This is a genomic window from Proteus sp. NMG38-2 (assembly GCF_020640995.1).
In the GTDB taxonomy this organism is placed as follows: domain Bacteria; phylum Pseudomonadota; class Gammaproteobacteria; order Enterobacterales; family Enterobacteriaceae; genus Proteus.
Window position 1 is genome coordinate 112,934 of record NZ_CP085482.1, and the last position, 56,026, is coordinate 168,959.

The following is a 56,026-nucleotide window of genomic DNA, read 5'->3' on the forward strand; positions in this document are numbered from 1 at the left end:
GACAGGCCGGTATAACAGGAATTACTCACCAAGACAGGCACGGGGGTGCGTCATGTCTTTCAAGATGATTGGATTGGCCGTATTTATTGCAGGTGTATTAGGGTTGGCCTACTTACTGTTTTTTACCGGGAAGTCGGAAAAAAAACCGGGCGGCGAAAAGGGGAGCCGGAAGCCAACGCTCGACGAGTTGTTTCCCATTGATGCCGAAACGGGTGAGCGAATTTATCAAAGGGAAGATCACGAAGGCGTGATATCCAGTGATGACGAACTGACTCCGGCCATTTACGTTGGGTACAAACGCCATAAATTTATTCTCCCGCGCGATGCCAGCAATCTGTACTCTCGCCTGATTGAGATGTTTGCCGACCAATATGCGGTTGCACCACGCGTCAGAGTGACCGACATTATTCAGGCCGAAGAAAAGGATTTTGAGAGCCAAAGTCTGGACGTCAAAAGTGCCATGCAGTTTATGTCGCGAATGAACTTTAACTTTGTTCTAAGCGATGTGCATAGCGGCGAAATTGTACTGGTCATGCTGACTGAAGAGCGACTGGCCGAATCTGAGAACAGTGCATTTCTGATTGGCCTGCTCAGCCACCTGAATATCCCGCTCTACCGCTACGAGCGCCTGGCAGATATCAGCGATAACGATCTCGCGATAGATATATCGGAGACCATCTCCGACGGTCAATTCGAATAAACCAAATGAAAGCCCGACTTGTTCGGGCTTTGTCGATTCTGAACTACTGATATCATGTATTTGTGAGATCACTTAAAGGGGGCGTGGAATGTCTCAATCCTATAGATATTGGACAGGTAACCTGTATACCGGATCCACGGTATTCATTCAGCACCAGGACGGTCATCTTTCCAAAGGTGAGGTCGTTAATGTTGCCGAACAACGGTTCATTGTTGCTGGCATTTCCTCTCCCTTTGATAAATTCACAGCAACCAGCATAGAAGGCGTTGTTGCACTACCTGATGAGTATGATGTCCGCGAACGCTATAGCATTCAGCGGCAGCGGGATTATCTGACACACCTGGATATATCGGCGCTTTCTTCTCATCAGATCAAACATCTCTATGCAGGTTTGCATCTCGCAAAGCGTGCTGGTGGAGGTGTATTGCCTGGCATGCCGATCGTTGAAACCCCGGAAGGGATATGTAGATATATACAAGAATTAAACCTAAGCACCTTGAGTGAAATTCAAGTGATGTACATGTTGGCTGGCTTAAAAATTGCCACGAAAAGTTAAAAAGAGGTTTTTATGACTACTCCTGAGCGGCCTCCTAAAAGAGCTCCGCGCCGTAAAAAAAACACGCGCAAAAAGCAAAAACACTGGTCGTACACAATTACGTCAAGGGAGTTCCTGATTGCATTTCTTTTGGTCTTGCTTGTGGCCGGGCTTTCCGTGATTTATTACTTGCGTTCGACAACCTTGATCACCACCTGGGATGTTGGCACGGTCACGCAGCCTGTTGTTCGAGCCTCAAATGAAACGGGCACTGGTTTGAAGACTGATTTCCAGACCACAAAAGGCCAATTTACTGTTCAGCTACAGATCTTCCCCAATCCGGGTCTGCCGCTTGAATTGCGCCAGTACCATCGCGGGAATTTCAAACTTTGCTATTTGATGGGTGACTACGAATATCAGTCTGGAAATGCCCTGTGCTTTGACATCCCGACAAGTGATGGCCTAACCATGAGCAGCAAATTGTAGTACCTGGAAAATTCAGTCAGCGGCACAAGCCGAAGTAAAATCGGCATTACAACCATTCCTGAGGAAGTGAAAATGAGCCAGTCACTGATAGCGCAACGCATTCATACCCAATTACCACCGAACTCGGTTGAGGGAGCTATTCAGGCGCTTGAAAATGTAGCCTTGCGATCGGGCGCGGACGTGTTAACTGTGACCATAATGCGCAACACGACCTACGCGAAGTTGGAAGAATACAGCGATGTGTTATCTCTTTCGCCAGAGCGGATCCTTCAGTCACTGGAGGGTATTCGAGGTCATGATGCACCGGCTCAGTTCTATAACGAGCAGCGTCTGCCGGAAATTTGCGATGCTTATATCTGGCCGACCGCTGAAGACTTTCGCGAGGCCCTCATGGAAGGCGGCTCTACGCCGGTATTCCTTTGCCCGAACTGCAATCAAGAGTCCGATCATGAAAGTGAATGCACCGCGCTGATCACGAATAAACGTGGTATACGCGTAAAATGTGGCTGGATCTTAAACCCGACCTCAGATACTCTACGTAACAGTATAAAAATACTCATACAAGCAGAGTTTTTGAACAACCTCCAGCTCCATCATACGTTTCGCCCCAAAGGAGTCGCTCTCCCGACGCGGGTTTGTTTCGATGAGTTCGGTGAGGATGTTGAAGACGACGTGTGTTGAGAGATAATAAGTAGTACCTCATTTTAATAGATGCCTCGTTAGGACGAGGCTTTTTTTTTGACTTTTTCCCTTCGTCAGCGGTTAGTCCCACCGGATAATAATTCTATTTCCAGTGAGGTACCCCATGACAAGTTTAGCCATCTACGAACCCAACCCCGCCACTGAATTTCAGCCGATACTTCCTCTGTATCAAGCTATAGATGGTCATCATGCCGGTATAACCCCACACGAAGGGTTTCGTCTGTTCAACGCACTTACGCAACTACTCGCAGAATACCACGATGCACGTAGCGAAATTGACTCATTGCACCTCGTCGTTATGGGTAAACGTCATAGCCAGGCATTTCGTTATTTTACTGACGGATGTAACAACTCGATAGGGACAACATTGGCCGTTGATTGTCTGTTTGATCTCCAGCGAGCCACCTGCGCATTGGATGAGTCCTTCTGGCAAAAAGTATTGGATCTCACTGGTGTACGTAATTTTATGCCAACCGCCCGGAAAGACGAGTGGTACAACACGCTTAGGCAGTGGCGCAAAGCATCTCCAGATCGACTTGCCGCCCTACGGCCTGTTGCCTTCACAGAAGAGAATGTGCTCGCCACTGCAAAAAGCCTGACCACTGAGAAAAAAGATTATTTCGCAGAAATGGTCGAAGGCGTATTCAAAAAACTGTCAGTGTTTCACAAAACTAACAAGGCTCAAGGTTTTAGTCCGAAGATGGTGATCACCAATTGCCTGCCATGCCGCGACTATAAACGCGGTTATGACAATATGGATTACCTCAGCGATCTGCGTAAAATCATCGGCCTCATGCAAGGCCGTCCTGGCGCTGAAATCGTGAATAAGTGGGCGTTGGAGCAATCCCTCAGCAGTAACGTGGGAGAATGGATATCGGTAGACGGTGGCGCGCTGACCTGTAAAGGCTTCCTTAACGGCAATGTACATATTCAGGTCTCCGAGACTGTTTGCGATGACCTCAATACGGTACTGGCTTACCGTATGCCAGGCCTCATCCCTCAATTCAAAGAGAGAGGAAAAACCAACAAGGCACCTCGAAACACGCAATACACGGGCGATTTAATTGATTACCGGATTGCGTTCCCAACCTGCACAGAATTGGCTGAAATGGCCCGAAACAACCAACACAGTGCGAAGCAATATGGTGCGGCTCCATTTACTATCGTGATGCCCCGACCATACCAATACACCGACTTGGTAAAAAAGGAACTTGATAGTATCTTCCGTATCCTTGGCGCGGTGGAGGTAAAGCCTGAAGTCTACGAGTTTGAATTCTGGCCGATGGACGCGTTTAAAGCGATCGCAATCAGTGGTACCTTGCCCGACCAAAAAACACATCAGTTCTACCCTACAACGGGGGACCTCCAGAAAGCGGCTATGGACGAATGCGACCCGCGTGAGGGTGATACTTTACTTGAACCCAGCATCGGCTTTGGTGCGCTACTTCGCAATTTGCCAGAAGGTGTTAAGGTGATCGGGGTCGAGGCAAACAATGTCGCAGCCATGTGCTCTCGCTTGCGCTGGGATACCCACCAGCAAGATTTCCTCAGTACCACGGTAACGCAACTGGGCCTATTTGAGCGTGTGTTAATGAATCCTCCATACTCCGACAATCGTTGGAAATTGCACCTACAGCATGCGCAGCAGTTTGTTAAGAGTGAAGGGCGTATTGTGGTTATCTTACCTGGAAGCGCTACTGACGAAAGTATTCAGGCGTTGATAGATCGTGAGTGTGATGTACATCAGGTCGGCCAATATGAAAATGCCTTTGAAGGAACTGGAGTGCAAGTTAGACTATTTACTATTGATTTCCATTAATATTCTCGGCCGTTAATGGGATTTGCCATAACGGCCGCACTGGTAAACCTATGAGTAAAACCGACTACGTTCTCCGAGCATTATCAAAAATTTCACACAAGCGCTGGGAGCACTACATCATTAATAGAATCTTTCACAAGTTGGATGATCCGCAGCTTGAGTTCGTTTGCCAGCAGTGCATCCGTAAGGAAGGAGAATCTGGAAAGATTTACCTTGCTGATCTGCTTTTCCCTCAACTTAAGCTGTATCTTGAGATAGACGAAGCACACCATGACAGCGATGATGCAAAAAAGGCTGACGGTATTCGTCGGTTAGATATTTTGGAAGCGACCGGATTTATTGAAAAACGCATTCCGACCAATAACCTAACCCTGGATGCCATCAATCAACTCGTTGACGAATTTATCCAGTTCGTCAGGGATAGAAAAGCCCAGCTGGAAATGCAAGGTTTGTTCCTCTCCTGGGACTATGAAGAACGCTATACTGCTCAAAAACATATTGATGCAGGTTTCCTGGAGGCGGGACCTTACGCTGTATTCAGATATCATCGTGATGCTTTACAGTGCTTTGGCTATGGAGATAAAGGCCACCATCAATCAGGAGGCTGGCGATTACCCAAAGCCGCTGTAGAAGCAATAGGGTTGACCGGGGATGTGATGGTTTGGTTTCCACGTTTATACAAGGCAGGAGAATGGGATAATTCACTTTCCATTAATGGCGATCTGATAAGGGAAGAAAGCCTTAATCCTGAGCGTAACTATAAGGAAACATGGTGTTACCGCATCGTAATGGCTCATTCGCGCGATGAACTGAATCGAACGCTATATCGATTTCTGGGGGTTTTCACCCAAGACGAGTCTGAATCAACTGAAGGCGTTAATGTTTTCAAGCGGGTAGATACACGCGTGAAGGTTTTTTCAGGGCAAAAATAGCACCGCGTTTTGTCGCCCATTTTACTTCGTCACAGGTTCACCTCATCTTAAAATGACGTCACACATAGGCAGGCATGTGGGTTCCAATGCCTGCCTTTTTTTATCTGCTGTTCATTTTTCTTCAGGACAATAGCGTGACTCAGTTTGTAAATTTGCGTGGAAAGCGACTGGCTTTCTCAGCCAATGAATCAACTTGCATTCCTCCTGGTGCTTCAGGCCTTATCTACCCGCAAGGGGCAGGGTTTATCATCACCGATGAGCAGGGGGCTGAAAGACTCTTCATCGAACATGACAAAGCCACAGGTATCTCCTGGTTCTTGAAAGTTGGCCGTCGTGGCGTTCGTCGCTGGTTTGAGCCGACTAACGATGAAACGCTCTATCATTTTGGGTTAGATGTTCTCGACTATAGCGCCTCGATCATTCTTGCCGGTCGTGTCCACCAGCAGTGTAAAAAGTACCTATCAATGACAGCCTCGAAATAAATCATCCTCCATTCTGCGTTGAAATTCTGAAAGAAAAGGAGGTCATTTCGATCTCCTTTGCATTCTTTGTCAGCAGTAGTTGCATGAGACAATTAACCCATTCGAAACCATTTAGGAAGAGTCATGGGTAACTTTAAATATTGGTTAAAGCTGGTGGTATACCGCTTCACATTGAGCAACGAAGATCTGGCCCAGTGCCTGGCTGACCGTCAGAGCATGGACGAGTTTCGCCGTAAAGCCTCGGATGTGAAGCAGCGTATGAAACTGCATGAACTCGCCGGGGGGCGTTGCAATGAAGATGGTGGGGAGGGAGTCCCGTTAACATTCCAGGGCGTTACTCTTAAGGCCTATCGTCCTGCCGAACGGACCGCCTTGCTCTCAACAACCTCTAACTCCAACGTTGTTGACCTCAATACCCGCCGAAAGCGCCGTGACCTCACCAATGTTATTTCCCACGCTTCGCCTCAAAAGCGTTGCGGCCAATAACCAACCTTCAAATAAGGGATGTCCAATGTCCAAAATGCGACACGCGAAAGTTAGCACCCGTTCGATCAAATCCATTTTCACCGAAACGTGTAAATCCTTTTTGAGCCCTTACGGTTTGCTCATGTTGATAGTCCCGACCTTTATCGGCGGAGGATTGCTTTCTTTGCTAATGCAGCGGCTTTCTATGGCCGATATCGGCTTTTTTATCCTCCAACCTGTTTTCATCACCTCGCTGGTGATGATGACCCTGACACAACAGAAAATCACGGGCAAAAGACTGCCATTTAAAAATCACATTCGGAACCTGATTGTGACTTTGTTTACTGGCCTTATTGCCACACTCTTGCTGGTATTTGTGCTTTGGTGCCTCAGCCTCTACATGCCGACAGCCAGCGCTGCCGCAAGTAATGCTCAAGTACCAGTACCGTTATCAACCCCTCCAGCCGTTCAGTCCCAGGGGTTCTTTTCATTGTTCCCAGTCTACTTCAACATGTACAGTCTGGTGACGTTCACGACCTTGCTCGTCCTGCCAATGATGATCATGTTCGTGGGGGCTGTAGTGTGTTGTGAAGGGGCGTTGTTCAGCAACTTCAAGGCCGTCGTCTTGGCCGTGTTCCGCAATGTCAGCATCATGATTGCCACTTCCATGCTATCCCTTGCCATGTTCGCACTGTGGTCGTACACGTCACTTAATAGTGACTGGCTGGTTTACACTGCGATCGTGCCCATTGCGCTAATCACTGCGGCTATCCATCGCATTGCCGTGCTGGCTTTACCCGTCGAAATGAAACCGTGAGGTTAACAATGAAAAGTTCTATCGCTATATTCATCGCGGTGCTCTCTCTGGGGTCTATTCCGGCTCAATCTGCACCTTTGCCGAAAGAATCCATAGGCGAAATTGCAGGCTCGCATGGCGCTGTACTCGCCGCAATCGCACAGTGCCGAGCCTACATTGAAAGCCCCAGTTCGCGCGGCAAAGAAATTGCCCGACAAATGCAGCGGGCGTTATCTAAAGCGCTAGGTGCTGAACAGGATTCTGATGAAAGGGCGCAGGCAATGACCGACTATATGCAGGAAACCGTTGAGAAATACACCGGCCAGCTAAAAACTCAGTTCGATGAGATCGGCGCAAGTTCAGATTTTCGTCGCGAGAAATGCGAGCAACTGATTGCCGGGAGCATTGCGCGTGCTGAACAAATAGACATCAAGCACGGGGTTAAATGATGATGTATGTGCTGATCGCGGCTGTCCTGATCTTGGTCCGTTTACTGTATGTTCAGGACAATAAAAACCGCGATTATCAATGGAAAATCACCAATGAAATGATAGTTAAGAGTGACGCTCTTAGTATCGTGATATCACCACATCACATTGGTGCGATGCCTGTATTGATCAGGGCATTGGTGAGAAGCCTTGAACACAACCGTGCTGCGGCCACGGCTTATCTACAACTTAATATTCCAATCAGCCCTGAAGCCAATGTCGCCGCATGTGAACTTCGATACGCGCAGGCCAGCGCTAAGCAAGCCCTATGTCGTGTCATCCTGTTGCTTACTGAATTGGAGAGGAAAGGGCAAATAGTTCGTCGGCTGGTGGACGATTTTCGAGCAACGGATTTGGATGCCGATGATGTCTTTACCGCTTTGGATGAACGCTACCCCTCTGATGAGCAACACACACCATTCATGCGTTTAAGCGATGTAATCCCAGGGCACTGGAACATAGGCGGTCAGCAATGAATAAGTTTCGCATTACCCATACATACGCCACCCGAAAAGATGATTTTTACGCAATAGAAACCATGATGAACTTGCACCAGGTGGATCTGGCTGTTGCTTACCTTCAGTTCATGCACTTCAACCTGCCGACCTTCAATTTCCTCAATGACGGGTTATGTGAATTGGATGTCATCGTGTTAATGCACCGTATATACGGCGCAAATATCATTACTGACCGCACTGCAATCAAGGCAGAGGTTGATCTCTATGTGAACTGGGAACATCAGTTAAGTCGCATTCATAAGACACTTCCTGAGTTACACGAGATAGCAAGGCCCGGCGTAAATGAAGGTATCCTGTTCCACCTGTGGGAAATGGGTAATCGGATCTTGCCGATGCTTAAGCAAACCAACCAGGCCTTGTACGATGAAGCCCTTCTTCAACTGCCACGTATTGATAGAGTGCTCAAAGGAACCTCTGTTGACCCCGCATGGGGCTGGGAATCTTTCGATGGCGAACGATGTGATGGTAATCTATATACCAAGCAGTCAACCCCTGACTTCCTTGTGAGGCTTTTTTGATGAATCGCCTAAGTGAGTTACCAAAAGGCGCTTTTTGGCCGCACTTGCTTGATGCTATTCGGCGCGATGTCTATGCCCAATTTGGTGGTGTTCTGGCCGTCCGGCAAGATGAAGTCAAGCGCGGCGTATCAACACCAGAGCTGGCTGCTACGCTGTTGAACGAGTACGCTTCCGGCCTTTGTATGTCTCTCGACATTGTCGGTGTGGAGCACGATTTACCACGAATGATGGCCGAGGCGGTCCGCAGTATCGACCCTAACTTCATGCTCAACACTACTCGCCGCTGGAAAGGTGCATCGATTATTTATACGGAACAGAAATGAACATTAAAAAATTGTTTGCCGTTAAAAAACCTTGCGCAAATTGTCCGTTCAGAACGACGGGAGGGATCCCGTTGACAGAGGGCCGTCTGGATGACATTAAGCGCACATTGCTTTCTTCTGATCAGGAGGTTTTTTTCTGCCACAAGACAACCTACCAGGGCGGTGCTGAAGACAGAGAGGAAGGGCAGTATCAGTCTTCAGGCCGTGAATCCTATTGTATGGGAGCAATGGCTTGGCTGTATGCAAATAACCAATTAAATCTTACAACCCGATTAGGTCTCCTTCTAGGCAACGTTGCCATTGACGAACTGGAAGTCGCCACAAAGGTCATTAATACCACTGCCCCATAAAAACTACCCTGTTGTGTAGGTTAAACCTGTAAGAATTGGCTATATGCTTTGAGCGTCCTAGCCAAAACAACCATCTCACAGGTTTAACGATGAATTTCTTACATCATGCATCTTCCGCACCGCTATGTAACAGCACTCAGCACGTCTTAGATAAACTAAACATGCATCACAGGGTTGTTCAAATGAGCGATTCCGATGGTGTAATGTCTCTATTCAGTGAACATCCCATTTCTAACAATGTCATCTATCACTCCCTGGGGGAGTGCTCAGACCCAGAGGCTGCATTTTTAAAACTCACGACTCAATTTCTTGAGCTTGAGCAGGCAGGAAAAACTGTTCTGAGCCTAATTCACTCAGACAATCTACCAGCAGTAGCCGCAGCGCTGAATGCCGGACTCAGTCCCAGTGGATTGATAGCGTTTAAAGATCCCAGGGGCGCTGATATCGATATTGTTGAACTGCATTATTCCAGCGCTAAATCTGGTCACGAATCCTTCACTCCATTCCCGCAAGAAGGCCTTACCGATGGCGTGGTAACGCTACGCATTTCAGCCCGACCCGATGGGCATCGTATGTTCCAAGACCACTACGACTCTGTCACTCGTTTTTGGTCTATCTATCCTGACATCCCATTCTCTCAGTTTGATAAAGACTGCCGTCTGGCAGGCCTATATTGGCTACTGGGGGAAAAAATGATGCTGTCTATTTTCGAAAATGAGACACAAGAATTAATTGGTCGGATCAGCCTTCGGCCTGTAGTGCCACCCAAGGTTGGTGATGTTGGCTACGGCGTTTTTTCAGGGTTCAGAGGAAAGGGGTATGCATCTCAGGCCCTGAAATTGCTTTCTGAGTGGCTGATGACTGATGGAGGATTTAATCGCCTTGAATTAGGAGTTAAACCCGAAAATGTGGCCTCCAAAAAAGTCGCGCTCAAGGCAGGCTATGTACATGAAGGAGTCAGTAAACACAGACTAATTAATCAAGATGGCACTTTCAGTGACCAACTAAGTTACGTCAAAACCAAACTCTGAAACACCAACCTTTCAACATAAGAGAATACCATGAAAGAAGATTTCCTTAGCTATATTGCATCGCGTGTAGATGGTGAGTGCGTTGTCAGGGCAAAACGGCTACCAGATAACGTCAGTGCTTTTCGACGTAGAAAAATTAAAGGCATTTTACGTCCAAACTCACTCATAGACCTCCAGCAAATAGTGATAGGTGCAAGTGAGTTTCCTAACACCCGGCTGCATCCTGTCAGCATTGGGTACAACTGGGGCCTGGGCTCTAGGGAGGATGTTGCGGACGGTAGCTACCTTGTTGAGTTACAAAAATTAAATGCAGTACGGAAAATTGATACAGACCAAGGCTGGGCAATTATTGAGCCTGGCGTGACCCAAGGCGAACTGTCTGAGCTGTTAATCGGCACCCAAAAAATGTTGAACATTACAGCATCTTCCGCTCACTCCAGCTTCCTCGGCAATGCCTTGGACAGAGGGGTGGGACTTCGTCATCAACGAACTGAAGACCTTGTCGGCATTGAAGTCCTGTTGCCGACGGGAAAAATCATCCGTGTTGGCTGGTGGCCCGGAAGTGTTGAAACGCCTATATACCCGCATGGTGTAGGCCCCTCATTAGTGCAGTTTTTTACGCAATCTAGTTTTGGTGTTGTTACGGCAGGGGTAATAAAACTACATACCCGCCCTGAAAGTACACATGTAGTCCGATTTAACTTCAGCCGAAAGTTGCTTTCACCAGCAATACAAACATTGAAGAAATGGGTGGCTAACGGCCTGAGTAGCGGCGTATTGAAGATCTATGACACCACGGCCAACTCAACCTATGGCGGTAGTGACGGATTATATACCGTTCACTTGTGTGTGGACGGTCTATCTGACGATGTCTCGCAACGAATCGGTTTGATTAAAAAATTGTGCGAATCTTCGCAGGTATTTACAAATGTGACATCGAATTCGGTAACTGAAGGTAATTATCCTGGGCCTGATGTGATCGCTAATTTGGTTGAAGCTGCCCATGTTGGCGATTCATCCCTAAATGACACTCTGCTTAGAAAAACGCTGGGAGCTAGACACGACAAAGTTGATACAGGTGGCACTGGCTGGATCTTTTTCCTTCCGTTGATTCCTTTCACTGCTGATGCGCTGGAAATGGCCTATCAGCTAATTGATGAAGTTCACAACGAAACCGGAGTTCTTTGCGGGGCTACGATCAACGCCCTTAGTGGTGATGTCATAGACCTGGTTGTCTCAATCGCTTTTAAGAAAAGCGAAAAAGAGTCGGCAGATTCATTGACCGCTTTAAGTAAATTACATGAAAAATTTACGGCGCAAGGATTTATCCCTTACCGGCTAGGTGTTGAACATGCCAAGTGGGCGGATCCAATTACTCCTGGTGTGGGTGAAAGAAGCTTTGTTCGTGAATTAAAGCAATTCATTGACCCCAATAACATTATCAGTAATGACAGATATTTATAGGTGATCGCAATGCACGCAATCTCATTCGAATCATTGTTACTTAATGCAAAAAAGCTGGCAAAGGAAGTTTCAGCTGAAGGTGGTGTACTTGAAGAACAGCGCCGACTACCTCCCCATATTGTTAACAAACTCAGGGAGATTGGCGTATTCAGGATGAATTTCCCATTAGGATGGGGAGGGCTGGAATTAACCTCACCTCAGCAAACCCAGGTTATCGAGCAACTGGCTATTGGTGATGCTGCTGTGGCTTGGTGTGCAATGATCGGCAGTGACTCAGGTATTTACTCAGGCTTTATAGATGAGCCTGTGGCGCGTGATATGTTCACCGTTGACTCGATTACGGCAGGCTGGATACATCCTCAAGGTAAAGCAGAGATAGTGCCTGGTGGATATCGTGTTTCCGGCCGCTGGCGGTTTGGCAGTGGCTTAAGTCATTGCGATATACTCAGCGCAGGGTGTTTCGTTTATCAGGATGGTAATCAGGTCGTTGATCGCCACGGAGCGCCAATTTGGCGGGTTATGATGGCAAAACCTGATGAGTACGAATTACACGATAACTGGCACACGACTGGTCTTGCCGGAAGTGGAAGTCGTGATTATGGTGCCAATAACATGTTCGTTCCCTACGAGCACAGTTTTAGTTTCAATGAGCCTTATCGCAAAGGGCCTTTACACGATGTTCCTGATGCTATCCTGCGCAACATGGCAGGAATACCACTCGGGATGGCGCGTGCTGCTCTGGACTATGCGATCAGCCTTGCTGAGCACAAATACGACCGCTCACTGTCGGTTTCGTGGAAAAAAAGTCCACGAGTGCAGGCGGTTCTTGCACGGTGTGAAATTGAGCTCTATAGCGCACGATGTGCCGTTTATTCATCACTGAATGAGCAATGGGATGGCCTTGTAGGTAAAGAGCCGCTGAGCAACGCTCACCGCATTACAGTTGCCCTGGCAAGGCAACAAGCATTCAAGGTTTCCCGTCAAATCATCTCAACCATTTATGACTTGGTGGGCGGTGCTTCGATATATAAAAACGAAACACCGATGGATAAATGGTTGCGCGACAGTTACACCATGAATCAGCACGCTGTTGCCAGTGAGTCTATTGTTCAGCAGTGTGGACAATTTCTACTAAACAACCATTCAAACAACCTGTTCATTTGATGTTTATTGGCTGGGTCATCCCCAGCCTTTAACGTGAGGCAAAAATGGTAACGGCAACTGTATCAAGCATGAGAGCTCTAAACTCTTACATCTATCGTGTAGTGATTCGACTTGAATCTGAACTAAATTATCAGCCCGGTCAATATGTTCAGGTTATTCTAAATTGCGGCCGATCTGGGTATTTTTCGATAGCTTCTCCCGAAAACTCAGGTGAGGTGATCGAGTTACATATCGCCGACACAAGGAAGCATGATAGTTTTCTCAAAAAACTAAAGGTCGGTGATGACGTTGTTGTTGCCGGGCCTATGGGGAACGCCTGGCTTCGTTCAGACAGCGGTAGGCCTGTCATCGTTCTGGCCTTTGGTTCTGGTTATTCTTATGCTCGCTCTATTTTACTCACTGAAGCAAATAAAGATTCGGAACGAAAGATAAGTTTTTACTGGGGTGTTCAGAATGAAAATGATTTTTATGAAAGAGATATTCTGGAGTCTCTACCTACGCGATTTACAGTGAATTTTCACCTGTTGAATCAAGCGCCAGGCTTCCCGGACATTATGAGTGCTTTGCTTGTGAAGTTATCAAATGCACATGCTTGCCTGGTGGATTACGATGTGTATTTGGTTGGTAAGCGGGATTACTGCTTGTTTGTTAGGGGCGAGATTTGTGAAAAACTCAGCGCGCTGCCCGAGCGGGTGTATGGTGACTCTTTCTGAAGCTATTTCTCCACTTAAAAATAGCCAGAAGTCTTTTTTAACGTAGTTATGGCTTGTCTCATATTGCTAGAATTCAATTTGGTTAGGATATTCTTAACGTGAAATTTTATAGTGTTCTCAGAAATTGATAGAGTCTGAGCGATCTCTTTGTAGGTTTTTCCATGTCCGGACAGTTGCAGCACCTGTAGTTCCCTGCTGCTAAGGATGTGTTGTTCTATTTCAGCCACTTCATTTTTTTTGGTTAACATCATCTCATGTAGGGTTATGATTTTTCTATATATATTATCATTTATTGGATGATGAGGTCGCTGGAGTTCGCTGGATGAATTGTCATTCCAAACACTAAAGGCCACTACGTTATCCATGTGGTCATGCAAAGGTATTGTGTATCCATTCAGTACACCAGGAATGGCATGGTCGGATATCTGAATATTTCTGACATCCTGATATGGTTTGCTACCAGCATCAGCCCAGTGAAAAGGCTGTATACTTTTTTTAGCACATGTCATGATAGGGTCTATGTGATGATATGATAGTTTTTCGTATCTAACCTGCCAGTGTGGTGGAAAGTTCGAGACGATTACGGAACCACCTTTTTTGCTTTTAGGCTGGACCGCATAGGAGAAGCCTTTGCATCCTAGCGCATCTGAAACCTTCAAAATTTGTTCAATAATATCAACGTCATCCAAGCTAAATAACCGTTTCACCGTAACCTCAGAGTACACAGCTATGACTACTCTTAGGATACCCGTCGTTCATTCAAAAATCATCATGATCTATGATAATGAAAGAATTCGTTACTTCTGAAAATTGATTTTTTTAGAATATTCAATTCTAATAAAATGTTCCTAAAAATATTTTGTTAGGTTAAAGTTCCGCGAGAATTTCAATTATGAATAAAAATAAATTTCAACTATGTGACATTTCAGACCAGATCCTATTGTCATTAAATGCAAAACCTCCGCGTAGAATCAGTCTAACCCAACAAGTTGAAAATCGTCTAAAATGCGCCTTAATTCTGGGGTTTCTTGCTCCAGGCCAAAAGATGATCACCAAGGAAATTGCAGAATCTTTAAACATGAGCATTACTCCTGTAAGAGAAGCACTGGTAAGGCTTTCTTCGTATGGAGCGTTACATGTTTCACCTTCCCACGCTTTTTTGGTTCCGGATATTCATCCTGATCGACTTATTGAATTGATGGGCATACGGAAGATGCTAGAACTACCCGCCATCACTCGTTCAATAAATATCATGTCTGACGAAGCGCTTAATTCACTGGTGGAATTGACGCTCGAACTCGAAGCGGCACACTTGTCGGGGGACATTAAAACCGCCGTTCTATTGCATTGGGCGTTGAGACTGCGGATGTTTACGCTTTCTGATTCCCCTGAGCTTATGGCGTTGATTACACAGCTTTGGGTAAGTGTGGGGCCTAGCTTCCACTTCCTCTATGAAACAACTTCCTTAGAGGAATGGCCTAAATATTATTATCCTTTGCGCGATGCTCTTATCAACAGAAATGCAGATCTTATAATTAAGATATTTACGAACTCCATCGACAGTGGTATGAAATTGTATATGGATATTCACGGGGAAGGTTGAGGTGATGCGGTTACTTGAATTCATTCATTACATGTACCGCAACCAAAAAAATAAGCTGCTCATCGCAATATTTATAATCGCCTTAATCATAGTCCGACTTGTTAGTCTGGGTGTTGATGCTACGACATTGCTTGGCTTCATACTTGGCCTTGCCTTTTTAATGTTAATGGGCAGGCAAAAGGCCGTAAGGACAATCGTTATATTGGTTGGTATGCCTTGTATTTTACTCGCTACCATCGCAGGCTATCACCCCCCAGAAGGATATCAGAGCAGCATTTCAGGCTTTGTCGCGGGTGGGTTTATCATGCTTCTGTATCGCGAGTATATTCTTTACCGGAATACCATCACAAAATAGCAACTAGACAATCATTCGCACCTGAATAATAATACTGTATATATTTACAGTTATTCAAAAGGTGGCGTTATGCAATTTTCATTATGTGAATTACCAGCGGGGATAAAACTGCCTTTTTTCGAGGCGCTCATTCCCGCAGGCTTTCCCTCCCCAGCCGCTGATTACGCCAAAAAAAACATAGACTTAAACGAATTATTAATAACACACCCGGCGGGAACCTATTTTTTGAGGGTATCAGGTACATCAATGATCGACGCCAATATTAGCGATGGTGACATTGTTATCGTAGACAGTAGCCTACAGGCGCATGACGGAAACATTATCATCGCTTCCATAGATGGCGAATTTACTATCAAAAAACTCCAAAAAACGCCGTATCCAGCACTTATCCCGATGAACCCAAGTTTTTCTCCAATTCCTATAGCTGATTGGGCTGAGTTCACCGTCTTTGGGGTTGTGACCTACGTTATTCACAAAACGTTATGATGTTTGCTCACTGCGACATTAACAGTTTTTATTGTTCGTGCGAGTCTGCTTTTAACCCGCGCCTCCAGGGCTTACCTATTGTTGTTCTGGCAAATAATGACCATATCGTAATCTCACGTTCAAAGGAGGCAAAGGCGCTGGGTATTAAAATGGGGGCTCTGTACTTTGAAAATGCAAATTTCTTTAAAAAAAACAATGTTCAAGTCTTCTCTTCAAATTACACCTTGTACCAGGATGTATCAGACAGAACTATGTCTGTGTTATCCACTTTTGCAGATGTCATGGAAGTATACTCAATAGACGAGGCCTTTCTGATCGTGCCAGAAAGTAAAAGGTTAGGGGGGTACGAGGAATTTGGCCGGGCCATCCAAAAAGACATTTTGCAAATTGCACATGTTCCTATTGGCGTTGGTTTTGGTCCGACAAAAACACTCGCCAAGCTGGCTAATCATGCGGCAAAGCGCTGGAGCAAAACCGGGGGCGTAGTCGAATTAAGCCAAAAAACCAGACAAAGAAAATTGATGTCATTATTACCGGTTGATGAGATTTGGGGGGTGGGTCGTCGCATTTCTGCCAAGCTGCGTATGATGGGCATTAATACCGCGTTAGAGTTGGCTGATGCTAATATCGCTACGATCCGAAAAACCTTCGGCGTTGTCGTTGAAAGGACGGTTCGTGAGCTCAACGGTGAGTCCTGTATTGAAATAGAAGAAGTGCGAAAAGTTAAAGAGCAAATTATTTCCTCGAAATCTTTTGGCAAAAAAGTTCAATGCTATGACGAAATGCACCAGGCAATTTGTTCCTATGCAGAGAGAGCGAGTGAGAAATTGAGGGCTGAAAAGCAACTGTGTGGCGTCGTCAGTGTATTCCTTGGCACAAGCCATTATTCGCCAGGCCCTTTGTATAGCAATCGGGCTACTGAGCGTCTGGTGTACGCTAGCGCAGACACAAGAGATATCATTAATGCCACAGTTAAAGCTCTGGGGGCAATTTGGAGGGAAGGGTATCAATACCACCGAGCAGGCGTGATGCTGTCTGATTTTTCCGGTTCAAATGTTACTCAGTTCGACCTTTTTTCCACCGCCAAACCTTTTAAAAGAAGTGAAGAGTTGATGGCTCTATTGGATAACATGAATCGATCTGGAAAATTCAATATTGGCTTTGCTGGAAAAGGATGTGACCCATCCTGGGGAATGACGCGCGGCATGCTGTCTCCGGAATATACAACAAACGTCAATGACCTCCCGATTGCGAAGGTGCGTTGATCGTCAGGAAGGCATTGAAAAGGGTGCTTGCATCACCGAACATGGCAAAAGAAAGAGAAATGTGGGGGAGATAACTCCCCCACAAGACTACTCGTTACAGGAAAGAGTAGCTTGAACCACTGTATTTCCGCTGCTTACACTCAAAGAGCAAAGCCTATCTCGCATTAGCAGAGAGAAACACAAAACCGTAATACATACGGCAATCAGCCTAATAAGGGCAAACTTGGTCATTCCTCTTGACTCCTTTTGTTAAAGGAGGCAGAATCAAATTGCTACGTTTGGAGACTGCCTCGAATTATTGTCATATATAATTCGGGGCTTTCGTCTTTTTGGAACTTGCAAATGCTCGAACCAAAATGATTCAAGCACCCAAATCCATAATAACAGACTTTTACTTCCCACAAACATCTGATCTCATTAATCATCAGTATGACGAATGACCTCACCATCTGCATCTTCACCAGACGGGATATATAAATTTGGAATAATAAAACGGCGGTCCAGTTCTGGCTCTATCTCTGGCGCTTTACTTGTGGTTGCAATGACTATATTTGCAGGTAACAATGGATGCTTTTGAGATATGTATTCCTTTGCGTAACCGACGACTGCGGGATGGTAATCTAAACCAAATCCAGAGAAATTATCAGCCAAAAAATTTGCCCACGGCTTGCCTAAGCCTGGTAATTCTTTGGATTGATTGGAAGTAAATCTGCTAGTGCCTTTTAGGAGGGAATAAACAAAAGCAGCTGGTAAAGCAAACGAACCAACTGAGTGTTCCGGGTCTCCTCCATTAGCACTTGAAGTAAGGCTTACGTCGTATAGTAATATGTTGCTTCCCCATGAGTGGTGTACTATCCTGCCCAATTGATTGAAGTCAAAAGCTGAGTATCCTGTAGGTTCTTGTCTTTCATTTAAATACATTTTTTTTGCTTCGTAGTAAATTACCCCCTCGATGGTCACCTCATTAGATAAGATTACTTTAATAAAAAAAAGTACGTCCCCTGAAGCTGTCTCAGCCTTGCCTTTTTGCTTATATGACTCCCAAACAGTAGATTGGTTTTGCGATTTCCATTTCAATTGCTTCCCTAAGCTACCAATGGCATTCAATGCGTTCGTTGTTATCTGATTTTCATCCCAAGAACCATTTTTATCGGTTCGTAGTGCATTAGCTAAGACATCCTTAATAGATTTATCAGCTTCAATGATCCAGTCGTTTTTGTTTAATTCCGTCATTTAATATCCATATAAAAGTAGGTTAAAAGTGTAAGCTCATTGCTGTGCTTTGCTGTCTAGCGTTGCGTAATAGCCCGCGCCAGGCAGTATCTCGGAAAGCTTGCGGTAATGAGCTAATCTCTCACGGAAATATTCTCTCAGGTGCTCTGGCTGCTCCTGTTCAACTTGAACATCAAGCACTTGCTTATTTAGTCGCTCTTTATAAGCAACGGCTGAAGCAGCAAGGTCAACATTAACCTTGTCCATTTCTTCTTTAGATAATTCCGCTAAGTTGTGTCCCATGTCGTGCCTTTAATTTAACGTCTAATCCATCGATCATAATATGGTTAAAGTATAAGTCTATGCACATTGAAAGATAACAAGATGCGTTGGCTCTCATTTTCATCTTTCAATTCCATTTCTGACACTTTGAGGTTCGAAATCTCCTCAGGAAACCCAATTGTTAAAATTGTTAACGCGATACATATAATGAGGATTATGTTAAATAAGCCATTGATTTATAAAGGCATTTCGCGATTATAATTTTATGCGTTCCTGCCCTACTCGTCTACTTGCAGGTTAATGCAAAATTACACAATGTTGAGTCACTTCAAAAAAAAGAGAGCAAACGCTCTCTTCTTTTCTTATTATCGAGTAGATATCAGATTAGTTAAACCACTCTGGATTCCTGGCTTTATCCATCACAAAAATCTGTTCAGTGCTCTGCATGACATCGTTCGGTGTCAGCATTAACTCATCGTGGCGCACGATAAATGGCCGAAGTCTCACTAGGCCATTTTTCTGGCTATAGATATTCATGACTGCGTGCATGCGTTCGCCGGGTGAAATCAAAGTGAGCCATTGGCGATAAGCGCCAGTGTTTTTGATGTAATTCACTAACGCAAAGCTGAGCGCGCCAGCATGCTTTTGCGATAATGCTTTTTTCCTACTTTTTTTAATGAGCTGAGCTATTGCCTCCACATGAGCCCCAATGGGCACATCAAGGTTTGTGCGCGCTGAATCAAAGTCCCGCTGTCCAATGGTCACCAAATGCACCTGATCATCTCGGTAGTCCCGCAGATAAAAAACATGGGAGGTAAACGGTGTTGAGTGAATGTGGTCTCCCAACTGCCAGCCAAATGCATTTAAGTTCGCGGCGGAAATCTGTTTATCAATTATTGCAGTCATTCTGAGCTCCTTCTGTACGTTAATACAGAAATGGTAAGCCCGCCCAGTCGCCTGACGAAATCACTTAACCGAGATCATGCGTAATAATTCAAGAAACAATGTCTGGCTTTTGAAATGCCCAATTAGCCAAGAAAGGCATTTATCCAAAGAGGATAAACCAATTTTGTCACAAAGGTTGGATGAAACGGCTAGTTTTATCGGCGCTTTTCAGTTGTGCGCACCATCGAGTGATTTGTTAAATTCTGGTTAATTTGTGCCCACATTGCACATAGGTCATTCATGCTGCATAAACGCGACCCACGGTGGTAAAAATGCAAATTATACTGAGCAAATATATACTTGCTGTAAGCAATGGAAAAATCGTGACAATTTTATCACGCATTTTCGCTTCAAATGTTCATTCGTGGTTTATGCATTTTTTGACCAAAAAAAGACTTCCATCTAATTCTGAAGAATGTATGATTTAAATCAATGCAAACGAATGTGAAGCATTGTATGTCTGGGTGGGGATCCAGTGTGGGGGGTGACTTTTAACGAGTCACCCCCTTTTTTACGGCTTAAACCTCACTCATATTCCATTAGTTTTTATGCATAAATATGCAATTACTAACACGCTGTTAATTGTACCGAAAAGGACAACAAAACAGGGTGCTTTTCCGTTGACCCTTATTTGGCAAAATCTATACCCTACAGGGAAAAGGTAAGGATTTGATTGACTGGAAAAACAATGAGCGAGAGCAACGAAGCAAAAAGTTACAAGCACATACAATTAATGCAGCGCATTACGAAAATGTCCACGGCTGAAGATTGGGAAAGTGCCCGTACTGAATGGTCATTACAGCAAGTTTTTCGGGCGCAGATAGCTGACCAGTGCTTGTGCGGCCATCAGCCAATCATAAAAATCTGCGTTATCAAAAATAAAACGAACAACAAGGCTGCAAGAGTTGGGAACTGCTGCGTCAATAAATTCATGGCTCTGGGTTCGGATGGCATTTTCAATGCAATTGATCGGATATCAAAAGACGGTACGAAAGCAGCCAGTCGAAAATTGCTTGAAATGGCATTGGCTCAATCCGTGATTACCCCCTGGGAATTTGAGTTTTACCTGAGCAACATCGACAAGCGGAAGCTAACGCAGAAACAACGGAAAACGCGTGAGTCTATCAATGCCAAATTAGCAGACATGGGTGAAGAAAGTCGTGCGCTGGTCTACGGTGCAAGTCACATCCAAACCGCATTCAATCAGAATGTCATCAACCAGTGGGAAAAGGACTTCGCATTGCGGACCTTTCCTATGAAAAAATTAACGGTCAAACAGCACGCGATACGAGCTAACATCCAAACCAAAATGATGCAGGCCGGGATTTCCAAAGCGCTACCGGAAACCACCGCAGAAGCGCAGGCCCTCGCAAAGGTTAGTGCCACCCCCTTCTGTGTCATTTCAGATCCTGAACAACTGGTAGTCAAATTGGCCGAGGCACGGGAAAAGGGCTATATCTCCGCCTGGGAAAAAGACATTTTTGAACGCAAGCATAACACTAAGGGATTCAGCACAATCGCTGAGCGTGCGGCAATCCTGCGTGTCAGAGCGGCTATACAGCGTCTGTTGAATGAGGGCTAATCCGTGAGCCCACATCACCTAACCATTCCACCAGCCCGACCTTCATTAACCGAGATTGCCCAGAAGGCAAGAATTATACTCGACGGGTTACTAGCACACTGCAATGTTTCCTCAACCAAGGGAACCTGTCTATATGCCAGTTTGATGCTGGCCGCAATGTTAACCCGAGGCGGCTATCCGACACGGATCCGTGGAGGTGATGGGTACGCTGACGGAGGGTTATACACATCATCATCTCAGCACGGCCATTATTGGTGTGAAGCAACTGCGGATAATGCTGACTTTATTGTTGACCTGACTGCGGATCAGTTTGGATTTGAGGTCGTGGTTATAAAGCGAGCAAATGCAACTGATTGGCCGAGATACATCCCCGGCTGCCAGGCAACCGTTGACCTGCACGTTAGCTTAAATCTAGAGGGCTAATCCAATGATGCCTTTGAAATTTAAATCAAGCTTTTTGATCGCCATTTTATCCACAAATTCTGTACATAACCCTGTGCAAAATAGGTCACAAAATTTCGATAGTGACTTGCCCTCGGTTAAAATATCAGCACTGTAGTAATCAAATAGGACCTCAACATGACTCAAGAGAACATCGCGTGGTCGATTACTGACGAACTCAAGCTTGTGAAGGGGCTGAAGGATAACTACTCTTTTACAGCCTTATCGTCAGTCATCGGTAAGGATGTGGAAGAAATTCAACGCAAGTGTATCGCGATGGATTTGTACATTGCCACTTGTGAAAACATTGATGACCTCAGCCAGATAACCCTGGTGCCAAATCACCAGGTCGGTATTGCTTGCTTGGGTAAAACTATGTCCGGCATTTATCGCAATCTGACCGAGATGGGATGGGCTCCACAGGTATGGCGTGGAGAGCAATCACTGCGGTCGCCTGAGTGGTGGACATCACGCCCTGCTCTTGCGTTTCGTTATAACGACGATGCTGACGCGCCTGCTCGCCGAACAGTTCACTTGCTCAATAACGGTAAGCCTTGGACTCCAGAGGATGTGGGCATGATGCTGACAGCTCTGTCTCAGCGCCCCAGTAAGGATGCACTAACGCAGGTACTGATGCGCAGCATGTCTAATATTATTCAACAGCTCTCTATCATGGGTTTGGTTCGTGTCGGAACTGCTGAAGACTCAGGGGAGGCCAAGGTCTGGATGTGCGCAACTATCCAGCCACGAGTGCTGTCGAAAATGCGTTATTTTGACGTGCTACCTATGTTGCACAATGGCTGGCTCATTGATGGTTTGCAATTAACAGCCCCAACCTGGTGGTCTGACGCAACCCAGATCACCGACCTGATTCCAGGCTCCTGGCCGCTGAAAGCTTCAGTCACAGAAGCCGATACACCAGTTCGGTGTAATGAGCACATGATGGCCGCTGCAACCTTGTTGAAAGCAGTGAATGCCAAACGACAGGCTATTGATACCGCAGCACCTCAACCCCCTCCTCTGGCTGAAAAAAACGCCACCCCCGCAGCTTCGACACCACCTACATCCACTGAAAAGCGCCAGCCAGCACCTGCTCGTGAAAAAACGCGCAACGGTAAATTATGGTTCGCTGGCAACTATAAATTCCTATTCACTTTACTTGGGGAGCATCATTCGCCAGACGTGATAGCCAAAAAAATGGATCGGACAGCAGGTGCAATCAGCTCACGCATTCAACTCATCGGCCTGACACGTTACATTAAAAGTGAGATTGAAGGTGAGAAAGGAACGGTCTGTATTGTCGATGAAGTTTCCATTGACACGCTACGCAAACAACCTGACTTTGTTAAAGATCAGCTGATAGGTGCTGGCTGGAAAGAGAAAGGAAACTTCCTATACTCACCTGACTGGTGGCTCAAATACCCCCACCAGCTGGGATGATCCAACAAGAAAAGGCAACCACATGGTTGCCTTTTTATTACCGACGTGTCAGTAAAGCTCTCCTGACGTTAGCAACAACACATCACCGACGATCGGCCCTTCCAGGCAAACATGTTCCTCCAGCAAAGTGGTGGCTCGTTGATTCAAACCCAGCTCGCTGTGTTTCGCGTCTTCATTCATGAGAACACGATCATAGACCACACCATTCAACGTGATGCCCTGACTTAGCTGAGAAAACTCAGGGTACCCTTTCAGAACGCTTTGAACGAATACAGGGTCAAGAAGCCCTTGCTCATCAGCCTTGGTGACTGTGGTATCACTCTGGCCGGTTCCTGCTCGGATAATCAATGCCATTAAAACCTCTGCGTTGGTAAGAGCCTTAATTATCTCATGGCACTGTATGGAGCCAGATTTTTTTCCCCCTCGTTTCGCTCTCCTTTTCTGTGTTTTTGTCAGAATGCCCGTGTTTAAATTGGGAACTGCCTACGCTGCCCGAAAGCGTTAAACGCCAGCCGGGTATGGACCCATTTTGACTGGAGAAGAAAAATGCCTAAGCTCGACTTGTTTGATGTGCTGATGATTGGTGGTGGAGTTGCCTTACTGGCTGGTCACTACATTTGGTCAAAATTCTTTAAGAAGCCGGATGATGAGGGAAAGGATTACGCCGAACCTCCGGCTATTATGTCAGCGGCCTCTCAAGCAGAAGAGGAAAACGATCACAACAAGCACTACCATTAATCAAAAGCCCCGGCAAAACCGGGGCTCTTCGTTTCTATGAATTGTGGTTCACGGCTGCGTTCTCAGTTGCTTCAGCAAACGCAGATTTCTATTTGCGAATCCAGACAACGTGATGAGTATCATTGTCATCACAAGTAAAGCACAGTTCAGTATTCGTGATATTCCTGCGATTTCAGCCGACTCCTGATACTTCACTTCAATGCTTGGTTTGGCATCATTAACAATGCTTGGCTCAAGTCGCTGGGCCAATTCATATAATCGATATGCCAACTCGCTATCCACAAAATAATTATCCCTCAAAATGCGAACACTGAGGGCTGCGACTCGGCTCGCTTTATCCAGAAGCTTGTTAGCTTCCTTCTCGTCAGAAGTGTTCTGCGCGGCCACAGCCAGAGCCTGAACCAATGCCACGCTTATGGACATCGCACGACGAGCGTCACCCGCAGCATAGCCTGAACGTATTTCACCTTCAAAAGCGGTAACCGCATTTGTATCATTGCTCCCCTTTTCCATCGCATCCTTCAGGATAAGGCCAACCCCTGGGTATTCTGTCGTGATCGCGCTCAGTAATTCATTAACCTCACCGGCAGGAATAAGTATTTCAGTCCGTACCGAAGTGGCGCTAGGTAACGATTTTGGTTCATCATGCGTCAGGATTATTGTTGAAAAAATGACACCGGCGACAGGCGCAATGATGATGAGGTACGATGCTTCTGACTGCATTATCGCAATCCCTACCACGACAACGGCCAATGCAACTAAAAATGGAATACTATACGAAAGGTATTTTTCAATAACCCCGCCGATTGTGACAAATCCCCCTTCTATCGACGCCCCTGAACCGAGAGACAAATTAACAGGTTTATTGATCGCCATAGCATGGAGTGTATCCAGTTCAAACTGTTGCATCCAACTGAATATCCAGACGAAACCCGCAAGCAGCAACAGGATGCAACCCGTCAAAAACAATCGATTTCGCTTGTGTTGAATACGTTTTTCAGTCGAGACAATATCTGGTTCTGTCTTAACCATTCCCCCCTCCGGACACTAAACGTTAAATGAGATGGCCGAATAACTCGGCCTATGATGTAACTGCTAAATTATTCCGCCAGTTCCAAAAGCAGTTCACGGCGGTGCTTCTGCCAGGCGTCTGTACGTTCAGATAGGCGAGCGTAGTGGCCTTCGCTTTCACGTTGGATCCGTTTAATCTCGCGCGCGGCACCGCCGATGGTGTTTGAAATGTGCTCCAATGTTGACTCATCATACACCGGGCGATGTCCTTCCCGTGCAATTCGGATGGAGCTCTCGCTGACCAAGTCTGCCTGGTGTCTCGCCTGCGCATTAACGACATCGCCCACTGCCTGAACCAGCTTTGAACGGTTGTTACTTTGTGTGGCCTGATCCACCAGCAAGTGAGCGCGTTTGGCAGATGGGAGTGTTACACGCTTGATGGTTTCAAACTGGTCAAGCATGTTGAGGTTATTTCGCTGCATCATTCGGATCATGGTCAAATCCTCAAAGCATTTCTGCTGCGTCATGATGATATCTACTTTGCGTTTTTTCAGTACGGCCAGCTGGTGGTCGATATTACTGACTTCCAAAGCAAGCAAATTGTTTTCTGGGTCGCTCTTCAATGCCTTGCGGCGCTGTTTCAGGGTGGCTTCAATATGCTCTATCGCGAAACCTGCGGCCACAATATTAATGCCCGACTCATGCACTTCGGCCAGCACTTCCTCATACAAAATGTCGAGGTTATTGTTGTGACCAATGAGATCAGTCGAGATGCTGGTGATGTCTTCCGTCAGTAAGCTGACTTGGTTTTTAACGTTGTCAAAACGGTCATTCGCCCGATGAGCGAGTCGAAGTGCGCGCGTCGCGTAGTACCCGAGCACTGGGATTTTCAGTAACAGCTGCTGCACCTTGCCAGGCTGTACAGACGTACTGATATCGCGAGCAAGTTCAACGATTTCATTCAGCCGCTTGCCGTCCTTGCCTTGGTTATAGACATGAACGTTTTCCAACAGCTTATCCAGATAGGCACCATCGGGTGATTTGCTGCGGCCAAAGTTATGTGCGCTCCTTGGATCGCCCAGCACAAGGGTGTTTGCGACGGCAGCGACCTGATCGCGCTGAGCTGGGGTGACGGCAAACTTTTCAGACTCTTTGTTCAAAATAATCTGATCAGCGGTGACAGTGATTGTGTTGGTCATATCAGCTACCCTTTTTAACGTTATCGTTGAGTTTGTTTACCAACGTTCGAAAACGCTGTTCGACTTGCGGATCTATCTCGATATTGGCCGCTCCACTTCGCAGTTGTTTTATTTGGTGATGCCAGATAGGGATTGCACTTTTCACAACCGCATCCAGAAGGTCTACCTCTGTTGCGGCAGAGTGCAGCAACATCCCTACCTGAACCTTATTCATTTCTGAAGAGGCTTTGGTGACTTCCAGATTAAGGATGCGTTGAGCTAAGCGGGTCAGTCCGTACTCCAACTGATCTGATAGCCCCTCCCCACTTTCACGATATTGGGCTATAAATGCCCGGCCTTCTTGGATGTAAGCGTCCAAAGCTTCAATGTCACGCGTATAGATTTGCTCAAGCGCCAACAAGATATGCACGCCTTTTTGCGCCTGCTCCAGTATCAATGGGGCTTGTGCCACCAGCCGATCGACACGACGACAATTCATGGTGAACTCAATCATGCGTGTTTCTTTTGACCCCGTCAGGGCATCCCAGATGCGGGACAGGAATCCCGTCTTGCGCTTGAAGTACACCGCAGGGTCACAAGCCTCAAGGTGCTTTACCAAGAGTGCGCTTGTTTCGCTGATTTTCGTATCTTCAGATCCCGATTTCATGGCTTCTTCCAGCGTCATTTTGTTACCGTTGAAATCAAGGATGTCATCGGAATGGGACAGTAATTTGGGACCAAAGCTAACAACGCCTATCGCGTCATTGACGAACGCGGGTAATTGCCGAGCAATCAGGCTGGTGGACATGCGCACTCCTAAAGAACAATAGAATCTACCTTCAAGCTATCACGACAAATTTGCTGACAAAGAAAATGAGGTCAATTTTTATCAGTAATAAGCCCCCTTTTTTTCGTCTTCGTTTTGTCGATGAAAAAACTCAGTCACCGGTTAGGTGTTCGGTATCCTGTCCGCATCCATAAACAGGAGGAAGCTATGCTCCGATTCGTACCATTGATGATCTTGACTGGCCGCCTACGGCTCAACCGCGTATTCACGTTACTGACTGACGGTGCTGTTTCTGTTGCCTTTTGGTTCTGTTTATCGGGGGAATTAACTTGGATTGTCCCAGTCGGTTTGCTGGCTCTTTTCTTACTGGTTTTTGCGGTGATCGGGTATCGCTGTTATTACCTGCCGGTAAAAACGAATCGGGTAATCCGTGTACGCTTTAGTCGTGATGACCAATTCGTCAACTTGTCCCTCATAATCATGGAAGGAGGCGAAGAAATAGAGTATCCATTGGCCGTAAAAATGGCGCAAGGTAGCGCATATCACTTCTACCTGTTGTCAATTTACATACGCCTGGCTGATTCACTCACTCGTTACGCGCGTTCTTTGAAGGCGGTGCATTCATGAATGGGCTCGGTATTTTATTTGTCGGGCTGGTGGCAGTTTTGGGCCGAGATGTCATCAAACGCCGAAAACCGCAACCCTGGCTTGTGATCGCCCTTGCCTTGTCCGTGACGTTGTTTGTCAGTGATCGGTGGATAGGCTCAATCTACAGCGTCCCTACGGGCTCCATGCAGCCCACCTATAAAGTAGGTGACTATGTTACGGCGGTCAGGCTGGGGGGATTGCTGGACGATGGCCGATTAATGCGCGGCGATGTAGCTGTGTTCAAGGCTCCTTCAGTACCTCGCACGCTTTATACAAAGCGCATTATCGGCATTCCCGGTGATGTGGTTGAATTTGACACAGACAAAACGTATCGAGTCAATGGTAGGGTACTGGGGCAAAAAACCGAAGAAAAAGGTGGTTTCCTTGTGTTCTCGGCCTGTGATGAGCGCACTGGTAAACCGTACAGATTTGTGATCGATACACACGCTGCTTATGTACCAACAAAAGGTCGCTGGGTTATTCCTGAAGGCTATTACTTTATGGCCGGGGACAACCGTGATCACTCATGGGATAGTCGTTACTGGGAAAACCCACCTGGCACACCAAAGCCTTTGCGAGGATTGGTCCCGCATGACCGGATTCATGCCCGTGTCATACACACATTGTTCAATTTTAATCCGTTCAACAATTACGATGCGCTCGACGTACAAATGGCAGTGATCCGCCAAGGTGCAGATGGTGCGCGAAAATGATGATTGAAATCTTCTACCAGACAAAATCACCTGAAATGGTGGCTGAATTCGCTCGTGCCGTAGAAGCCTACAATGAGTGGAGAGCTCAGACTCTGGCTGTCTGTGAACGGCTTGGGTTCATCAACTTTTCAGGACCAGACTTCTGCGTACCTGAATATTTTTTCCGCTCACGTTATGAACACATCCAAAAAGTGACCGGCTTTAAGTTGGCCGGGGATGATTCCCTTTTGGCTGAGACTGATCACATTCCCTATGCCTTGCGTCATGACAACCCTGCTGGTGAGGCTGTCTCTCGTGAGCTAATGCAATTAGCTGTAAATGCTTTGACTGCGCTAGGTGTTGATTGTGCGCTATACGGTGAGCCTGGTGCAATGGGATATCAACGCGCTATCTGCATGATGCTGGGCATTAATCAGCGCGTCACGGCAGGGGCTGTCATTGGTTTTTCCCAAATATGGGCAATATCTGACGAGCAAGGAAACTTCTCTCTCGTTTGCTCCATTCCCGTGAATGCCCGTGAAGATACCATGACCTATGAACTACCGGATATGCCTGAAGGCTGGGAGGATATATCGGCTCAGCAGGTAATCCACTTATTCAATAACCACAATTCCATCGTCATGAAGGAGTAATGCAATGAAATATCTGTCAGTTTTGATGGTTCTAATCCTTGGGGGGTGCGCTAACGTCGGGCCGGGAAAGCCGATGCCTGTGACACCTCTGTCAGCCCCAGCGCAACAGAAAGCGCCGAGCAAAGAGGTGACGACGGATCCAGTGACGGAGCTGGATGCACTACAAGTCTTATTTAACGAAGGGCTCGCTGAGGATGCTCAGTATGAAAGCGCCCGATTTATTGAGGGGAGCAACCAAACCATGATTATCGCGTCTGTCCTAAATGTCCCCTGCCAAATGGTTTTTCGGTTTGTTGAAGCAACGAACGGGGATTTTTGGATCCCCAACCAAATCGCATGCGATAACCAGGATGCTATGGCTGGGTACGTGCCTGCGGCCGAAACTGGAGTGATTTCGTCAGCGGATCTGCCGATGATAAACTCGGCACATTCAAATGACTAAGCTACTTTGTTGAGGTTTATATGGTTTTGCGTGTGGTGAACTACGTTTTAATGTTAATGATAGCTGGTGTTTATGCCCTGGCTGTATATGCCAGTAAGAATGAGGCCGAGCTCTTCCACATTATCGGTGTTGGAAACATGGCTTTGTTCTGTGCCGCTGTATTTTTGCTGGCCCGCAAAGAAATTTACTACATCTGGGCAACGTATGTCTTATCACTAGTGGTTTACTATGCTGTCATTTCACCATACCTACCTCTCATCCCTGAAATTGTCGTTTACGGCACGCCATCCGTAGTGGGGTTGATTGCCGTTTACGACATCGTGATTCTAAATTCCAATGAGCTGTCGGTGAGGGCCAAGGCTCGCCGGGCTTGGCCTAAAAAACGAAAATAGGTGCAGTAAATGTCGAAAGGAAAGAAACGTCAGGTTACACCCGAAAAGGCAATGCGGATCCGCTTCTATGGTATGTCGGGCCTGATTATAGTGCTCAATACGATTTTTGCGGGGAGCTCGAAAATTCAGCTGATTTCCTTTCTGCTGACGTTGTCCATTTTCCTGTTTTTCACGTTCTCTGGGCGGGTTGTTGTCGGAACGTGGTTCAGAAAAGAAAATTGGCGCACTTTAAATGCCCCTCAGACCACATTGCTATTTCGTGTCTATATCGGGCTTCCAATCGCGGCAATCACGGTCCTTCTCTATGCTTATGGGTATCAAGGTGCCATCAGCCAGGCGATTGTCGATGTGTTGTTCCCGCCCGGTGAGAAGGTTGAAGACAAAATGGTCTCTGTCATGAACCTGCTCCATGCCAAACTACCGCTGCTAGTGGGTGCTTTCCTTTTCTATATCGGCTTGTGTTTCTTTGTTGGGACGGTCGTTAAATATCTTCAGTTATCGGCTTCAGGGCGTGCGCTTGGCAAGCTAAAAGGAGTCGTCAATGCACGTCAGGTCTTAGAGCGAATGACGTGGGATCAGTTCGAAAAAGTGGTTTGCAAGTTCTTCGAAACTAAAGGCTATCGCGCCCGTGTTACTCAGGCTGGCGCTGACGGTGGTGTGGATGTTGAGCTTCAGGGTTTCGGCCACCGGGAAATGGTGCAATGCAAACACTGGAAAACAAACCGTGTCGGTGTTGCTATTGTCCGCGAAATTTACGGTGTGGTGCTCGCAGACGGCTTTCACCGTGGATTCATTATTACGTCAGGCCTGTTTACCGATGAAGCATGGAAGTTCGCTCAACGCGAAAATGTGAAAGGAAAGGTTATTTTACTCGACGGTACACAACTGATCGAAATGATTAAAGGGAATGGAGAGTTAGAACAGAATCCCCCTAAGTCCCAAGCAACCACTCAATCCATTGATGCGAAAGAGCCGTTGTGCCCGGTATGCGGCGGAAAGATGGTTCTTCGAAAATCTGGCAAGTCAGCATTCTTTGGTTGCTCCCTATTCCCAGACTGTCGTGGTACCCGCGAACTGTAGTCGTTCACCTTTTCTTTCATGGAGCGCCGTTTAGTCGGCGTTCTTTTTTTATATCCACTCCATCTGAAAAGGGAAGCAAAACGCAGACCTTTTCGCCCTTCTGAATTTCGGCAGCGGAAGCAATGCCGTTATAATCACCAAGCAATCCAACCAGGCAGTGAGGGTAACACTGTTGGTCATGGGCTCCGTTCTGCGGGGTTTGTTAAATAGGCTGAACTGCGACGGGGTAAACATAACGAACGTTGCAGTGATCGGTAATGTGCATGAATGAATTTGAGGGGAAATAGATGACTGAGAAACGCGGCACTGGCGCTGAATACGGTCAGGAAATTTTGCGTGAACGCTCTGCGGAAGCGGACACGCCTGAACCAACGAAGAAAGTATCGAAGAAGACGGTGCTTTCCGTGATCGTAGCGGCCATTATCGCAGGGGGTGCGATGACGGCTGTTATTTTAACGAGCGATAAAACTCCGGCTGAGAAAGTCGAAGCTATGTCGGTTAATATCGGTAACGACGGTGTTGCGCTGACTGATAAAGTCAAAGAGGACATTGAGAACAGCGGCACTCAAGCTCATGAGTCTGAACTGACTAATGCCGAAGCCGTAACAACTGATAGCAAAAACGAGCCGCAAACGCCCGCGTTGGAAATTGCCGAACTGAAGAAGAACAGTTTGCCTGAAACTAAAACTCCGGTTGAAGCCGAAGTGGTTGAGCCTGTTATGCCTACGGCAGAAATCCTTCCGGCTGAAGATGTCGTTAAGGCAGAGCAATCTGCTCCAATTGCGGCCAGCAATGAGCGGGAGTATGACCCGGCCAAGTTTGGGATCGCTGAGGAAAATTCACCTGAAGCCGACGTTTCCCCTTCACTGGGCGGTGACGTAAAAGCGGCCCCAGTGGCTGAAGAGCAAGCGAAGGCTGAACTGCCAGCGCCTGAGCCAGTACCAACTCCTGTACCAACTCAGGCGGCTGAGCCTGCACCAGCAGGCTCACCAGAACCTATCCGACCGGAGCGCGTTGAGCTCCCCGCTACTAATCAGTTCGCTCAACCTATGACGATGACGGGTTCGGATCTGAACTACACAGGTTCGGCGTTGAAAGTTGAGTATAAAGCTCAACAACAGGATACCGTTTATCTCTACAGCACGTTTGCTGCCAAAATCTTCCTGCTACCAACGGATAAGGGTGAGAACATAAGTGCCTACCTGTCAGACGAGAAAGGTTGGCAACTGAAATTGCTGCCTGGCGGTATTCTCCGTGTCCAGCGCAGTGAAAATAAGGCCTCCTGGTCGCAAGCAACGGATCTGTTTATCGTTGCAGGCAAGCGAACCTATTCACTGATTCTCCAAGGTGTTGGTGAGCCGGGCCAGCGGACTGACTCCCTTCGTTACATTTCGGCGGAGCCTGAACAAAAGCCGAAATCAAAAAAGTAAGATCAATGGGACAGGCGTATCCTTGATACGCCTTTTTTATCGGAGTAAATATGATAAGCCCTCTTATTGATGGAATCCGTCTCATTGCGACAAGCTACTGTATCAGCATTCCTCACGCCGAATGGACACCACAACATTCATACCTAGTTTGTCGTGCGCTTCTTCAGCGGGGTGTTTTCGGTGGTAAGGCAATGTTGGGAACTCGGCTAACGCGACATAAAGAGGCGGTTAACGATGGTGATCACGGCGTTTTTTCAATATCTCATACGCAGTATGGCTGGTTAGTCCTGGAGGATGGCACCATTCTTGACCCGGTTGGTTGCCTGCAAAATACCGATGACAGTGGTGAGCCACAGTACCGTATTGAGTATGATTCGGCCTGCTATATTGACGGCATCGACCCTATGACCTGCGATCGAAGTGAGTTACCAAAGCACTTCAGTGAAGATGAAATTTATCGAGTTAAGCGCGGCGTAATGCGTGAGATTTGTTCCCGCGCGCTGGGCTATACGTTGCAGGTTGAAGGCTTAACAATGGCAGAGGTGGTGTTTCTTCTGAATCAGCCGCTAAGTGTGTTTGGTGGGCACTCCCGCATGCTCTATGAGCACTTTATGGGGTTGGGTCTGAGTCGTGTGATGCCTATTTCCAAGGTGAATGTCATCAACCCTACCCTGGCGAAAAAGCTATGGGAGGTGTTCTTTGTCGATACTAACGAGAGCGAGCTCACCGCCATTTTGCGTTGAACAAAAAAACCACTCGATATATAGAGTGGTTTTCAGTTCGCTAACTTGACACTTCCAACTTAATAGCTCATCTCCGGCTCGGTCCCGCCTGCCCAACGGCGTTCCCAATGCTCCAGATAAACCTCAGCCACTTCTGGTAAATTATACAACACGATCGCATTTTCACTGTTTCGCTTATTCGCACTATCGCTGTAGTTGAAAGATCCAGTTTCCACCGTTTGCCGGTCAACCACGATGAACTTGTCGTGCATGATGGCATATCGCCCGTTGGTTCGGATTGGGATCTTAGCCAGTCTTACCGTATTCATCGCTGATATAGAGTGCTTGCTCTTATTGCCTTTCTCATCCACCACAATCTTGACATCAATACCACGCTTCTTTGCTGCCACCAGCTCTTTCACGATATCTCTCGATGTAAAGGAATATGCGGCCAGGCGGAGCTCTGACTTTGCCGAGCGGATAGCATTGATGATCGCCTTCTGGGCTGACCCTTCTGGCGAGAAGCCAATTACGATTTGCGTTTGGTGGTTTATCTGCGCGCCTTTCTGTGCGCGTGGAGGGATTTGTTCGCTTTGTTCTTGGCTACTACCCAGACCGTTAAGCAGATCGTCAAATTTAAACGCGAATGCGTTTTGGGCTGATAACGAGAGAGTGAAAGCCAAGGAACTGACCAAAAGCTTTTTCTTGAGATCCATGAGTCACCATTTTAGAAGTTTGTAATTGCACTAACCATTACAACACAGGGAAAACAAGCAACAAAACGTTTAGCCATGCGATTTGTTCACCTTTTTTCTACATGCAGAAAACTCAATAAATCAGATTTTTATCCATTACATCTAACCATTTCCCTTTTTGCATCAAAAAGTCACCTTATTTCTCATGTTTCAAGGTATTTCTGTCAGGCTTTTTTAATGAATCAGGTATTCGGTATCTGTATATTTATCTGCGTTCCCTGCTGAAACCCGTTAAATAGTCAGGTGAACATCCAAAAACTGAAATTTAACTCAAGAAAGGATGTTAACGATGAAAACTATCTCCGCCCGTAACCTGAAATCTGTTCTGGCTGCTTCCGCTGTTCTGGCTCTGGGCGTGACCGCCGTTTACGCGAAAGGTACCGAGCAAACTGGTTTTAGCGAAGTGTGGGCCACAATCACTTCCTACATGCAGGGTTCTCTGGGCCGCGTGCTGGTGGGTCTGATCGTCATCGTCGGCGTTGCTGCTGCGGTTGTTCGCCAGTCCCTGATGACCTTCGCGGTCGCTGTTGGTGCGGCCATCGGCCTGTACTACGCGCCGGATATCATCAACGGCATGATGACTTCCACCAGCGCCGTAACGACCGCCCTGCCAGCTGGCATCTAATTCAGCGGCTACGGCCAGCATCAAGAAAACCCGACTTCGGTCGGGTTTTTGCTTTGTAGCGCAAATTACAGCGAGCTTTGTAGGTCTGCGACAAATGGCTTAATATCACGTTCAAACACTTCAGAAATGACTTCTGATACTGCTTTTACCCTAGCGAGTTCAGCGGCATCTTTATGTACGACTTTCCACACTTCATATTTTTTCTTTCTGGCCTTATCCGGCCATATTCGAATTAACTCAGGATACCGTTGCTCTTGGTAGCATGGCAGTTCCCCTAAAGCCATTCCCGAACGCACAAAGGTTGTGAGTAAGAAGCTTGATGTCAGCCTGGCTACAACCCGCGCATCTCGGCGAGATTCACCTACCATCGTATCAGGTACAGGGCTGCTGAATTTATTGTCGTATAAAGCGATATCATGGTTAGCAAGGTGCTGGCCGAGTTCTGGTGGGCCAAACTTATCAAGGTATGTCTGGGTTGCGTATAGGCCGACATCCCAGCTCCCTAGCCTTTTAGCAATTAGATCTGGTGCCGCAGGTCTTTGGATTCGCACGGCAATTTCAGCTTCACCACGCGACATATCTGCCATCTGTGCGCCAAGTTTCATGGTGACATTAATATTGGGGTAGCGATCTCTCAATATCTTAACTGCTGACATTAGGAATTCGACTGCAAGCCTGTCTGTAGTAGCTATTGATACGTCACCGGAGAATTCACCATTAGATCCTTCACTCAAGCGCAGAAAGGAAACAGAGTTACGCTCCATTTCCTGGGCGATACCTAACACTCTTTCTGCCACTTCAGTAGGAACTAATCCATCTGGCGTGCGGTAAAACAGTTTAGCACCGAGTTGTTTTTCTAAATTTGTTAGCCTTCGACTTACCGTGGTCTGATCCATCGACAAACGAATCGATGCCCCCCTCAAGGAATTGGTTCGAAAAGCAGCAAGGAAAACTTTGACGTCGTCCCATCCCGATAAATACATGCATCCTCCCCATGCAAAATTGCAGCCTAGGATTGTATTTTTGCAATTTACTTTTTTGAAGTAAACAAAAAGGGAGGCGCATTAAAAATGCAACCTCCCTTTTTGGTCTGAAATGCTGGTGATTAGATAATTTGACCAACCCACAAAAAATACCACAAAGAAGCATAGCCAAGCACCCAGGCCCCTACTAAAGCACGAAATCGGCGCTGATATGCACTACGTGTTTTATGCTTGAACATCTGCTGGGCGATGATGCAACCCGGCCAACCACCGAGAAAGGCCAGCGCATCAAGCGTTAATTCCTCTACTCGCGGGCCTCTCTCGATAGCCTGTTGCTTGTCCTTACGATACACGTAAATCGAAATGAGGCTCCAGGCAATCATCCACAGCACCGAGTATGCGTAAAACATCATTTATTCCTCTCATCAATATTCGTGGAGAGATAATCCCGAAGGTTTGTCATCGCAAGCGTAGTGCGATCTTCCACTTCCTCAGCTGTATCAAAGAACTTCGCCAGTTTACGATTGGCCTTTCTTAGTGCTTTTGTTGCTATATCCTGCTGCACCAGAAACGCCTCACTGCGCTGCTCATCCAGACTTTGAATGGTTAGTTCGTTTAACTGCATTGTGGCATCCTGCACGGCCTTTTGCAGTTGCTTTTTCTTTTGTGCCTGCCGGTCAGACTCACGAAGGGCGCGCGTGCTCTTCATATACAGCGTGCGTAACGTTTTAACAAGGCTATCTGGGCTAATGGGCTCGCTATTTAAGGGTTCTTCATCGGGATTCTTCATGCACTTATGGCCTGTTGTTGTGGGGATTTCTAAACCGGTAACCACTACCGAGTTTTACGATAATACCTCCCCAAATTTATCGTCTCTATGAGACACCGAATGAATCCACTAGTCAGCCTTTTTTGTCCCCGATCCGCTCTCCTTTTTTGTGCCAACTCGGTTGTATAAATCGTACCATTTATGTCCATTTCAACCGACAGGAAGGCTCATGGCAGCAACTGACGAGCAACAGAGGATTATCGACTACAAGGCTGAGCCCGGATCGATGGTTTGCGTGCAGGCCTATGCAGGCTCGGGCAAAACATTCACACTAAAGGTCTATGCCGACACGCATAAAGACAAGAAGATGCTTTACTTGGTCTTCAATAAGTCTATCCGTGAAGAGGCGGAGAAAAAATTCCCTAAAAACGTGGAGTGCAAAACCTCTCATGCGCTGGCCGCTGCACGCTTTAAGCATTATCGCCATAAAACAAAGTTGAATATTCAGGTTAAAGAGTACCGCGATCTGATGGAGGAAGAGGATTGGCGCGTGGTCAAACTGGCTATCAATGGCCTTTCACACTTTATGAACTCAGCTGACTATGAAATTAACACGACCCACGTATTAAAAGATCTCGGCAACATTGACAAAATCCCACCTTCACGCGTGGATTCGGCATTGCGCGCAGCGCGTCGGATCTGGAAGCAACAAATCGATCAGGAATCTGACGTGCCTTGCACGAATAACACGTTACTGAAGCTTTATCAGATGTCTAACCCTGCATTGGATTCGGTCTATGACATTATCCTGTTCGATGAAGCTCAGGACGCCAACCCCGTGACACTCGATATTGTGCTCAATAACAAGTGTGCGAAGTTATTTGTCGGCGATAAGCATCAAATGATTAACCGCTGGCGTGGTGCAGAGAATGCGCTGGACGTTGTTGAAGAAAAAGGCGCGTCAGTCCTCAGGCTGACAAAGTCTTTCCGCTTTGGCCCAATGGTTGCAGCTCTTGCCAATGTGGTCTTATCCATGATTGGCGAAACCCACCCACTTGTAGGGTTGGGTAAGCTGGATGAAGTTTGTCAGCCTCATGAAATCGCCGAACATGGCTTCCATGCTGTTATCTCACGAACGTACATGGGAGTCATTTCTTCTGCCTATGAGGCTATCCTGATGGGGAAGCGTGTCATGTGGAATGGTGGTATCGGTAAGTACAATCTGGGGGAGTTGCTTGATCTTCACGCCATGAAAACAAGTAACTATGAAGCTATTAAAAACCCTCGGGTGCTGACAGATTACGGTAACTGGGCCAACTTCCAGGAGATTGCCGAAACGACCAAAGACACGAACATGATGCGGGCTATCAGGTTGATGGAAAACTACGTTGATATCCCCGGCATGGTCGATACGATGCGCCTGAATGAGGCTCGTACCCACAAAGATGCTGATCTTATTATCACCACGGCTCACACATCCAAGGGCATGGAATGGGATAACGTTATCCTCAATGATGATTACCCAAGCATTATTGAAGCTTTGATGATGAAGAAATCGAAACAAAGCATTATTGATGAGATGAACCTGCTTTATGTCGCGATTACCCGCACACAGAGCCGCATCAACATTAATGGCTCAATGATGGAGCTGCTGGAACAATATAACCATAGGCGAGAACGAAACGAATCCATCATTATCGTGTAAAGAAAAGGCCCGTAATGGGCCTTTATTCAATAAGACTAAGGTCTTGATCGGATGATATCTTTTCTGCCTTCACTATTGGTTTTATTAATATCTATCTCTGGGAATTTATTTTTTAAATTCTCTATTAAAGAAGCCAATTCCATTTGCAATGACATTGAAAGCGAGCCAATAACATCCCAAGCCATCTGAGCATCGCTGCTTTCGTACCTTTTTCTCCCTGGAAATATATAATCAAGTCCATTCTGGTGATGATCATAAAAAAACTGACCAGCTTCAACTAATTGACTCCAGTTTTCATAAATATTGTTCAGTATTTTGAAAGTTGTAGTGTCATACAAATAAAATGCACTTGACTTGAATATCGCTCTAAATGATTCCCAGCAGGTTGAGCCATCAAAATACATTATGTTAGGCAATGCCTCAAAATAATAATCAAGTATATTTGTATCGAGATAATTCATTAAACCGGTCAGGGTATTAATATCACTCTGGCGCTTGATTTTTTCTGTTATGGCTGGGTCAGATTCATTAGGGTATGCAGGGTTATTAGAGGTGATCAATTCAATGGCGAATATAAGTAACTTTTCTAGGTTTTTCTTTCCGTCATCTCTATTCGAATTATATAGTGAAACCCTCTGCTTATTGATGTCAAATGGTAGGTCTTTGGGGCCATGCCCTTCGCTACTATTCAACAAAGTAATTATTCGCCCCCAACCTATTTTTGCAACTGCAAAACCCAGTTCAAACATAACGTTAGGATTTGGAAATTCATTTTTAGGTGTCCCATTTTGAGGTATCACTGTCACATCGCTAATCACGATTTGTGATGCCGATATTTTAGCCAATATAGTTGCTAAAATGTCAGGACTTCCTGATGAGTAATCCGTGGCTTGATCCCATTCATATATGAATGTTGATTGTTTTTCATTCAGATGCGTCACTGCTTTTGTTAAAGCATCACGAATATAGAACCTATTTTTGCGTTCGTCATAGCTTGATTGCCAAGAATAGAAAATCTTGACTTTTTCCTTTTCGCCTTCCATTCATTCCACTTATAATTAATGTTTTAATGACTAATTATATCAACATTTAAGACGATTTGAGACGGAAGATTTTAATAACCTTTAGAATAAATCAATGGCTTTTCTGGGATACTCAATGAACATTAAAAAATGCCCGGCGAAACCGGGCATCAACATTTATTTTTTGGCCTGTGCCGGTGCGGGAGCTTTCTCTAAACCACCTTTCACCATTCGCTCAATGACGTCAACGAAGCCTGCGAATGGTCTCGCGCCGACAATGCTTTCACGTTCACCGGTTTTGTTGTCGATCACGATGGTAGTTGGCGTCCCGTTTACGCCGTCTTTGGTACCGGCATCCATATCACGCTTGATGCGCTGGATGATTTTCGGATCCTGCATACAGGTGTCAAACGCTGCTTTATCCAGCTCAAACAATGCAGGGATGCCTGCGCTGTCTTCAAAGCCTTTGCCATTGCCCTGCGTGTGCTCAAACCAGTAGTTGGTCGCACCCCAGAAGCCTTTCGGTCCTTTTTGCTCTGCCACGCACTCTGCTGTCATTGCCGCTTTGGTTGCCATTGGCTCATGAAAAGCCAGGTTGAAGTGACGCCATTCCCAGTTCACCGCGCCATTATTGGCCGTATCGACCAGATATTTCGGCGTCTTATGGAACTGCTTACAGAACGGACATTCCAGGTCTTCATAATTCACCAGCGTGAATCGTGCGTCCGGATTACCGTAGATGTAGCGCCCGTCTTTGTTGACACTGACCTGTTCCCAGCCTTTGTATAGTTCAGCGCGTTTCTCTGCCAGCTTATCTTCCTCCAAACCGGCTAACGCAGCTTGTACCGCCGACTTAACATCACCGTTAGCACCAACGCCACCACCACCGGATTTAGCCAACTGCGCAAAGTGCCCCTCAACACTTGCGGATATGCTTTTGCTAAAGTTTTCGACTTCAACCACCTGCGATTGAAGCGCGTTAAGTTTGGTCTTGATGGCGCTCGTTTGCACGGCAGTGTAAAGACTTGCGCCCATTGACACAGCAATCATCACGCCAATTGCAATTGGCCCAACGACTTGAATTTTATTGACTTGCTTGGACATTATTTTCTTACCCCACTTAAGAATTAATTAGTCACTTAAAATTTGGTGAACTGGTTATCGACATACATCTTGAGTCGATACTGACGCAGTTCTTCCGGTTCGCCACGGGTCAGCACGTCAATTTCATGCTGGCTCAGACGGTAACCTGGTGTAGAGCAATAACGCTCTTTAATTTGCAGGTACTCGCCACGTTTGGCAGTTTGCTTATTGTTCGGCAGCATGAACGAATTTTCATCGCAGAACCTGGGTGACTGAGTAAATGTCCCGCGCGGGCCGTTAGCATAGGCACTGCTGGATACACTGGTCAGTAAAATCTGGGTGTCCAGATCGTGTGCAACATACCGCTTACCCGTTTGGTCATGAACGGCATATGGGCTCACAAGCGTATGCTCATAGCCTGGGTGGCGCAGTGCAGCACCGCCACGTTCAGTGCTGTAGTAAGACTCTGAAAACTCATAGCCTTCAGGGTAAGTCGCCTTGACCACCGTCACCTGCGTTTCATCAACATAGGTGCGTTCAGGGGCCTTTGGTTCATCCGCTGCACACCCGGTCAAGGTGGCTATGACTAAGGTTGCCAACAATGGCAATGCGAAACGTTTACGGGTTTTCATCACTTCTTCTCCGGTTAGAAAGCACAGACATTATCCTTTTTTTTAAAATTGCCAGTTACCGTTTTAGCCGACAAAACGATGGCCTTTTCGTTCCTGCACACCCCCAGTCATGGGTTATCGTACTTGCACTACAACGGAGAGCTTTAAATGCTGAAGATCATCAAAACGCTGTTTGGCAAAAAAAATGAGGAACAGAGCGAGATTAACATCCCCCTGGAGACCCTCGAAGAAATCGACTCTATGCGCGACGGTGTGGATTCAATGGTTGTACGGGGTGACATTTTGCGCTACCCGCCTGCCGAAATTGGTTTTCCAGCACTGATACCGGGAAGCTACATTCTGCGTGAAAAGCAGACCGATATGATCCAGGCCATTAAACGCGAACTGAATATCCGAGATAGCGAATTTGAGCAGCTGATGATGCCGATGCTTGATAGCTTTGCGAACTTCGTGCAGCTGTTCCCTGCATCGGAACACCACCACCACCGAGCGCAGAGTGGACTGATGCGCCATTCTCTTGAAGTATGTTTCCAGAGCATCCGTAAAGCCAAAAACATTGAATTCGATTCGATGGAAATGCCCGTGGTGAAATCCAGCCGCATGTTGGCCTGGCGTCTTGCGATTGCGACAGCGGGCCTTCTGCATGACATTGGCAAGCCGTTTACCGATTACGAAGTCTGGGACAAATCCGGCACCTATCACTGGCCTCCGGGGCGCACCCCGATCCATGAATGGGCAAAAGCCAATAAAATTGAACGTTACTTCCTCGTTTGGAAGAGCTCGCGCCACCAGCAGCACCACTCCAGCACCACCGCCATGATGATGATGATCATGCCGCAAATCCTGCATGAGTTCCTGCTGAGCGAAGGCAACGACATCTATAACGAGCTGACTCGGGCAATGGCCGTGAGTACCGTTCGCCTGGATGCCACTGAAGAAAACGCCCCTGAAATGAAAAACAAGATCCTTAAAATTGTGAAGGAATCTGACGTTATTTCTGTCCGCCACGACCTGCAACGCTACGGCGGTGATGCGGTACGTGCAACGCAATCGGGTGTGCCTGCGGTCCAACGCATCGTAGATGCCATGCGCCACCTACTTAAGAAAGGAGTGTGGCAACCCAACAAACCCGGCAACCCGATTTGGGTCACCACCTATGGCGTGTTTATCGTTTGGGGTACTGCGGTCAAAGACATCACCAACACCGTGAAGAAGTCCGGTGCAGTGATCCCGCAGTCGGCCAACAGTCTGGCTGATCTGATGATGAGCTACAAATTGTGCATTCCGAACGTAAATAAAAACGAAGATACCGCATATTGGCGAATTGCCCCACACATCATGAATGACCGCGATTCGCGTAACAGTAAAGAGCCGAAAGTAGCGCTGAGTTGCCTGCGTCTAATCTCTCCGGACGTTCTGTTTGTGGACACAATGGAGCCGCTGCCTATTTCCTCCCGTATCCGAATTGAGAGCGAATGGCGTGAATTCCAGACCAGTAAAGGGAAAAACATCCCTGTGCTGAAAGAAAGTCGTCCTTTCGTGGGGAATAAAGAGCCGCGTGAAAACAGCATTCCGGCTGACGTCGATCCTGAAATCCTGAAAGGTGGCACTCTGCTGCCGGATGAGAATGACAATCCGCTGGATAATATGTTTGGAGCCTCGAATCCGGTGACCTCTGATAACGCCCACGAGCTACTGCATCACTTGAATCTTCTGTCTGATGCTGACTACGAAAAAGTGAATGCCCGTCAGGACGCGAAAGCCAAAGCACAAGCGGAATTGGCTAATCAAAAACCAGGGGTAGCATTCCAGACTCCAATTGAACAAAGTCAGCCTGTTAAAACCTCTTCGCCCGAAGCAAAAATAGCCAAAGTTGGGCCACAACAACGGAGCCTGAAAGACGTTTTGAGCAAGCAAGATACCTCTGCCGAAATGCCCCCTCCAATCATGTCGGAGCCAGAGCATTATCAGGAGCCAGAGTTTGACCGTGAAACCTTATCTTTGTGGGAGACTCTCAAAAACCACGCTGTCGCTGATGGGTATCAAAATGACGAACAGAATCTGGTTGAGAAAAAACCGGCTATCGACCCTATGTCTGATGCAAGAGCAAAAATCCAACGCGTACAGGACGAAGTGGACAATGGGAATTTTACGCCAGTGACCCCGGAAAATGATTTTGGCTACAACAAGAATAACGAGGTGGCATTTGGTACCGAACAACTGACTGCACTGCACCAAGACCAAAGCCCATTGTTCCGCAATGCCTCAGATCTTGCCAAGGACAAACTCGCGTCCTACGTGGCCGCGAATCAGTCTGCCCTTTTCCATGAAAGCGGCCACTGCTGCATCATCCTGGAGAACGGGGTTGAGGACTCACTCTTCGAACCGATGCGGGATGCAGATTGGATCTGGTATCCGTTTATGGAGGCTCCTTGCGAGTATTACACCCATCGTTCGCAAATGTGTTTCTACTTGCGTAAAGAGCTCAATACTGACATCGACCAGCTTTCAGGTCACCGTTATCGTGCCAGCCTAAGTCCGTTTGACCTGACCGACATCAGTGTGGATATGACCGAAGTCTATCGCGCCATTGCCACCAAAGGGGCAAATAAAACTGCGTTCAATGGCGACCCAGTGATCGCCTTGTCCTCGCTGCAAAAACGCCGTATTGCACAAGATCTGAACATCAACGCAAATCAGTTCCAACAGGTACTGATCGATAATTTCGACTACGTGACCCGTACTGGTGTCGATTACATCCTCGTTAACAGCAATATTCAAAATTTCATGGTGAATGATAATGAGTGAGTGGAGTTATAACATGCGCTGGCGTCCCAACTTTGAGGCGCTGGAAATTGCAGGCTGGGGTGTGGGGATTGCTGCCTCACTGGCGGTCAATGCCGCATTCAATATGCCTGCGGTTCCTTGTTATTTGGCTGTTGCGGTACAAGCGGCCTATGCGGCTCGTTCCGTACCTTCCGCATGGGATATTTACAAGCATAAGAGCCGGTTAAAGCGAAAGCCTAACGTTCTGAAAATGGAGTTGGAATCCGTTATTGATGTCATGATGAAATTCCCCGACAGCTACCTGCTGGGGTATGGTTTTGAATGGGGTCAACCTGAAGGTCAGTTAGCCTCCGAACTCATCAAGCGCGACATCAAAAAGTTCGTTAGCAAGGTGCCAGAAAACTTCATGGGTTTGGGTTGGATCCATGCGCTTGGTGAAAAGCAACAATGGATACGAGTCGCTGAAGATCTGCTGTCATTGCATACCCTGGTGACCGGTACAACCGGTTCAGGTAAAACAACATACTATAAGTTACTCATCCTTCAGGCAGCACTGAAGAAACAACCGCTCATTCTCATCGACCCGAAAAACGATGAAGAGTTGGCTGACTGGATGGAAATGTGTCTGCGTTTGGTGAACCGCGAAGATAAATTCAACTACATGTCGCTGGCGCACCCGGAGAAATCCGCGCGCATTTCTCCGATCACCAACTACACTCGTGCAGGTGAAGTAGCTAACCGTATTACATCCGTTATCCAGCGTGCCGATGGCACCAGTGACCCGTTCGTATCGTTCGGTATCATGTCCTTAACCACAGTCGTAGAACTGATGAAAATCTGCGAATTGAAACCCACGCTCAAGAACGTGAAAACCCAGTTGGGGTCGGATGTATCATCTCTGGCTGATCTCATCATCAAATCAGTGACCAAAATTGGCCGTCAGGTGCTCGGTGAAGATGACTTTGACCGTATTTTCGCCATGCGCATGGATCGTTATGCAAACAAAGCGAAGGGGCCAAAGGAAATCGCTGATATTTGCGCCGAAATTTACCGCAACGACATCAAAGCAAACCGCAGCTTCCCAAGCATTGAAGCAGGGCTGGATATGCTCGGCCACCAGCGTGAGCACTTCCAGAAGATGATCCTCAACGTGATGCCTATCCTCAGCCAGCTGACTCAGGGTTTCATGGCTGAATTACTATCCCCGGACAGTGACGATGAATCCCAGTTGAATGACTTCCGCCCTATCTCCAACGTGCGCGACATCATCACAACCGGAGGCATGCTGTACATGGGGCTAGACTCCTTAGCGGATGCAGAAACTGGTTCGGCGGTGGGCTCTATCTTCTTGTCAGACATCACCAGTGTGTCAGCGGACGTGTACAACTTTATGAAACCACGCGGGGATGACCTGGCCCCAGTGATGGTTCTTATCGACGAAGCTGCTGAGGTCATTAACGATCAAGTGATCAAGATGTTGAACAAAACCCGTGGCGCGGGCTTCCGCCTATTTATTTCATCTCAGTCCACCAGCGACTTTGAGGCGCGCCTGGGGTCTGAAGCCAAGATGAAACAAATCGTCACCAACACCAACCACTTTACTGCGTTGCGTACCCCCGATCCTGATGCGCAAGAGGCCGTCATGAAGCGTGTACCAATGACCAAGTTCAAGTATGTCATGCGCGGGCATGGCTCCAGTGCTGGTGCTGACCCTGAAATGATCTCTGGTTCGGTCAGTGAACGCATTATGGAAGAAGAAGGCGAGTTGTTCCCTTCTCCGTTGCTGGGCTGGTTACCAAACCTTGAATTTATGGCAATTAACCAGGCGAACAAAATCGTCAAAGGTAAAGTGCCCATCATTATGTCACCGAAGGGAGATAAGGCCTTCAACCAGGCCAGTAAGAAAGCCCTGAAGTTCCTCAAACTGTACGAGAAGAAAGTTCGGGGTGAGAAGTCGCGTATTCGTGTTGGGGGTAAAAAGTCATGATCAAAATGAAAACCTATTTTTTACGTAAAGAAGATTGCAACGCGTATGACAGCTTAACGCTGGTGTGGCCGTGTGTTGAGCCTATTACGCAATCACTCATCTCCTTACTGCCTAGCACCCTGACTAAGGGGCTGGTGGCCGATGCGGTGCAGTCCTCGGTGATGGCATATAACCAACAGGTTGATTGCCCTCTAAATGACTGGGAACGCCTGGCGGTTTATTTCATTACGTTGGCTAATTTCGTCACCGAGCACCTTGGCGGAAAAATAGGGTTCAACGAGCTGGCAACTACAAGTCAGTTACCCCGCAGGCTGAATAGCGAGCTCATTAATGCGGTGGCGGATAAACTCGCATTAAGGATCTTACATGCTTGACCAATTAACCGAAGAGAAATGGCCCCAGACGATAAAGATGATTATCATCTTCAGTACGGCAATACTGTTCGTCATTTCCATGTTTTTCCCGGCCTCGTATTTTTACGAGAACGTGAAAAAAGAAGTTGCCTGGGGCCAGCGATTGATCGGCGATACGGATTTCACACCAGTGATCTCGGACGTCAACAAAAACTACCGTTCATTCTTTGTAAATACTGGAGTGGATGGCTTCTTGCGTGACTTCTATGAGCTCGATTCATCCGATATGGCAAATCAAGGTGGTCCACTTTTCCTTTTCGCTTCCATCTTCCGAAACATGGCCGAAAACCTGAATTACTGGTTTTATATGATCGTGTATCGATTGACCCTGAATATATACTGGCTTCCGTACATGCTTGTGGTCACACTTCCCTCTCTCTTTGCTGGGATCATGCGCTGGAACGCTAAGCGATACACGTTTGCCTATTCGTCACCGTTTCTTAACCGCCGCAGCATGGTGCTGATTGGTTGGGGGATTTACAGTATTTTGCTGTCACTGTTTGTCCCTCTGCCAGTACCGCCGATGATTGGTGCCCTCATCATGATTGTGATGATCCCAATAGGCAGTTCGTTGCTCATCAGTAACCTTCCAAAACGCATCTAAATTCCTCCCCCGAAAAGCACCGCGTTTTGCGGTGCTTTTCATTATCAGCGCCAAAACCGGAATGGTAAATTATCCCCCGAGGTGAACTATGAATGAACTGAAGCACGTCTATCTGTCCGGACTCTTGTGTATTGCCTTTTCAGTCTGTCTGGGCGCGGGTGTTCTGCTTACTGATAAGTCTGAGCAGATCCACGAGTTGAATGCGGTCCTCCACAAGTCCAGCTACTTAACCGACCGGGACAAGATGGACCGTGAAATGGCTGAAGTATTGTTGCCACGGCTACAAGCCCAGCAGGAAGAAATGAAAAAACGCGGGGCAATAAAGAAACCTGACATGGTTTACGTCCCTGAACAATTACAGCAATCCCGAGGTTATTAATGGCTAAGCGTACAGGTTTGAAAAGCGTCATTTATGGCATTCCATTGGCTGTCATGATCGCCACTTCGGGGTTCGTCGCCTACACGTTGGATAAACAAACGCGCCTGCTTAACGACTTGGCCGTTGTCGCTGATATGCAGCGCAATGTCATCAGTAATCGGGGGGATTTGGAAGCAGCGTTCGACCGTTATATTGCGGCCTCTGGGCTAAAAGTCAACGAACAGTCTAAAGGGGCAAATTCGATTGGCTTCAGTACCGGTAAAAAACCGTCTGAGTCTTACGCGCCGTCTACAGATAGTGAGCGTATTTACGGCAATCCTGACGCACAGTTTTACGTCATTGAGTATTCCGATTTTGAATGCCCGTACTGCAAAACCCATTTCCCGCAAATGATGGATCTGGTGGATTCCTCGTCCGGCAATATCGCGATGGTGTTCAAGCACGTTCCGGTACACGGCCAGGCATCACGCACCGAATCTCTCGCCTCTGAATGTGCCGCAGAGCAAGGTGGAAATCCGGCATTTTATAAGATGGCACGGGCTATTTTTGCGGATACCCGCTCCGACGGTCACGGTATGGCAACGCCATTGGACAAATTGGCTGAAAACAATGGGCTGGATGGGCAGCGCATTATTGAGTGCGTTAACGCCGCTCGCCCAAGCGCAAAAATTGCGGAAGATGTGAAAGAGGCCGCGCGACTCAATATTCAACAAACGCCTGCAAACATCGTGGTGTACGGCGATAAATCGGCAATGGTGCAAGGCTCGGTCAACGGGACAGGCCTGATGCAAATGATGGCGCAATTGGCCCAAGGGGGTGAGAAGTAAAAGAGTCCGGGCATTGTGTTAAAGCACCCGAAGGGGTTCGGGTATTTCGATTCATAATTGGGGGTAAGAATGAGTGAGCCAGTCCACATCTCGCATTCTGTCGATGATCCGCCGAAGTTCTTCTTCTGGAGCGTTGATGAAGCGATGCCATTTTTCGTTTTCCTGGGTATCGGGGTCTTTACGGGCCGTATCTTTACGATGTCACTCATCGGCATCGTGATCACTCGGTTCTATGGCAGCTTTCTGCAAAAGGCGTCAGAAAAATACTTTCTGCATCTGTGTTACTGGAAGTTCGGTGTTTCTTTCGGGAAAAGCACCATTGTACCTAACGCATTCGACCGGGAATTTATTGTATGAAGAGCAAAGATTTTAAAAAGGGTTTGCTGAACATGAAAGGCGAAAACACCACGCTGAAACTGGTGTTGGTTGTTTCGATTATCTGCATCGGCATTCTCTCCAGCACATTAATGAACCGTTCACAGATCGTGACCATTGTTCCACCCAACCTGACCGAAACCACTTGGTTAGATGAAAAGACGGCCGGACAGCCTTACATGCAGGCATGGGCTATCTATTTGGCTAACTCTATGGGTAACGCAACACCTGAGTCAGTGGACATGCTGAAGAAATCTATCGGCCCATTCCTGGATGCGGGTATTTACACGCAAGTCATGAAGCGCATTGATGACCAGATTGACCAGATTAAGCGTGATCGTATCAGTCTGAGCTTTACACCGACTCGCGTATACCACGACCCCAAAGCCCCTGGCACCTACTTCGTAGAAGGCAGTCAAGGTCTTGAAGGGATCGCCGGTAACCCTATCGTGAAGCCCGTTACGTTCCAAATGACAATTGATGTGAAAGGTTACCGACCTGTGCTGACCTTTATCAACATCAAGCAAGGTAAAGCCGAATTGCCGAGCGACAAAAAAGGCGACAAATAAATCCAGGGAACACTGTCCCGTAAATTTCGTCACCCGCCTCGTGCGGGTTATAACCACATTGAGCGCTTTTACGATGACGTAAAAGCTAGGTAAACAAAGTGAGCAGCATTAACAAAACCGTCGCGGTAACTTCCTGTGTATTGCGTCTGTCACTGTTCGGGGGAACAAATGTTGAATAGTAAACACGTTAAAATATTGGCGCTGATGATTGCGTCAATCACCGCCGGGCCATCCATTGCGAATGGCCTTGACGTTAATAGCAATACACTGTCAGTCGATAACGGCGTCGTACTCCAGCGTTCTGGGGACTCTGCATCTGAAGAGCCTGTTGTCGTTGCATCGAAAAAAGGTAATCACACAGCAACTGCGGGCGCATCAACCAATGCCAGTTCCAGTGATAATCCTGCCGTAGACGGCATTAACGTCCAACCGGTCCCTAACGCCATTGTTCAGCCTGTCCGATTAACTGATGATGTCATCCCTTCTCGCCAGGATCTGATTGTAGAGCCCGGCGTAAATACCCTGATCCCGATTTCTCTCGGCCAGCTTAACCGTATCGTGACGCCGTTCGAGAGACCAACAGTGCAGCGCTTGCAACTGACTGACGTAAAAGTCAGCGTACAAGGCAATGTGATCTATGTTTCAACGACCTCAACCAATCCGGTCGCACTGTATATCAGCGAAAAAGGTGACGAAAGTGTCGCGCTGTCTTTGTCTCTGGTTCCGCAAAAGATTGCACCAGTACAAGCTTCGTTAATGCTTTCGCGTAAAGTCGGTAATGCTCCGGCCGGAGCGGGGCATGCGCAGTCAGCAGGGGTGATGTACGGCGGTAACGAAGCCAAAGCTCGTAAATGGGAGCAGAAAGACAACTACGTCGAAACGATCCGAAACATTCTTCGGGCTGTTGCGTTGGGCGATATTCCTCCTGGCTATGCAATGGGCAATTTAGGCTCTGGTCATAGCATTCCAAACTGTAACTTCAGCACAGGTACAGCGCAGGACAATATCAAATACAGCTTTGCTGGCGGCCAATATATTCAGGGCAGTCAGTTCAGTGTCATCGTGGGCGTTGCGCAGAATACCGGCGCTTCTACCATCACGGTAGACGAGTCACTTTGCACTCACCCTAACCTCGCCGCGCGCGCACTCTGGAGCCGGAACACGCTCCAGCCGGGCCAAAAGACTGAAGCCTACTTTGTCATTCGCAATCAGTCACAGCAGGCACAGGTTGATGATTATGTACGTCCTAAATTAGCGGAGTAATAAAAAGATGAGTAAATTGAAAGAACGCTGGGACACGCTGGACGCCAAGAAAAAACGTCTTTTTGTGTTGGGGGGTACGTTTGTTGTACTGATCCCAGCTATCCTCCTGCTGATGCCTGAATCGCGCACACCTGCGGCGCGCGGGCCATCAGAGCAAGTTATTTCCAGTGTATTGACTGACACTGACACCCAGGGGGTTAGCCAGAACGCGATCGCTGCTCGCCTGCGCGCTTTAGGGGAAGCGATTGAAAAGCAAAACTCAAACATCACGGATTTGAAAAAATCCATTAACGTTGACGAAATCAACAAGCGCCTGATCGCCATTGAGCAACAACAACGCACCGACCGTATTGAACAAGAAAAGCTGAAAAAACGTGTTGCTGAAGGCTCTACCGTATTGCCTTACTCCAAATCAGTTCGGTCAAAAGACGTCTACAGCGGCGATAATAATGCTAAGCAAGGTGTAGAGAAGTTAACGTCGGACAGTGTTCACGAAAACCTGAATAACGACGGCACGCTCCAACGAGTGTACGAAAACACCCAGCAGCCGAACCCCGCTGATTTTGCTGCGGATAAAGACGCCAAAGGTAAAGACGGTAAGGCGGCACCACAAGCAACGCCGGATATTATCTCTGTGCATGAGGACATAAAAGAGGTCGCTGCCGCTGATCCTGATGATGATCCAGCATTCCAAACCTACCTCCCAGCGACCTCAATCCTGAGTGGTGTCTTCATTTCAGGTATGGATGCACCGACGTCACAGAACGCTCGCAAAGACCCCTACCCAGCGCTTATCCGCATCAAGAAAGACGCCATCCTGCCGAACCGCTTCCGTGCGGACGTGCGTGAGTGTGGCATGTTGGCCGCTGGATTTGGCGAGCTGTCGTCCGAACGCGGCTACTTCCGCTCTGAGGTGATCACCTGCATTCGTGATGATGGTGCTGTATTTGAATCTCCACTCGATGCGTATGCAGTGGGGGAAGATGGTAAGGCTGGTGTACGTGGTCGTCTGGTTACCAAGCAAGGTCAATACCTGGCGAAAGCCTTGACCGCAGGCTTTTTACAGGCTGCGTCATCGTTGTTTAGCGTCCAGAACATTCCGACTATCAACGTTACCCGCGATAACAACAGCGGTAAGAAAAACAACACGCCTTATGAGCAAGTGATGAGCAGCGAAGCCCTTCAAGGTGCTGCTATCGCTGGTGTTGGTGGAGCATTAGAACGCTTGGCCGATTTCTACATGAACATGGCCGGTGATCTGTTCCCTGTTATCGAAATCGATCCGGGTCGCAGTGTCGATTTTATCGTTCAAAAAGGTGTAACGCTGAAATTTACCCGCGTCAAGCCTAATGGCAAAGCAACGCCTACCACTTTCAATTCTAACGGGACTCACTAATTATGTGGAAAAAACGTCTTTTAGCAATCTGTGTCGCAGTAACTGGTCTGGCCGCATTGTCTGGTTGTTCGCTGGTGGATGGGAATTCAGAATACGGCTGTAAAGGTATGCCCAATGCTGTCACTTGTATGAACATCCGCGACATCCACCAGCTGACCGATGGTGATGACTACCAAGATCGCATTGATGCGGTGTCGGAACAACAGCTGTCTGGTAAACCAGTAGATCTGAAGCGAAACAGTGTTGCAGGTACCGCCGGGGCTGGTGGTGTGGCAACTGGTGGTCGTTATGTACCTGTCCCTGCTGCTACCGCAAACCCTCAGCCAATCCGTACTCAGGCACAGGTAATGCGTGTGTTGGTTGACCCTTATGAATCCGCAGACGGTGATCTGAACGTCCCTGGCTATGTGTACACCGAAATTGAACCTCGCCGCTGGGAAGTTGGCGCGTCACATGCATCGACCCGGAGTGCTGTTATTCGACCAATGAGCACGCCTCCAGTGGCGGCACAAGCCCCTCAAACACCGAGCAAATAATGCTCCAATTGAAATTAATGCAAACTGAATGATTTGATATTCCCCCTCAAATACAGTCAGTTGTGTTATAAAAGCCGCCTAGTGCGGCTTTCTTTCATTTAGGGTCTCATTGCTATTTATAAGGATTGTGATTAAAATTACAGACGCATGGTAACCATACCGCATTTTGCCAATGCTGACATTCGATGTGTGACTTACCCCTCGCATTGGATAAACCCCACTCAGACATATTGGTAAATGGATTCATGCGCAAGGCCGTTCCCCCTCGAACGGCCTTACCTTTTTCTAATCCTGCAAAAATCCCCCTTAAAGAGAACGCTGTTTTTTGACCTCGTTTTGCTGGCCTTTTCGCTGTTAATCCGCCTTTTCACCATTGAAAATGTAGCCTCATTCACAGGAGCACTCCAATGACGCTACGCAAGAAAGTATTATCCCTGATTCTGTCCGCCAGCTTCGCCGCTTCCGCTTTTGCCGGTGCAGATGTGAACGCTGATACTGTGTTTAACAACAAAGCCTTCATGAACGCGCCGAAGGAAAGCAAAGACGTCAAGCGCTTCGTTGTGCCAACCAACGGCATTATCGCGCTGGAAGTTGACGGCAAAGTCAACCTGCTGTCGTCAAATGGCCGGTACCTGTTCAAAGGCACCATGTACGACACTTGGGCCAAGAAAGACCTGACCACACTTGATGAGATCACCAAGTATGCCAGCATCATTCCGATCAAAGAGCTGAAACTGAACATCGCTGATCTTCAACCTGCCGTTTGGGGCGACGGACCTAAAAAAGTCATTCTATTCACTGACCCGAACTGCGTGCATTGTGCCGCAGCCCTTAATCAGCTGGCTGACCTAGACCCGCACGAATACACCGTTAACGTTCTGTCCCTGGGTGCCCTCGGCGAGCCAAGCCAAATCCGTAACAAAGAGCTGTACTGTGCTTCAGATCGCTACCGTGCCGACCGCGCTATTATCGCGCATGAAAAAACCAAATTTGACCAGGTTAAAGACTGTGATATGCAGGCATTGGCACGCCGCACAATCACCGCTCAGGTGTTAGGCGTCAGTATGGTGCCATTCATCATTCGAGACGACGGTGCTTTCAGCATCGGCGCACCAAAACAAGGTCTGAAAGCCTTCCTGGCTGGTCAATAAGTTCTTCTTTCTGTGGGGTTAGAATGAGCGAATCAATCATCATACAGCGTTTGAAGTCTATCAAACGCTTCTCAGATGTGTGCCCGGTTCGGGCATACGATGAGAAAAACCACATTTTCCTATGTGACAATAAATATATCGGTTTCGGCTTCCTTTGCCGTCCCTTATCCGGTACCAGCGGTAAAGAGATGCAGCAATTACAAACATTGCTGTCCTCAAATTTCCCGGCGAAAACCATTGTGCAGTTCGACCTGATTGCCAGCCCGAATATCGTTGGCAAAATTAACCAGATGGACGTTCTGCGCATGGACTGTGATGACGAAGTATTGCGCGATGCAATCTACAACCGTTCTAAATTTCTGCTTCACAGCACCGACTATCCTATGAAGGGTACGGGTACCCGTGTCCGCAACTGTTTGTTGCTGATCACGGTGAAGGTGCCGGTGAAAAACGAATACGACATGCGAGAAGAAGAATTCAACCTGATTTCTGAATTCCGCAACACGTTTGACACCACGCTGGGGATCATGGGCTTGTGCCCTGCTACACTGACGCGCGACCGTTACATCGATGTGCTTTCTTCCATTTTAAATCAGGGGGAAACTGCTTCGTGGCGTGACCGTAATCCGCTACAAGTGCAAGACGATTTGATGATCTCTGAGCAACTGGTTGACCCTGACCGAGAGTTCTTCATTCGCAATAAATACTGTGCCTTCGGCAATCCAGAAGACGAAGACCAGCGAGGTGAGCGTCACACAGGCACAACATTTGTGCGCACATTAAGCGCCAAAAAACTACCTAAGCGGTTTTTCCCTGGGCAAGCTCAATATTTCCTCGGCGATATGATGAGCGGCGCTACTGGTATTAAATCGTCCTGCATTATCTCCATGAGCATGATCTTCTTCGACCAGCAAAACGCGAAGACCAAGTTCACGCAAAAGCGTAACTGGATCGTGCAGCAAACCGATGGGCCAATGGTGAAATGGATCCCATCGTTGAAAACTATCCGAGAAGGTTACGACCTGCTGAGTGACAAGCTGGACAACGGCGAGCCAATTTGTAAAGCCAAATTCACAGTGACTATCTTCTCAAACTCCAAAGACGGTGTATTCCGTGCTAGCCAGGAAGCGGCCAGCTACCTCAACACCTATCAATTCAAAATGATCCCGGATAGCTACTTTGTTGCGCCTATTTTCCTCTCGTCCCTGCCTATGTTCAACGAGGCTGGTGCTGAGAAATCAATGGGCCGTTACCGCACGCTGGCACTGAGTGAAGCTTTGGTTATCTCACCACTTTACGCTGACTGGCAAGGTACCAGTAACCCGGCGTTAATGCTGACTTCCCGATCGGGGCAGGTGCAGATGCTCGACCTGTTCGACTCTGATACAAACTACAACGCCTGTATTGCGGCAGAGTCCGGTTCTGGTAAGTCGTTCTTAACCAACTACATTATTACCGCTTATCGCAGTCTGGGAGCGAAGGTGTGGTGTATCGACGTAGGGGACTCGTACAAAAACATTTGTGAGACCTACAACGGGGACTACCTGGACTTCCATCCGGATAAGAAGCCATGTCTCAACTTCTTTGAACTGATTGAAGACTACTTCGGTGAAAACCCGGATAACGAAGACGGCGGTGAAGAAGACCTGATTATCGGTCTCCTATCTGTGATGGCTGCGCCTAAGGCTGGTCTGAACGACTTCGAAGAAGCTCGTATGAAAGAACACGTTGCCAATCTCGTTCGCAAGCACGGTAAAGAGACTACCGTTGATATGGTTGCGGAATCACTTCTGGCGGATGAAGAGAACGACATTAAACGTTTGGGGCACCAATTGTACCCATTCACCAGCCGGGGTCAGTACGGCAAGTTCTTCGTAGGCAAAAACAACATTGACTTCCGTAACCCGTTTACGGTTCTGGAACTGTCGCGCCTGGAAAGCTCTGAGCACCTGAAGCAGGTTGTGCTGTTACAGCTGATTTACCAAATCCAGCAAGACATGTTTATGGGCGATCGCGGCCAGATGAAAATCGTGGTTATCGATGAAGCCTGGGCTTTACTCAAAGGAAACATCGGCGCGTTCATTGAAAAAGGTTACCGCCGCTTCCGTAAATACAACGGCGCTGCCATTACGATCACGCAATCCATTAACGATATTTACAAAGATAGCGTCGGAAAATCTATCGCCGACAACTCTGCGTTTATGCTGTTACTGGGTCAGAGTGAATCTGCGATCAACGAAGCTCAGCACCACCAGCGCTTAGCACTGGATGATGCAGGGTACCGTTTCTTGAAAACGGTGCGTTCAAGCCGAGGGGTTTACTCCGAAATTTACGTTATCTCCAAATCCGGTCAGGGGATTAGCCGGTTGATTGTGGATCCGTTCTCCATGCTGCTGTACTCGACAGCGCCGGATGACGTGGCAGCTATCAGAAAACGTAAAGCACAGGGCATGTCCACCCAGGATGCCATCAATTCAATTCTTGAAGAACGACAACGAGGTATAGCCGCATGATTAAGACCGCAGCTGTTTCATTACTCTGCGGGTTTCTGGGAGCCGCCCTTTATGGGCGGTTCGTCCCTCCCGCTGCACCAACTGACTACATTGCTGTGGTTAGTTATACCGGGGCAAATGGAAAGGTTCTCAGCGACCCTCAAATCAAACTGGTTCATGCGCGCGCCGAGGCAATGGCGAAAGCTGGCTACATGGTCCTCAATGAGTCCGCTCTATACAAATATCCTGCCTATATGCAGATCCCGCAAACAGTTTCTTCGTCAGGCAACTAACCGGGGGTATCGTGGTCATGGCCGCAGCGAACTCACTTTGGAAGAAGATTTATAAGCAAAAGCGACCGTGGAAAAAACATGCTTTGCTGATGTTGCTGGTGGGGGCGATCTCTGCGCCATCAAGTTATTACGTGTTGCATCGTTTCGAAATTGGTATTGACCCTCAAAATAACCAGTGCTTACCCCCTTACCGTATTTATCTGGTAGATAAGCACGACACTACCCCCGTTAAAGGCACTACCTTTGCTTTCAGTTCGAAATACATGGGTGAGTCAGGGAAAGGCATCAAAATGGTGGACGGGGTCGGTGGGGATGCCATCTCTGTGAATGATGAAGAGACCACAGTAAATGGTTCGATGGTCGGTGAAGGCCTAGCGCTTGCCACAGAATCAGGTCACACCCCTCAAGAACTTACTCGCAATGGAGTTATCCCTGAGGGTCGGATCTGGCTTATGGGCCGAACAAAACTCAGCTTCGACTCTCGCTACTGGGGATCGGTGCCGGAAACAC

The 56,026-nt window shown here is 47.4% G+C and carries 67 protein-coding genes (2 of these 67 cut by a window edge); 51 read left to right on the forward strand and 16 right to left on the reverse strand.

The annotated features are described in order from the left end of the window. From LG402_RS21260 to LG402_RS21350, 19 genes are all read left to right on the forward strand, one after another. Positions 1-15, forward strand: the end of a protein-coding gene (locus tag LG402_RS21260; protein ID WP_042847335.1) for a hypothetical protein. It extends 354 nt beyond the left edge of the window; 15 of the gene's 369 nt are visible here — the last part of the coding sequence; its start codon lies off the left edge, out of view; the stop codon is at positions 13-15. Between the two features lie 37 nt (positions 16-52). After that, positions 53-700 carry a DUF2726 domain-containing protein gene (locus LG402_RS21265; protein WP_052219397.1) on the forward strand — a complete coding sequence of 216 codons (648 nt, stop codon included), beginning with the start codon at positions 53-55 and terminating at the stop codon, positions 698-700. A gap of 88 nt (positions 701-788) precedes the next feature. Further along, positions 789-1,256, forward strand: a complete 468-nt coding sequence (locus LG402_RS21270; RefSeq protein WP_042847333.1) for a hypothetical protein — start codon at positions 789-791, stop codon at positions 1,254-1,256. Between the two features lie 12 nt (positions 1,257-1,268). Then, entirely contained in the window at positions 1,269-1,721 is a 453-nt protein-coding gene (locus LG402_RS21275) for a hypothetical protein (RefSeq protein ID WP_042847331.1), read from the forward strand. 72 nt (positions 1,722-1,793) lie between these two features. After that, entirely contained in the window at positions 1,794-2,402 is a 609-nt protein-coding gene (locus tag LG402_RS21280) for a hypothetical protein (RefSeq protein WP_042847330.1), read from the forward strand. Positions 2,403-2,526: 124 nt separating this feature from the next. Next, positions 2,527-4,242 carry a DUF4942 domain-containing protein gene (locus LG402_RS21285; RefSeq protein ID WP_052219395.1) on the forward strand — a complete coding sequence of 572 codons (1,716 nt, stop codon included), beginning with the start codon at positions 2,527-2,529 and terminating at the stop codon, positions 4,240-4,242. A 50-nt stretch (positions 4,243-4,292) separates the two neighbouring features. Continuing rightward, a complete protein-coding gene (locus LG402_RS21290) occupies positions 4,293-5,174 on the forward strand; it encodes an AbaSI family restriction endonuclease (RefSeq protein ID WP_042847328.1) in 882 nt (293 codons plus the stop codon). A gap of 86 nt (positions 5,175-5,260) precedes the next feature. Then, positions 5,261-5,656, forward strand: coding sequence for a hypothetical protein (locus tag LG402_RS21295; RefSeq protein WP_191901253.1), 396 nt, complete (start codon positions 5,261-5,263; stop codon positions 5,654-5,656). Positions 5,657-5,779: 123 nt separating this feature from the next. After that, positions 5,780-6,142, forward strand: a complete 363-nt coding sequence (locus LG402_RS21300) for a hypothetical protein (protein WP_042847325.1) — start codon at positions 5,780-5,782, stop codon at positions 6,140-6,142. 25 nt (positions 6,143-6,167) lie between these two features. Continuing rightward, positions 6,168-6,938 (forward strand): hypothetical protein, encoded by a 771-nt coding sequence (locus LG402_RS21305; protein WP_042847323.1) that lies wholly within the window; start codon positions 6,168-6,170, stop codon positions 6,936-6,938. 8 nt (positions 6,939-6,946) lie between these two features. Further along, on the forward strand, positions 6,947-7,366 hold the full coding sequence (locus LG402_RS21310; protein ID WP_042847321.1) for a hypothetical protein: 420 nt from the start codon (positions 6,947-6,949) through the stop codon (positions 7,364-7,366). Then, entirely contained in the window at positions 7,366-7,881 is a 516-nt protein-coding gene (locus LG402_RS21315; protein ID WP_042847319.1) for a hypothetical protein, read from the forward strand. The genes LG402_RS21310 and LG402_RS21315 overlap by 1 nt, the downstream gene beginning before the upstream one ends. Next, on the forward strand, positions 7,878-8,441 hold the full coding sequence (locus LG402_RS21320; RefSeq protein WP_042847318.1) for a hypothetical protein: 564 nt from the start codon (positions 7,878-7,880) through the stop codon (positions 8,439-8,441). The genes LG402_RS21315 and LG402_RS21320 overlap by 4 nt, the downstream gene beginning before the upstream one ends. Next, complete coding sequence (locus LG402_RS21325) at positions 8,441-8,764, forward strand: hypothetical protein (RefSeq protein WP_042847315.1); 324 nt, start codon at positions 8,441-8,443, stop codon at positions 8,762-8,764. The genes LG402_RS21320 and LG402_RS21325 overlap by 1 nt, the downstream gene beginning before the upstream one ends. Beyond that, positions 8,761-9,114 carry a hypothetical protein gene (locus LG402_RS21330; RefSeq protein WP_042847314.1) on the forward strand — a complete coding sequence of 118 codons (354 nt, stop codon included), beginning with the start codon at positions 8,761-8,763 and terminating at the stop codon, positions 9,112-9,114. Before LG402_RS21325 ends, LG402_RS21330 begins: the two co-directional genes overlap by 4 nt. A 182-nt stretch (positions 9,115-9,296) precedes the next feature. Then, positions 9,297-10,145: a GNAT family N-acetyltransferase gene (locus LG402_RS21335; protein WP_166267800.1), complete on the forward strand. Its 849-nt coding sequence runs from the start codon at positions 9,297-9,299 to the stop codon at positions 10,143-10,145. 30 nt (positions 10,146-10,175) lie between these two features. Further along, positions 10,176-11,609, forward strand: coding sequence for an FAD-binding oxidoreductase (locus LG402_RS21340; RefSeq protein WP_072035188.1), 1,434 nt, complete (start codon positions 10,176-10,178; stop codon positions 11,607-11,609). A 9-nt stretch (positions 11,610-11,618) separates the two neighbouring features. After that, entirely contained in the window at positions 11,619-12,773 is a 1,155-nt protein-coding gene (locus LG402_RS21345; RefSeq protein WP_042847312.1) for an acyl-CoA dehydrogenase family protein, read from the forward strand. A 44-nt stretch (positions 12,774-12,817) separates the two neighbouring features. After that, positions 12,818-13,486, forward strand: coding sequence for a hypothetical protein (locus LG402_RS21350; RefSeq protein WP_042847309.1), 669 nt, complete (start codon positions 12,818-12,820; stop codon positions 13,484-13,486). A 14-nt stretch (positions 13,487-13,500) separates the two neighbouring features. Here LG402_RS21350 and LG402_RS21355 read toward each other — a convergent pair whose 3' ends face one another. Continuing rightward, positions 13,501-14,175 (reverse strand): helix-turn-helix transcriptional regulator, encoded by a 675-nt coding sequence (locus LG402_RS21355; RefSeq protein ID WP_162762206.1) that lies wholly within the window; start codon positions 14,173-14,175, stop codon positions 13,501-13,503. Positions 14,176-14,378: 203 nt separating this feature from the next. On the opposite strand from LG402_RS21355, the gene LG402_RS21360 reads away from it, so the two are divergent. From LG402_RS21360 to umuC, 4 genes are all read left to right on the forward strand, one after another. Further along, the gene (locus tag LG402_RS21360) at positions 14,379-15,089 is read left to right on the forward strand and encodes a GntR family transcriptional regulator (RefSeq protein ID WP_166267798.1); all 711 of its coding nucleotides are present in this window, start codon (positions 14,379-14,381) and stop codon (positions 15,087-15,089) included. A gap of 4 nt (positions 15,090-15,093) precedes the next feature. After that, a complete protein-coding gene (locus tag LG402_RS21365) occupies positions 15,094-15,444 on the forward strand; it encodes a hypothetical protein (RefSeq protein WP_042847307.1) in 351 nt (116 codons plus the stop codon). 69 nt (positions 15,445-15,513) lie between these two features. Then, positions 15,514-15,930, forward strand: a complete 417-nt coding sequence (umuD, locus tag LG402_RS21370) for a translesion error-prone DNA polymerase V autoproteolytic subunit (protein ID WP_042847304.1) — start codon at positions 15,514-15,516, stop codon at positions 15,928-15,930. Beyond that, positions 15,930-17,195, forward strand: a complete 1,266-nt coding sequence (umuC, locus tag LG402_RS21375; protein ID WP_227336997.1) for a translesion error-prone DNA polymerase V subunit UmuC — start codon at positions 15,930-15,932, stop codon at positions 17,193-17,195. The genes umuD and umuC overlap by 1 nt, the downstream gene beginning before the upstream one ends. An 87-nt stretch (positions 17,196-17,282) precedes the next feature. On the opposite strand, the gene LG402_RS21380 is transcribed toward umuC, so the two are convergent. From LG402_RS21380 to LG402_RS21395, 4 genes are all read right to left on the reverse strand, one after another. Then, entirely contained in the window at positions 17,283-17,426 is a 144-nt protein-coding gene (locus LG402_RS21380) for a Hok/Gef family protein (protein WP_072035187.1), read from the reverse strand. Positions 17,427-17,612: 186 nt separating this feature from the next. After that, positions 17,613-18,428, reverse strand: coding sequence for a hypothetical protein (locus LG402_RS21385; RefSeq protein WP_042847303.1), 816 nt, complete (start codon positions 18,426-18,428; stop codon positions 17,613-17,615). A gap of 36 nt (positions 18,429-18,464) precedes the next feature. Then, the gene (locus tag LG402_RS21390; RefSeq protein ID WP_227336988.1) at positions 18,465-18,710 is read right to left on the reverse strand and encodes a DNA polymerase III subunit theta; all 246 of its coding nucleotides are present in this window, start codon (positions 18,708-18,710) and stop codon (positions 18,465-18,467) included. A gap of 363 nt (positions 18,711-19,073) precedes the next feature. Next, the gene (locus LG402_RS21395) at positions 19,074-19,595 is read right to left on the reverse strand and encodes a hypothetical protein (RefSeq protein WP_042847299.1); all 522 of its coding nucleotides are present in this window, start codon (positions 19,593-19,595) and stop codon (positions 19,074-19,076) included. A 727-nt stretch (positions 19,596-20,322) separates the two neighbouring features. Here LG402_RS21395 and LG402_RS21400 point away from each other — a divergent pair. Both LG402_RS21400 and LG402_RS21405 read left to right on the forward strand, forming a co-directional pair. Next, entirely contained in the window at positions 20,323-21,216 is an 894-nt protein-coding gene (locus LG402_RS21400) for a hypothetical protein (RefSeq protein ID WP_052219389.1), read from the forward strand. Positions 21,217-21,795: 579 nt separating this feature from the next. After that, positions 21,796-23,097, forward strand: a complete 1,302-nt coding sequence (locus LG402_RS21405) for a hypothetical protein (RefSeq protein WP_042847298.1) — start codon at positions 21,796-21,798, stop codon at positions 23,095-23,097. Positions 23,098-23,145: 48 nt separating this feature from the next. Here the strand turns inward: LG402_RS21405 and LG402_RS21410 are convergent, their stop codons facing one another. After that, a complete protein-coding gene (locus LG402_RS21410) occupies positions 23,146-23,451 on the reverse strand; it encodes a hypothetical protein (RefSeq protein WP_042847295.1) in 306 nt (101 codons plus the stop codon). A gap of 192 nt (positions 23,452-23,643) precedes the next feature. Between LG402_RS21410 and LG402_RS21415 the strand changes: the two genes are divergently transcribed. Further along, the gene (locus LG402_RS21415; RefSeq protein ID WP_042847293.1) at positions 23,644-23,835 is read left to right on the forward strand and encodes a hypothetical protein; all 192 of its coding nucleotides are present in this window, start codon (positions 23,644-23,646) and stop codon (positions 23,833-23,835) included. A gap of 48 nt (positions 23,836-23,883) precedes the next feature. On the opposite strand, the gene LG402_RS21420 is transcribed toward LG402_RS21415, so the two are convergent. The 3 genes from LG402_RS21420 to LG402_RS21430 form a co-directional block, all read right to left on the reverse strand. Further along, positions 23,884-24,867, reverse strand: a complete 984-nt coding sequence (locus tag LG402_RS21420; RefSeq protein ID WP_042847290.1) for a hypothetical protein — start codon at positions 24,865-24,867, stop codon at positions 23,884-23,886. Positions 24,868-24,935: 68 nt separating this feature from the next. Then, positions 24,936-26,045, reverse strand: coding sequence for a toxic anion resistance protein (locus LG402_RS21425; protein ID WP_042847288.1), 1,110 nt, complete (start codon positions 26,043-26,045; stop codon positions 24,936-24,938). A 1-nt stretch (position 26,046) separates the two neighbouring features. Next, positions 26,047-26,832 carry a hypothetical protein gene (locus LG402_RS21430; protein WP_042847286.1) on the reverse strand — a complete coding sequence of 262 codons (786 nt, stop codon included), beginning with the start codon at positions 26,830-26,832 and terminating at the stop codon, positions 26,047-26,049. Between the two features lie 186 nt (positions 26,833-27,018). Here LG402_RS21430 and LG402_RS21435 point away from each other — a divergent pair, with 186 nt between their 5' ends. From LG402_RS21435 to LG402_RS21470, 8 genes are all read left to right on the forward strand, one after another. Further along, a complete protein-coding gene (locus tag LG402_RS21435; protein WP_042847283.1) occupies positions 27,019-27,438 on the forward strand; it encodes a hypothetical protein in 420 nt (139 codons plus the stop codon). After that, positions 27,435-28,172, forward strand: coding sequence for a signal peptidase I (gene lepB, locus LG402_RS21440; RefSeq protein ID WP_052219387.1), 738 nt, complete (start codon positions 27,435-27,437; stop codon positions 28,170-28,172). Before LG402_RS21435 ends, lepB (LG402_RS21440) begins: the two co-directional genes overlap by 4 nt. Continuing rightward, complete coding sequence (locus LG402_RS21445; RefSeq protein ID WP_042847282.1) at positions 28,169-28,804, forward strand: hypothetical protein; 636 nt, start codon at positions 28,169-28,171, stop codon at positions 28,802-28,804. The genes lepB (LG402_RS21440) and LG402_RS21445 overlap by 4 nt, the downstream gene beginning before the upstream one ends. Before the next feature lie 4 nt (positions 28,805-28,808). Further along, positions 28,809-29,246 carry a hypothetical protein gene (locus tag LG402_RS21450; protein ID WP_042847279.1) on the forward strand — a complete coding sequence of 146 codons (438 nt, stop codon included), beginning with the start codon at positions 28,809-28,811 and terminating at the stop codon, positions 29,244-29,246. A 20-nt stretch (positions 29,247-29,266) separates the two neighbouring features. Next, positions 29,267-29,638 carry a hypothetical protein gene (locus LG402_RS21455; protein WP_042847277.1) on the forward strand — a complete coding sequence of 124 codons (372 nt, stop codon included), beginning with the start codon at positions 29,267-29,269 and terminating at the stop codon, positions 29,636-29,638. A 9-nt stretch (positions 29,639-29,647) separates the two neighbouring features. Beyond that, positions 29,648-30,718, forward strand: a complete 1,071-nt coding sequence (locus LG402_RS21460; protein ID WP_052219386.1) for a restriction endonuclease — start codon at positions 29,648-29,650, stop codon at positions 30,716-30,718. Positions 30,719-31,005: 287 nt separating this feature from the next. Further along, positions 31,006-32,148, forward strand: a complete 1,143-nt coding sequence (locus LG402_RS21465; RefSeq protein WP_042847275.1) for a hypothetical protein — start codon at positions 31,006-31,008, stop codon at positions 32,146-32,148. Between the two features lie 50 nt (positions 32,149-32,198). After that, entirely contained in the window at positions 32,199-32,891 is a 693-nt protein-coding gene (locus LG402_RS21470) for a hypothetical protein (protein ID WP_052219385.1), read from the forward strand. 59 nt (positions 32,892-32,950) lie between these two features. Here the strand turns inward: LG402_RS21470 and LG402_RS21475 are convergent, their stop codons facing one another. Beyond that, positions 32,951-33,586 (reverse strand): phospholipase D family protein, encoded by a 636-nt coding sequence (locus tag LG402_RS21475; RefSeq protein WP_080750914.1) that lies wholly within the window; start codon positions 33,584-33,586, stop codon positions 32,951-32,953. A gap of 328 nt (positions 33,587-33,914) precedes the next feature. Here LG402_RS21475 and traA point away from each other — a divergent pair, with 328 nt between their 5' ends. Then, positions 33,915-34,250, forward strand: coding sequence for a TraA family conjugative transfer protein (gene traA, locus LG402_RS21480; protein WP_042847274.1), 336 nt, complete (start codon positions 33,915-33,917; stop codon positions 34,248-34,250). Positions 34,251-34,315: 65 nt separating this feature from the next. Here the strand turns inward: traA and LG402_RS21485 are convergent, their stop codons facing one another. From LG402_RS21485 to LG402_RS21495, 3 genes are all read right to left on the reverse strand, one after another. Continuing rightward, entirely contained in the window at positions 34,316-35,233 is a 918-nt protein-coding gene (locus LG402_RS21485) for a LysR family transcriptional regulator (RefSeq protein WP_042847272.1), read from the reverse strand. A 122-nt stretch (positions 35,234-35,355) separates the two neighbouring features. After that, positions 35,356-35,646 carry a DUF1294 domain-containing protein gene (locus LG402_RS21490; protein WP_226617172.1) on the reverse strand — a complete coding sequence of 97 codons (291 nt, stop codon included), beginning with the start codon at positions 35,644-35,646 and terminating at the stop codon, positions 35,356-35,358. Further along, positions 35,643-36,023, reverse strand: a complete 381-nt coding sequence (locus tag LG402_RS21495) for a hypothetical protein (protein WP_042847269.1) — start codon at positions 36,021-36,023, stop codon at positions 35,643-35,645. The genes LG402_RS21490 and LG402_RS21495 overlap by 4 nt, the downstream gene beginning before the upstream one ends. Before the next feature lie 208 nt (positions 36,024-36,231). On the opposite strand from LG402_RS21495, the gene LG402_RS21500 reads away from it, so the two are divergent. Next, positions 36,232-37,707 (forward strand): 3'-5' exonuclease, encoded by a 1,476-nt coding sequence (locus LG402_RS21500; RefSeq protein ID WP_042847267.1) that lies wholly within the window; start codon positions 36,232-36,234, stop codon positions 37,705-37,707. Positions 37,708-37,742: 35 nt separating this feature from the next. On the opposite strand, the gene LG402_RS21505 is transcribed toward LG402_RS21500, so the two are convergent. From LG402_RS21505 to LG402_RS21515, 3 genes are all read right to left on the reverse strand, one after another. Then, complete coding sequence (locus LG402_RS21505; protein ID WP_052219384.1) at positions 37,743-38,750, reverse strand: hypothetical protein; 1,008 nt, start codon at positions 38,748-38,750, stop codon at positions 37,743-37,745. Positions 38,751-38,906: 156 nt separating this feature from the next. Next, entirely contained in the window at positions 38,907-39,833 is a 927-nt protein-coding gene (locus tag LG402_RS21510; protein WP_052219383.1) for a thioredoxin domain-containing protein, read from the reverse strand. Positions 39,834-39,868: 35 nt separating this feature from the next. After that, positions 39,869-40,444 carry a hypothetical protein gene (locus tag LG402_RS21515; RefSeq protein WP_042847265.1) on the reverse strand — a complete coding sequence of 192 codons (576 nt, stop codon included), beginning with the start codon at positions 40,442-40,444 and terminating at the stop codon, positions 39,869-39,871. A 147-nt stretch (positions 40,445-40,591) separates the two neighbouring features. Between LG402_RS21515 and mobH the strand changes: the two genes are divergently transcribed. The 15 genes from mobH to lepB (LG402_RS21590) form a co-directional block, all read left to right on the forward strand. Further along, complete coding sequence (gene mobH, locus LG402_RS21520) at positions 40,592-43,252, forward strand: MobH family relaxase (protein WP_191901256.1); 2,661 nt, start codon at positions 40,592-40,594, stop codon at positions 43,250-43,252. Positions 43,253-43,265: 13 nt separating this feature from the next. After that, a complete protein-coding gene (gene traD, locus LG402_RS21525; protein WP_226617175.1) occupies positions 43,266-45,218 on the forward strand; it encodes a conjugative transfer system coupling protein TraD in 1,953 nt (650 codons plus the stop codon). Next, positions 45,215-45,592 carry a hypothetical protein gene (locus tag LG402_RS21530; protein WP_052219382.1) on the forward strand — a complete coding sequence of 126 codons (378 nt, stop codon included), beginning with the start codon at positions 45,215-45,217 and terminating at the stop codon, positions 45,590-45,592. Before traD ends, LG402_RS21530 begins: the two co-directional genes overlap by 4 nt. Beyond that, positions 45,585-46,235: a DUF4400 domain-containing protein gene (locus LG402_RS21535; protein ID WP_042847258.1), complete on the forward strand. Its 651-nt coding sequence runs from the start codon at positions 45,585-45,587 to the stop codon at positions 46,233-46,235. The genes LG402_RS21530 and LG402_RS21535 overlap by 8 nt, the downstream gene beginning before the upstream one ends. Positions 46,236-46,323: 88 nt before the next feature. Next, the gene (locus LG402_RS21540; protein WP_191901258.1) at positions 46,324-46,614 is read left to right on the forward strand and encodes a hypothetical protein; all 291 of its coding nucleotides are present in this window, start codon (positions 46,324-46,326) and stop codon (positions 46,612-46,614) included. Next, positions 46,614-47,441: a DsbA family protein gene (locus tag LG402_RS21545; protein WP_042847254.1), complete on the forward strand. Its 828-nt coding sequence runs from the start codon at positions 46,614-46,616 to the stop codon at positions 47,439-47,441. Before LG402_RS21540 ends, LG402_RS21545 begins: the two co-directional genes overlap by 1 nt. A gap of 69 nt (positions 47,442-47,510) precedes the next feature. Beyond that, positions 47,511-47,798 (forward strand): type IV conjugative transfer system protein TraL, encoded by a 288-nt coding sequence (gene traL, locus LG402_RS21550; RefSeq protein WP_042847251.1) that lies wholly within the window; start codon positions 47,511-47,513, stop codon positions 47,796-47,798. Next, positions 47,795-48,385 carry a TraE/TraK family type IV conjugative transfer system protein gene (locus LG402_RS21555; RefSeq protein WP_052219381.1) on the forward strand — a complete coding sequence of 197 codons (591 nt, stop codon included), beginning with the start codon at positions 47,795-47,797 and terminating at the stop codon, positions 48,383-48,385. Before traL ends, LG402_RS21555 begins: the two co-directional genes overlap by 4 nt. Positions 48,386-48,553: 168 nt before the next feature. Next, positions 48,554-49,648 carry a type-F conjugative transfer system secretin TraK gene (locus tag LG402_RS21560; protein ID WP_191901259.1) on the forward strand — a complete coding sequence of 365 codons (1,095 nt, stop codon included), beginning with the start codon at positions 48,554-48,556 and terminating at the stop codon, positions 49,646-49,648. A gap of 7 nt (positions 49,649-49,655) precedes the next feature. Continuing rightward, a complete protein-coding gene (locus LG402_RS21565) occupies positions 49,656-51,044 on the forward strand; it encodes a TrbI/VirB10 family protein (RefSeq protein WP_052219380.1) in 1,389 nt (462 codons plus the stop codon). 2 nt (positions 51,045-51,046) lie between these two features. Then, positions 51,047-51,580: a type IV conjugative transfer system lipoprotein TraV gene (traV, locus tag LG402_RS21570; protein ID WP_042847246.1), complete on the forward strand. Its 534-nt coding sequence runs from the start codon at positions 51,047-51,049 to the stop codon at positions 51,578-51,580. Between the two features lie 407 nt (positions 51,581-51,987). Beyond that, positions 51,988-52,731, forward strand: coding sequence for a DsbC family protein (locus LG402_RS21575; RefSeq protein WP_042847243.1), 744 nt, complete (start codon positions 51,988-51,990; stop codon positions 52,729-52,731). A gap of 23 nt (positions 52,732-52,754) precedes the next feature. Beyond that, positions 52,755-55,244 (forward strand): type IV secretion system protein TraC, encoded by a 2,490-nt coding sequence (gene traC, locus LG402_RS21580; RefSeq protein ID WP_042847241.1) that lies wholly within the window; start codon positions 52,755-52,757, stop codon positions 55,242-55,244. Further along, positions 55,241-55,516, forward strand: a complete 276-nt coding sequence (locus tag LG402_RS21585) for a hypothetical protein (RefSeq protein ID WP_042847240.1) — start codon at positions 55,241-55,243, stop codon at positions 55,514-55,516. Before traC ends, LG402_RS21585 begins: the two co-directional genes overlap by 4 nt. A 17-nt stretch (positions 55,517-55,533) precedes the next feature. Further along, positions 55,534-56,026: the 5' portion of a signal peptidase I gene (lepB, locus tag LG402_RS21590; protein ID WP_042847239.1), read on the forward strand. 32 nt of this gene lie beyond the right edge of the window; only the first 493 of its 525 coding nucleotides appear in the window; the start codon lies at positions 55,534-55,536; its stop codon lies beyond the right edge, outside the window.

Bases quoted from the DNA above. Each gene is read 5' to 3' on its own strand.
- traC (WP_042847241.1), top strand. From the start codon at position 52,755: ATGAGCGAATCAATCATCATACAGCGTTTGAAGTCTATCAAACGCTTC.
- LG402_RS21445 (WP_042847282.1), top strand. From the start codon at position 28,169: ATGATGATTGAAATCTTCTACCAGACAAAATCACCTGAAATGGTGGCT.
- lepB (WP_052219387.1), top strand. From the start codon at position 27,435: ATGAATGGGCTCGGTATTTTATTTGTCGGGCTGGTGGCAGTTTTGGGC.
- traD (WP_226617175.1), top strand. From the start codon at position 43,266: ATGCGCTGGCGTCCCAACTTTGAGGCGCTGGAAATTGCAGGCTGGGGT.
- LG402_RS21465 (WP_042847275.1), top strand. From the start codon at position 31,006: ATGACTGAGAAACGCGGCACTGGCGCTGAATACGGTCAGGAAATTTTG.
- LG402_RS21365 (WP_042847307.1), top strand. From the start codon at position 15,094: ATGCGGTTACTTGAATTCATTCATTACATGTACCGCAACCAAAAAAAT.
- LG402_RS21505 (WP_052219384.1), bottom strand. From the start codon at position 38,750: ATGGAAGGCGAAAAGGAAAAAGTCAAGATTTTCTATTCTTGGCAATCA.
- LG402_RS21390 (WP_227336988.1), bottom strand. From the start codon at position 18,710: ATGGGACACAACTTAGCGGAATTATCTAAAGAAGAAATGGACAAGGTT.
- LG402_RS21345 (WP_042847312.1), top strand. From the start codon at position 11,619: ATGCACGCAATCTCATTCGAATCATTGTTACTTAATGCAAAAAAGCTG.
- LG402_RS21540 (WP_191901258.1), top strand. From the start codon at position 46,324: ATGAATGAACTGAAGCACGTCTATCTGTCCGGACTCTTGTGTATTGCC.
- LG402_RS21420 (WP_042847290.1), bottom strand. From the start codon at position 24,867: ATGGTTAAGACAGAACCAGATATTGTCTCGACTGAAAAACGTATTCAA.
- LG402_RS21270 (WP_042847333.1), top strand. From the start codon at position 789: ATGTCTCAATCCTATAGATATTGGACAGGTAACCTGTATACCGGATCC.
- LG402_RS21495 (WP_042847269.1), bottom strand. From the start codon at position 36,023: ATGAAGAATCCCGATGAAGAACCCTTAAATAGCGAGCCCATTAGCCCA.
- LG402_RS21385 (WP_042847303.1), bottom strand. From the start codon at position 18,428: ATGACGGAATTAAACAAAAACGACTGGATCATTGAAGCTGATAAATCT.
- LG402_RS21280 (WP_042847330.1), top strand. From the start codon at position 1,794: ATGAGCCAGTCACTGATAGCGCAACGCATTCATACCCAATTACCACCG.
- LG402_RS21425 (WP_042847288.1), bottom strand. From the start codon at position 26,045: ATGACCAACACAATCACTGTCACCGCTGATCAGATTATTTTGAACAAA.
- LG402_RS21300 (WP_042847325.1), top strand. From the start codon at position 5,780: ATGGGTAACTTTAAATATTGGTTAAAGCTGGTGGTATACCGCTTCACA.
- LG402_RS21275 (WP_042847331.1), top strand. From the start codon at position 1,269: ATGACTACTCCTGAGCGGCCTCCTAAAAGAGCTCCGCGCCGTAAAAAA.
- LG402_RS21335 (WP_166267800.1), top strand. From the start codon at position 9,297: ATGAGCGATTCCGATGGTGTAATGTCTCTATTCAGTGAACATCCCATT.
- LG402_RS21415 (WP_042847293.1), top strand. From the start codon at position 23,644: ATGCCTAAGCTCGACTTGTTTGATGTGCTGATGATTGGTGGTGGAGTT.
- LG402_RS21325 (WP_042847315.1), top strand. From the start codon at position 8,441: ATGAATCGCCTAAGTGAGTTACCAAAAGGCGCTTTTTGGCCGCACTTG.
- LG402_RS21350 (WP_042847309.1), top strand. From the start codon at position 12,818: ATGGTAACGGCAACTGTATCAAGCATGAGAGCTCTAAACTCTTACATC.
- LG402_RS21265 (WP_052219397.1), top strand. From the start codon at position 53: ATGTCTTTCAAGATGATTGGATTGGCCGTATTTATTGCAGGTGTATTA.
- LG402_RS21435 (WP_042847283.1), top strand. From the start codon at position 27,019: ATGCTCCGATTCGTACCATTGATGATCTTGACTGGCCGCCTACGGCTC.
- traL (WP_042847251.1), top strand. From the start codon at position 47,511: ATGAGTGAGCCAGTCCACATCTCGCATTCTGTCGATGATCCGCCGAAG.
- LG402_RS21490 (WP_226617172.1), bottom strand. From the start codon at position 35,646: ATGATGTTTTACGCATACTCGGTGCTGTGGATGATTGCCTGGAGCCTC.
- LG402_RS21560 (WP_191901259.1), top strand. From the start codon at position 48,554: ATGTTGAATAGTAAACACGTTAAAATATTGGCGCTGATGATTGCGTCA.
- LG402_RS21330 (WP_042847314.1), top strand. From the start codon at position 8,761: ATGAACATTAAAAAATTGTTTGCCGTTAAAAAACCTTGCGCAAATTGT.
- umuD (WP_042847304.1), top strand. From the start codon at position 15,514: ATGCAATTTTCATTATGTGAATTACCAGCGGGGATAAAACTGCCTTTT.
- LG402_RS21555 (WP_052219381.1), top strand. From the start codon at position 47,795: ATGAAGAGCAAAGATTTTAAAAAGGGTTTGCTGAACATGAAAGGCGAA.
- traV (WP_042847246.1), top strand. From the start codon at position 51,047: ATGTGGAAAAAACGTCTTTTAGCAATCTGTGTCGCAGTAACTGGTCTG.
- LG402_RS21400 (WP_052219389.1), top strand. From the start codon at position 20,323: ATGAGCGAGAGCAACGAAGCAAAAAGTTACAAGCACATACAATTAATG.
- LG402_RS21380 (WP_072035187.1), bottom strand. From the start codon at position 17,426: ATGACCAAGTTTGCCCTTATTAGGCTGATTGCCGTATGTATTACGGTT.
- LG402_RS21395 (WP_042847299.1), bottom strand. From the start codon at position 19,595: ATGACTGCAATAATTGATAAACAGATTTCCGCCGCGAACTTAAATGCA.
- LG402_RS21315 (WP_042847319.1), top strand. From the start codon at position 7,366: ATGATGTATGTGCTGATCGCGGCTGTCCTGATCTTGGTCCGTTTACTG.
- LG402_RS21450 (WP_042847279.1), top strand. From the start codon at position 28,809: ATGAAATATCTGTCAGTTTTGATGGTTCTAATCCTTGGGGGGTGCGCT.
- LG402_RS21295 (WP_191901253.1), top strand. From the start codon at position 5,261: ATGCCTGCCTTTTTTTATCTGCTGTTCATTTTTCTTCAGGACAATAGC.
- LG402_RS21340 (WP_072035188.1), top strand. From the start codon at position 10,176: ATGAAAGAAGATTTCCTTAGCTATATTGCATCGCGTGTAGATGGTGAG.
- mobH (WP_191901256.1), top strand. From the start codon at position 40,592: ATGCTGAAGATCATCAAAACGCTGTTTGGCAAAAAAAATGAGGAACAG.
- LG402_RS21485 (WP_042847272.1), bottom strand. From the start codon at position 35,233: ATGTATTTATCGGGATGGGACGACGTCAAAGTTTTCCTTGCTGCTTTT.
- LG402_RS21460 (WP_052219386.1), top strand. From the start codon at position 29,648: ATGTCGAAAGGAAAGAAACGTCAGGTTACACCCGAAAAGGCAATGCGG.
- LG402_RS21305 (WP_042847323.1), top strand. From the start codon at position 6,168: ATGTCCAAAATGCGACACGCGAAAGTTAGCACCCGTTCGATCAAATCC.
- LG402_RS21530 (WP_052219382.1), top strand. From the start codon at position 45,215: ATGATCAAAATGAAAACCTATTTTTTACGTAAAGAAGATTGCAACGCG.
- LG402_RS21320 (WP_042847318.1), top strand. From the start codon at position 7,878: ATGAATAAGTTTCGCATTACCCATACATACGCCACCCGAAAAGATGAT.
- LG402_RS21290 (WP_042847328.1), top strand. From the start codon at position 4,293: ATGAGTAAAACCGACTACGTTCTCCGAGCATTATCAAAAATTTCACAC.
- LG402_RS21285 (WP_052219395.1), top strand. From the start codon at position 2,527: ATGACAAGTTTAGCCATCTACGAACCCAACCCCGCCACTGAATTTCAG.
- LG402_RS21515 (WP_042847265.1), bottom strand. From the start codon at position 40,444: ATGAAAACCCGTAAACGTTTCGCATTGCCATTGTTGGCAACCTTAGTC.
- LG402_RS21575 (WP_042847243.1), top strand. From the start codon at position 51,988: ATGACGCTACGCAAGAAAGTATTATCCCTGATTCTGTCCGCCAGCTTC.
- LG402_RS21455 (WP_042847277.1), top strand. From the start codon at position 29,267: ATGGTTTTGCGTGTGGTGAACTACGTTTTAATGTTAATGATAGCTGGT.
- LG402_RS21500 (WP_042847267.1), top strand. From the start codon at position 36,232: ATGGCAGCAACTGACGAGCAACAGAGGATTATCGACTACAAGGCTGAG.
- LG402_RS21430 (WP_042847286.1), bottom strand. From the start codon at position 26,832: ATGTCCACCAGCCTGATTGCTCGGCAATTACCCGCGTTCGTCAATGAC.
- LG402_RS21405 (WP_042847298.1), top strand. From the start codon at position 21,796: ATGACTCAAGAGAACATCGCGTGGTCGATTACTGACGAACTCAAGCTT.
- LG402_RS21585 (WP_042847240.1), top strand. From the start codon at position 55,241: ATGATTAAGACCGCAGCTGTTTCATTACTCTGCGGGTTTCTGGGAGCC.
- LG402_RS21510 (WP_052219383.1), bottom strand. From the start codon at position 39,833: ATGTCCAAGCAAGTCAATAAAATTCAAGTCGTTGGGCCAATTGCAATT.
- LG402_RS21565 (WP_052219380.1), top strand. From the start codon at position 49,656: ATGAGTAAATTGAAAGAACGCTGGGACACGCTGGACGCCAAGAAAAAA.
- LG402_RS21545 (WP_042847254.1), top strand. From the start codon at position 46,614: ATGGCTAAGCGTACAGGTTTGAAAAGCGTCATTTATGGCATTCCATTG.
- traA (WP_042847274.1), top strand. From the start codon at position 33,915: ATGAAAACTATCTCCGCCCGTAACCTGAAATCTGTTCTGGCTGCTTCC.
- LG402_RS21535 (WP_042847258.1), top strand. From the start codon at position 45,585: ATGCTTGACCAATTAACCGAAGAGAAATGGCCCCAGACGATAAAGATG.
- LG402_RS21310 (WP_042847321.1), top strand. From the start codon at position 6,947: ATGAAAAGTTCTATCGCTATATTCATCGCGGTGCTCTCTCTGGGGTCT.
- LG402_RS21410 (WP_042847295.1), bottom strand. From the start codon at position 23,451: ATGGCATTGATTATCCGAGCAGGAACCGGCCAGAGTGATACCACAGTC.
- LG402_RS21360 (WP_166267798.1), top strand. From the start codon at position 14,379: ATGAATAAAAATAAATTTCAACTATGTGACATTTCAGACCAGATCCTA.
- LG402_RS21470 (WP_052219385.1), top strand. From the start codon at position 32,199: ATGATAAGCCCTCTTATTGATGGAATCCGTCTCATTGCGACAAGCTAC.
- LG402_RS21475 (WP_080750914.1), bottom strand. From the start codon at position 33,586: ATGGATCTCAAGAAAAAGCTTTTGGTCAGTTCCTTGGCTTTCACTCTC.
- umuC (WP_227336997.1), top strand. From the start codon at position 15,930: ATGTTTGCTCACTGCGACATTAACAGTTTTTATTGTTCGTGCGAGTCT.